This window comes from Streptomyces sp. NPDC055506 (genome assembly GCF_053643595.1).
Genome location: NZ_JBSHKH010000061.1, coordinates 1 through 46,375 on the forward strand (window position 1 = coordinate 1; position 46,375 = coordinate 46,375).

Genomic DNA, 46,375 nt, shown 5'->3' on the forward strand with positions numbered 1-46,375 from the left:
CCGTCTCTGGCCGTGCCTGGCCTCGACGGTGTGCCGCTGCCCCCGGTCGCGGTCGGGTTGTGTCCGGGCGATGTGATGCCGTCCCCGGGCGTGCCCGTCCCCGGCGGCGCGCCACTGCCCCCGGGGATGCCCGGCCTCGTGCCTCTGGCCGGAGAGGCCGTGCAGGCCGTAGGCGACTGGCATCCAGGGTCCGCGCCGGTCGGGCTCCGTGCCGAGGACGTTCTCGATGCCGTCGCCGGGCTCGTGGACAAGTCCGTGCTGTGCCGGGAGCCGGGGCCCGGCGGGGTGCGGTACCGGATGCTCGACACACTGCGGCAGTACGGCCTCGAGCGGCTGCGGCGGACGGCGGGGGAGGAGGGGGCCGCGCGCAGGCGCCAGCGGGACCGGATGCTGCGGCTGGTCGAGGACTGCGAGCGCGGCTGGTTCGGGCCGGGGCAGCCGGAGACCGTCGCCCGGCTGCGCGCCGACCGGGACAATCTGCGCGCCGCCCTCGACTTCAGCCTGTCCACCCCGGGCGAGGAACGCGCCGGACTCAGGCTCGCCGGCACCCTCTGGTTCTACTGGCACGCCTGCGGCGCCCCCCGCGAGGGCCTGTACTGGCTCGACCGGGCCCTGGCCGCAAGCCCCGAACCCACCCGGGAACGGGCCCGCGGCCTCTGGGTCGCCGGGCTGCTGGCCGCCGCCAACCAGGACTTCCCCCGGGGCCGCCGCCAGGCCACCGACGCCCTCGCCCTCGCCCGCGCCCTGGGCGACACCGCCGAGGCCGCCCACGCCGAGTACGTCATCGGCGTCATCCGGCTGTTCGGCGACGACCTGCCCGGCGCGCTCCGGCACTTCGAGACCACCGTCACCCGCGGCCCCGTCCCCGGCCAGCACCTGAGCCTCGTAGGCCTCGACCAGGTCGAACTCGCCTGCGCGCTGGGCTTCCTGGGCGAGGCCGACCGGGCCGTCGAGGTCTGCGAGCAGGCCCTGCGGCTGTGCGAGCGGCACGGCGAGCAGTGGGTACGGTCGTACGTGCTGCGCATCCTCGCCCTCGCGCACACCGTGCGCCGCGACTGGCCCCGGGCCGAGCGGCACGCCCGGGAGGCACTGCGGCTCAAACACGCCGTCCACGACATCATCGGCATCGCCCTGACCCTCGACCTGCTCGCGTCGATCGCCGCCGAGCGCGGCGCCCACCGGCACGCGGCTCTGCTGATGGGCGGCGCCGACCGCGTCTGGGCCGACATCGACACCGGCCGCTGGGGCGCGCACACCCTCAACTCCGTACGCCGGGACAGCGAGGAGCAGGCCTGCCGGGCCCTCGGCCGGGACGCCTTCGAGCGGGCCCACCGGCGCGGCGGCGGCCTCGGCCTCGCGGAACTCGTCGGCCAGGCGCTCCAGGAGCCGGCCCGCCCGCGCCCCGGAGACTCCCCGGCCCCGCACGACGACACCGCGGTCCGCCTCACCCGCCGCGAGACCGAGGTCGCCCGGCTCGTCGCCGAGGGGCTCGCCAACCAGCAGATCGCCGACCGCCTGGTGATTGCCCGCCGCACCGCCGAAGGCCATGTGGAACGCATCCTCAGCAAGCTCGGCTTCAGCAACCGCAGCCAGATCGCCGCCTGGGTGACGGCGCGGCGCTGACCCTCCCGTACCGGACAACCCACCCATCTCCCGAGGGGAACACATGACCGTCCGACAGCCCTCCGCACCCGCCCCGTTCGACCACCGCATGGCCGTCTTCGACTCCGACGAGGACTTCCTGGCCGCCGCCCTGCCCTTCCTCGGCGAGGGCCTCGCCGCCCCCGGCGAACCACCGCCCGTGGCCATCGCCGACCCCCGCAACCTGGACCTGCTCCGGGACGCCCTCGGCGGAGACGCGAAGGACATCACCTGCATCCCGCACACCGACTGGTACACCGGCTCGGCCGCCAACGCCGTCGCCCGGGCCGCCTCCTACCTCGCCGCCCACGCCGGTCCGGGCGGCCGGATCCACCTCCTCATGGAACCCGTGTGGAGCGGCCGCGCCGGCCGTTCGGCCCGCGAGACCACCGAGTGGATCCGCTACGAGGCCCTCGCCAACCCCCTGTTCGGCCCCATGGCCACCACCGCCCTGTGCGCCTACGACACCCGTACCGCCGGGCCCGCCGTCGTCGCCGCGGCCCGCCGCACCCACCCCGACACCGAGGTGTACCAGGACCCGGTACGGCTCGCGGCCGAACTCGACGCCGTACCACTGCCGCTGCCCCCGATCGGCGCCGAGCGCCTCCCACAGCCGCACGCCGCGGCTGTGCAGTCCTGGGCGGAGAACCGCGGACTGCCCGCCGCGGACGCCGAGCTGTTCGCCACGGCCGTCGCGGAGACGGCGGCGGCCCTGGCCCCTCTCGACGGCACCGCCCTGCTGTGGGGCGATGCACCCGCCTGCGTCTGCGAACTGCGCTCGGCCCGCCGGATCGACGACCCGCTCGCCGGTTTCGTCCCGCCCCCGGCCACGGGCCAGGACCCCGGACCGGGCCTGTGGTACGCCCGCCAGGTGTGCGCGTACGTCGACATCCGAGACGACTCCGAGGGCGCCACCGTGCGGCTCCAGTACGCGTGACCTGCACAAGCAGGTAGGGGATCGGGTAGTCCTCCCCCTGCGCAGGACCGCCCCCGGGGATCACCCTGGACCCATGCTGCAACTCTCCGGGCGCCACCTCCCGGACCCCGACGCACGGTACGGTCCGTTCCCCCAGCCACCCCTGGGAGCGGGCCACCTGAGCGTCGAGTACGCGCCCAGGCTCTCCGCCGTCCGCGAGGTACGCGCCGAGGTCCGCAGGCAGTTGGAAGGCTGGGGGCTCGCGGAGCACGGTGAGGTGGCGGACGTGGCCGAACTGCTCGTCGGCGAACTGGCCACCAACGCCCTGGTGCACGCCGAGAGCGGCTTCCGGCTGACCCTCTTCGCCGCGCACGGCGTACTGCGCTGCGAGGTCGCCGACGCCGAGCGCCGGGTGCCGCGGGTGCTGGACGCGGGCGACGGGGAGAACGGCCGTGGGATGTTCCTGCTGGACGCGCTCGCCCAGCGCTGGGGCTGCCACCGGGACGGGCCGGGCAAGACCGTGTGGTTCGAGCTCGGCACGTGTGGGGCGGACGGCTGTGGTCGGCGACAGCCGTAGCGCTCCGCTGGGTGGGCCATGGCGGTTTGTCATTGCCGCCTTGGCCTGTTCCCGGGCTGCGGGTCTGTGGGGGCTGGGCGCGCAGTTCCCCGCGCCCCTGAGGCGATCCCCTCACGCCCTCTTGTCGGTCCGGGCTCTTTGATGTTTCTTGACCTGCATGGCGGATACCACGGGAAACACCACGGAGAACGAAGCCCAGCAGTCCCCTCAGCCCCGTAAGGCCAGTTGGAGGCACATCGGGCCGGGGATCGTCGTCGCGGCGACCGGGGTCGGTGCCGGTGATCTGGTCGCGACGCTCATCGCGGGCAGCAACTTCGGCTACACCCTCCTGTGGGCCGCGATCATCGGCTGTCTGGTGAAGATCTCACTCGCCGAGGCGGCGGGCCGTTTCCATCTGGCCACGGGGCGCACCCTGTTCGACGGCTGGGCGAGCCTGGGTCGGTGGACCACCTGGTTCTTCGCCGTGTACGTCGTGGTCTGGGGCTTCGTCTACGGCGCGGCGGCGATGTCGTCGAGCGCGCTGCCGCTGCAGGCGCTGTTCCCGGACGTGATGGACCTGAAGTGGTGGGGCATCGTCTGCGGTCTGGTCGGTCTGGTCTTCGTCTGGTTCAACAAGTACGCGGTGTTCGAGAAGGTCATGACGGTCCTGGTGGGCGTCATGTTCGTGGTGACGGTGTATCTGGCGATCCGGGTCACCCCGAACCTCCTCGACGCGTTCGCGGGTCTCCTCCCGGTGCTGCCCGACGAGAAGGACTCGATCCTCAACACCCTGGGCCTGATCGGCGGCGTCGGCGGCACGATCACGCTCGCGGCGTACGGCTACTGGGTCAACGCCAAGGGCTGGACCGACACCGGCTGGATGAAGGTCATGCGCCTGGACAACCGCGTCGCCTACGCCACGACGGGCATCTTCGTGATCGCCATGCTCTTCGTCGGCGCGGAGCTCCTCCACTCGGCGAACGTCGCCATCGCCAGCGGCGACAAGGGCCTGATCCAGCTGACCGACATCCTGGAGGAGGAGTACGGCGGTGCCACGGCCAAGTTCTTCCTGATCGGCTTCTTCGCCACGTCGTTCACCTCGCTGATCGGCGTCTGGCACGGCGTCAGCCTGATGTTCGCCGACTTCGTGGCACGACTGTCGGGCAAGGAGGCCGCCAAGGGCGACGAGGTCGCCTCCGGCAAGCGCGAGCGCTCCTGGCCCTTCCGCGCCTACCTGCTCTGGCTCACCTTCCCGCCCATGGTCCTGCTCTTCCAGGGCCAGCCCTTCCGTCTGATCATCATCTACGGCGTGCTGGGCGCGGCCTTCCTGCCCTTCCTGGCCCTGACCCTGATCTGGCTCCTCAACTCGGCCCGCACTCCGCGCGAATGGCGCAACGGCCATCTGAGCAACGCCATGCTCGCCATCGCGGGCCTGCTGTTCCTTGTCCTGTGCGTGAAGCAGATCTGGGACCAGCCGTGGGGGGAGTTCTTCTAGGCAGGGAGAATCGACGGATGACCGAGCAGCCACCTCCGCCCCCCGGCCCCGGCTTCGGCCCGCCCCCGCCGCAGTACGCACCGGGGCCACCCCCGTACGCGCCCGCGCAGCCCTCCTACGCGCCCCCGCCCGCCCCGTACCCGCCCGCACCACCCCCGTACACCCAGACCCCGCCCCAGCAACCGGCACCGGCCGGCCCGGACTTCCTCGCCGTCGACAAACGCAACGCGGTCGTCGTCGACGCGTCGGGAGTCGCCTTCGAGTCGTCCGGCCAGACGATCGAGTTCCGCTGGCCCGAGATCCGAAGCGTCCACTACCGGGCGAGTCCCGACGGCAAGGCCCTGATGGTCTCGGTGGTCCACATGGACGGCAGGTTCTACGAGTGCGTGGTGGAGGCCAAGCCCAGGACGCGGCTCCAGGAGTGGTTCCCGCAGCTGGCCTGGGTGCTTGGCCATTACCGACCGATGGGGTGACGGCGTCCGGTGCTGTTAGGGCAGCCCGTGGACGTGCGGCCCGACCGCGTTCGACCAGGCGTTGCCCGCCGTCGCGTCCCAGTTGGTCGACCAGGTCATCGCGCCGCGCAGGTCGGGATAGGTCCTGGACGGCTTGAAGGACCCGCACCCCGTGCCCTTGGTCAGGCAGTCCAGGGCGTTGTTCACGACGGACGGCGACACATAGCCGCTCCCCGCGCCCCGGGTCGAGGCGGGCAGGCCCAGCCCGACCTGGGACGGGGCGAGGCCGCCCTCCAGCTGGATGCAGGCCAGAGCGGTCAGGAAGTCCACCGAGCCCTGGCTGTACACCTTGCCGTCGCAGCCCAGCATGGAACCGCTGTTGTAGTACTGCATGTTGACGACCGTGAGGATGTCCTTGATGTTCAGCGCGGTCTGGAAGTAGGAGTTCGAGGTCGACTGCATGTCGATGGTCTGCGGCGCCATCGTGATGATCAGCGAGCTGCCCGCCTTCGCCGACAGCGACCGCAACGCCTGCGTCATATAGGTCGCGTTGAGGCCGTTCTCCAGGTCGATGTCGACGCCGTCGAAGCCGTACGTCTGCATCAGGGAGTGCACCGAGTTCGCGAAGTTCGCCGCCGAGGCCGCGTCGTTCACCGCCACCGTGCCGCGCTCACCGCCGACCGAGATGATGACCTTCTTGCCGGCGGCCTGCTTGGCCCTGATGTCGGCCTTGAACTGGTCGACGGTGTAGCCGCCGAGCCCGGCCGAGTCCAGGTTGAAGGTCACCGCGCCCGGCGTCGAGGTGGCGTCCGCGAAGGCGACGGCGATGATGTCGTACTGCGACTGGACGTCGGCGAGCTTCTGGACCGTGGCGCCGTTGTCGAAGTTCTGCCAGTAGCCGGTCACCGCGTGCTTGGGCAGGGCGGGACCGGGCCCGGTCGGCGCGTTCGTCCGGCCCGTCACCGCCGCCGACTTCGGCGATTCGCCCGCCGCGTTGGTCGCCGCGACCTGGAAGGAGTACGACGTGGAGGCCGCGAGGCCGGTCACCGTCGCCGAGGTGCCGGAGACGGCCGTCACCTTCGTGCCGTCGCGGTAGACGGTGTAACCCGTCGCCCCGGAGACCGCGTTCCACGCCAGGGACACCGACGAGGACGTCGTTCCGGAGACGTTCAGACCGCCCGGCGTGGCCGGGACCGTCGGGCCGGGGTCGGTGCCGCCGCCCCCGTCGGGCCCGAACACCGACACGTCGTCCGCGTAGTACGCGGCCTGCCCGTACCAGCCGTGCGTGTACACCGTCACCGAGGTCGTCGACGAGCCCGTCCGGAAGGTCGTCGAGAGCTGCTTCCAGGAGGACGAGTCCGGGGTCCACGTGGACACGTCCGTCGTGCCCGTGCCCGAGACGCCGAGGTAGGCGTAGCCGCCCCGGACCCAGGCGCCCAGGGTGTACGTCGAGCCGGGCTTCACCCGCACCGTCTGGGCGCACCGGGCGTTGTCCTGCCCCGCCGGGGTCCCCTTCAGCGCGGCCGTGCCGGCGTGCACCGGTGAGGAGACGGCCGTGCCGCTGCCCGCGGAACAGGTCCAGTCGCTCAGGCCCGACTCGAAGCCGGCGTTCCTGGCGTTGTTGACGTCGGCGGCGGAGGCCTGGCCGACGGTCGTGACAGTGAGGGCCAGGGCAGCCGTGACGGCACCCGACCACAGCCGCATGGATCGTCTGTGTCTGGACATGACAAAAAAATGGTCCAGACCAGAGGTACTGTCAAGAGGTCCAGACCAACCTGTCGAGCAGCAGTCCCACCGCACAACCCGCCAGCAGCACCGCGGTGGACATCCAGAACGCCAGGCCCGCCAGGTCCAGTACGCCCGGCCGCAGCGTCAGCAGCAGCACCTGCGCCGCCGCAGGAACCGCGCACGCCGCCACCAGATGCCGCGCCGGCATCTCACGCCACGGCTCCGGATGCACCCGCGCCGCCGCCCAGGTCGCGAGCACGACACACACCAGGTTCGGCAGATGCACCAGCCCCAGCGCGGCCCCGAACGAACCGACGCCCTCCGGACCGACCAAGGGGCCGTACACCAGCGTCATCTGGACGTACTCGCTGACGACCAGGACGACGATGCCGACGGCCCAGCAGCGGACGAGAGTCATCAACCACTCCCGAAGATCTCGAACCAGAGAAGAATCGCGAAGCCCAGTGCGGCCATACCGCAGCCCGCGACCAGGGCCAGTGACTGGAGTACGGGGGACCAGCTGCCCCGGCCCGCCACCGTCGCCGTGCCCCGCGGATCACGGGGGTCGTAGGTGACGGTGACCGGGGTGCCCTCCGTCGTCGACCAGCCCGCCAGGTCCTCGAACTCGACCCGTGTGCCGTCGGCCGTACGGAAGGCGAAGAAGTGCCGCCTGGCGTCGGAGCGGTTGTACGGCTCCGTCTCCACCCGGACGCACTCGCCCTCGGCCCGGACACCGGAGCGCAGCACCCGCGTCACCGTCACCAGCCGGCGCGCGTACTTCCACACCAGCGCGCCGAACAGCGCGACCAGCAGCGCGAGTACGACGTATCCGGCGCCCGGCACCTCCACGGTCAGTGCACCTCGACCGAGTCGATGATCCGCTCCAGGTCCCCGTCCGGCAGGGTGCCCTGCTGGGCGTCGATCCGGATCGCGAAGGTGGTGTCCTTCGAATCGAGCCCGGCGAGGATCACGCCCTCGACCGGGGTGCCCTTGGACGGGCCGCCGTCCTCGCCGGTCGCCTTGAAGGAGAAGTCGATCCGCCTGGCCTCGTCCGTGCCGGCCAGCTCCACGTCCTTCTGGCCCTTGACATCCGCGCCCAGCTGGATGCCCGCCTCGGCGGCGATCGCGGCCTGCTCCGCGGAGTTCGCCTCGGTGAAGCCGAGCTGCACGGTGACGACCGAGACCTTCTTCCCGCCTTCCGCGCGCACCGCGGCGGCCGCGTTGTGCTTGCCCCGCTCGGCGGCGCTCTGCTCCTCGTACCCCTTCGGATACGACACGTCGACGCCCTTCGTCTTCAGGGTCCCCCAGCCGTCGGGCACGGCGGCCCCGCCGGAACCGGAGCTCCCGCAGCCGGTGAGGGCCACGGCGGTCAGCAGGGCGGCGGCCAGGCAGGCACGGCGGGTCTTCATCGGATCGGGCTCCCGTCTCGTCAGTTCGCACAGTAGCTGTAGGGAAGGTAGGAGCGACCGTCCCCGCGGGGCGCCCCCAGGAACTGGGCATCGGTCAGGGTCTCCGACTTCTTCTCCGTGGTGATCGTCATGCCCAGACTGAGCCCCAGATTCAACTCGAAGCCGTACTCGGCCGCGTTCACCTCGCCCGTGTACGTCATCCGGCTCGACTTGCCCTGGTCGAACATCAGCTGCCCGAAGGGGTCGTCGGCGCCCGGCCGGGCCGTGGGCGCGTGGTCGTCGAACATGTACTTGAAAGGCGTGGCGACCTGCTCGTTGTTGCTGTCCAGCCAGCGCTCGCCGACCGCCCGGTCCTTGTCGCCGGCCGGGCCGGGGTCGAAGGTGACGGTGTTGGTGACGATCTCGATGCCGGTCCCGGAGTCGGTGCCCTTCACCCCGGCGTTCCCGCCCCGCTTGTCGCCGTCCTTCTTGCCGTTGTCGCCGCCGGCCTTGGCCCCGTCCTTCTGGCCGCCCTTCTCGACGGTCCGGGTCATGTCGATCCGCACCAGCTTGTTGGTCTTCTTGTCGTAGGTGACCGTGATGGTGCCGGTCTGCGTCGTGTTCGCCGCGTACTCGCCGCTGAGCGGACCCGCCTCGTAACCCACCTTGGAGCCGTACTCGATGGACGAGGAGTACGTGTACGACTTGGTGTTCTTGTAGGCGTTGTCGGTCCAGGTCACCTCGGGGGAGTACTTGAAGGTGCCGCCGAGCGCGGCGCTCAGCTTCTTCTCGTCGCCCGCCGAGATCTTCAGGCCGGCCGACGCCGAGGCCTCCAGGCCCACCTTGCCGTAGGTGATCTTCCGGTTGTCGCCGAGGTTGTCCTTGATGCGGTTCTGCGTGTCCTCCTCGTCCTTCAGCGGCCCCGTCCCGAAGAGGTAGGCGATGCTGTCGCCGAGGCTCGCCTCCGCGCCGCCGGGCATGGTGCGCCGCATCTCGTACATCTGGAGCTTCTCCACGTCGTCCCGGAACCGCTGGGCCTCCTCCGGGCTCTGGAAGACCCAGGTGTCGCCGTTGGTCACCTTGATGCCGAGCCCGAGTTCGACCTTGTCGGCGCCGAACCGGCCCACCTTCATGCCCGGCTTGAAGTCCTTCTTCGCGGCGACGGACGCGGCGTCGGTGAAGGTCAGATAGACCAGCGTGTCCTTGTCGTCGACCTTGCCGTCACCGTTGACGTCCGTCTTCGCCTTCAGATGCTGCTCCTGGAAGCCGTACTCCTTGCCGATCTCCCAGAAGAAGATCTTCGCCTTGGAGCCCGCCTTGTCGGTGACGGAGGAGACCTGGCACAGCGCCGGTTCGAAGTCGGCGTCGGTGAGCGGCTTGCCCGGCCCGGTCGGGCCCGCCGCGCAGTCGCCGCCGCCCGCGACCTTGCAGACCTGCGCGGCGATCTTGTCGTAGATCAGCTGCCCCACGCCGGTGGCCGAGACCGCGAGCACGATCGCGGCACTGACGACGACCATCCCGAGATACTCGGTGCCCGTCGCGCCGCGGTCGTCGAAGACCAGTCTGTCCCTGTACGTCCGTATGCCGCCCCCGCCAGCCATACGGCACCCCTCCTCACCCGAACCACGTATCCGTGGACGGCGAGCGTAGGGACGCGCCCCCGCACCGGGCGTGGGCCTCAGGGCCCAAACGGAGACCCACCGTCAACGCTGGGCCCTCTGGGCCCACCGCCCGGGACCTCCCGAGCCCGCGCCGGCGACCGGCGAGATGCTCAACCTGCCCCGTTTTGACGCCTCTTGTGCAACGACAGTTGCTCTCCAGCTACACAAACGCTGTTCTCCGGTCACAGAGCCGTGGATACAGTGCTGAGGTAGTCACGCAGTGAAGTCACCGAAGTGTGCCGGAGTCACACCGGCGCGCCGACGGGCATGGGGAAACGGGGAGCTGCGCGTGCCAACTGCCATTGCCGTGACGAGTGCCGACATGGCACTGCCGCCACAGGACGAACGCACCCTGCCCGCCGTCGTGCTGCGGGACATCGACCGGCGCCCCCTGGAACAGGCGCTCGCCGAGATGCAGACCCTGGTCGAGCAGCACGGACACGTGATCGTGGTGTGCTCCCAGGCCGCGCCCACCGCCGTACAGCGCCGGCTGCACACCCTGCGCTCCCTCATGGAGAGCGACCGCATCGCCCTCTTCCGCCCGGACCTGCCCCCGCTCGGACTGGCGGTCCTGGCCCGCCAGTTACGACAGCTGGCGTCCTGCGACATCAGCCCCGGCGTGCTCGCCTCGGCAGGCCGGCTGCTCGTCCACTACATCCACGCCGGGGCGCTGCTCAACTCCGTCACCCGGCTCGACCGCGTCCCCGTCGGTCTGAAATCGCACGCCAAGTCCTGGGTCCCGGGCAGCCAGTTCGGCGTCCTCGCCCACCCCGAGCCGCGGCTCGTCAGAATCACCCCCGAAGCCGCCCTCCCCGGCCCCGAGTTCGGCACCTGGATGCTGGTCGCCAAGGGACAGCTCCAGTCCGACTGGGTCACCGCCACCCTCGCCCCCTCCTGGAAGGTGCAGGGGCTGCGCGAGATCCCGCTCCCGGCCGAGTCGCCCGGCTGGTGGGGCACCGGCAAGCTCATCGAGTTCTGCAGCTATCTGCCCGACCTGTCGGTCCTCTACCAGCTGGTCACGTCCGTACGGCGCAGCCGCTGCCACTGGTGCGGCATCGACGTCATCGGCGACCGCTGCGTGTTCTGTTCGGCCACACCACCCGACTACGACAGCCCGCCCCTCAAACAGCTCGAGAACCGAACGGCCGTCGGGTGAGCCCTGACACCGCTCGCCGAAACCGCTCCGATCCCGATCGACCGCTATCCCCAACGAGGTTGTACGGTTCATGAATTCCCGTCAGCGCCGCGGCGTGATTCTCCTGCTCCTGTCGGTCGTCTGCGCCCTGGGCGCCTTCACCGGCGTGCTCTCCGTCATAGGTGACGTGAAGTCCAAGGTCGGCCCCGAGGTCACCGCCTACCGGCTGAAATCGGACGTGCCGCCCTACACCACGCTCACCACGGGCCAGTTCGAGAAGATCAAGATGCCCGAACGGTGGCTGTCCAATAACGCCGTCACCGATCTGCGGGAGATCCAGGGCAAGATCGCCGTCACGACACTGCGCTCGGGCTCCCTGCTCCAGTCCGACATGATCGTCCGCCAGCCCGCCCTCCAGCCGGGCCAGCAGGAGGTCGCCATCATGATCGACTCGGCGACCGGTGTGGCCGGCAAGATCACGCCCGGCTCCTCGGTCAACGTGTACGCCACGTTCGAGGGCAAGCGCGAGGGCGACCCCGACCAGTCGAAGATCATCGTGACGAACGCCAAGGTCATCGACGTGGGCGAGCTGACCGCGCTGAAGCCGGACGAGAACAACCGCACCCAGCAGCCCACCGACGCCGTCCCCATCACCTTCGCGCTGTCCGCCCTCGACGCCCAGCGCATCACCTACGCCGAGTCGTTCGCCCAGCGGGTCCGGCTCGCCCTCGTCGCGCCCGGCAGCGACACCACGGTCCCGGAGCAGGACCGGACGTACGAACTCGCGAAGGACAAGTGAGAGGCCCGCATGCCCACGAGGATCCTCCCGGCAGTCGGTGAAGTGGACGCCGTCCGGTCCATCACGACGCTGCTCAGCCAGCTCCCGGACGCCGAGCCGGTGGCCCCGGTGGCCGACTCCACCCAGCTCATCGACACCCTCGCGCGGCTCGCCGCCGAGTCCGTCGACGAACTGCCCGAGGTCGTGGTCGTGCACGAGCGGATCGGCCCGGTCCCCGCGCTGGAGCTGATCCGCGAAGTGGCCCTGCGCTTCCCGGCCGTCGGCGTCATCCTCGTCACCTCGGACGCGAGCCCCGGCCTCTTCCAGGCCGCCATGGACTACGGCGCCCGCGGCCTCGTCGCCCTGCCCCTGAGCTACGAGGAACTGGCCAGCCGCGTCCAGGCGGTCGCCCAGTGGTCCGTCGGCGTACGGCGGCACCTGGGCGCCGGCGGCGACGTCTTCACCGGCGTCGGAGGCACCGTCGTCACCGTCAGCGGCGCCAAGGGCGGTGCCGGGGCCACCCTGACCGCCATCCAGCTGGCCCTGGCCGCCCAGGCCTCCGGCCGCAGCACGGCCCTGGTCGACATGGACCTCCAGACCGGCGACATCGCCTCCTACCTGGACGTCCAGTTCCGCCGCTCCGTCGTCGACCTGGCCGCCATCACGGACATCTCCCCGCGCGTCCTGGCCGACGCGGTCTTCCGCCACGACACCGGCCTGGCCCTGCTGCTCGCCCCGGCCGAGGGCGAACGCGGCGAGGACGTCACCGACCGCGCCGCCCGCCAGATCGTCAGCGCGCTGCGCTCCCGCTACGAGATCGTCGTCATCGACTGCGGCGCCCAGCTGAACGGCGCGGGCGCGGCCGCCGTGGAGATGGCGGACCGGGCCCTGCTGATCACCACGCCGGACGTGGTCGCCGTACGGGGCGCCAAGCGGGCGGTACGGATGTGGGACCGGCTGCAGATCCGCAAGGCCGAGGAGACGACCGTCGTCGTCAACCGGCACAGCCGCGGTACGGAGATCCAGCCGCCCCTGATCCAGAAGATCACCGGCACGGCGGTCGCCGCGACCGTGGTCCCCGCCAACTTCAAGGAACTGCAGAGCGTCGTGGACGCGGGCCGCATCCACGAGCTGGAGAACAAGAGCGCGGTGAAGCAGGCCCTGTGGGGCCTCGCGGGAGAACTGGGCCTGGTCAAGGTCCCCGACGGCGCGCAGAAGGCGGGCCGGGGGTTCAAGGGCGGGGACCGGGGGTCGGTGAACTTTCGACGGCGGAGGGAGGGATGAACATGCCTTCAGGAGAGCGGGACCGGGGCCAGGTCACCATTGAGTTCCTCGGGATGACACCGACGATCATCGTGACGCTGGTAGTTCTGTGGCAGCTCGTGCTCGTGGGGTACACGTTCACGCTCGCGGGGAATGCTGCGGACGAGGCGGTGCGGGCGGGGACGGCGGCGGAGTACGACCGTGAGGGCAAGTGCCAACAAGCGGGTCTGGACAAACTGTCGGACGCGTGGCGAGCGGGCGCGGCGGTGAGCTGCGGGGGCTCTGGCTCCGGCTTCATCACCTCCGACGTCAAGCTCCAGGTCCCCGTCCTCTTCCCGGGCACGATCGCCTTTCCGTTCACGGTCAAGGGCCACGCGGGTGCGGTCGAGGAGGCGAAGTGAGATGTCGTACGACCGGAAAGTACGCGATCGCGGCCAGGCCGCCCTCGAATACCTCGGGTTCCTCCCGATCCTGCTGCTCGTCGCCATGGCGGCCGTGCAGCTCGGCCTGATCGCCTACACGGCACAGCAGGCGGGGACGGCGGCGCGGGCGGGAGCGCGCAGTGCCTCGCTGAACCCTGGAACCGCGCAGCAGGCCTGCGGGAACGCGGTCAGCGGGTGGCTGGCCGACGGGACTTCCTGCTCGCCTGCGGAATCGGGCGAGGAGGTCACGGTCACCGCCACCGTCGACATTCCGTCCCTGGTTCCCGGCTGGAACTTCGACCCGGCGCGCAAGACCGCCACAATGCCGCTCGACCACTGACCATCGGCGAACGAGGAGCACCGCACCCATGAGCCTGCGGGCACGTATCAACTCCCCCGAGGAGAACGGAAACCGGGGTGAGGACGGCCACATGGTGGCCTCGTACCGGGCCAAGCTCCTTGAGGAGATCGACCTCGCGGAGATGAGTGCGCTGGCCGCCGCCGAGCGCCGGGCACGGCTGGAGCGGGTGCTCGGGCACATCATCAGCCGCGAGGGCCCGGTCCTGTCGACCGTGGAACGCTCGCAGCTGATCCGCAGGGTGGTCGACGAGGCGCTGGGCCTCGGCATCCTGGAGCCGCTCCTGGAGGACGCCTCCATCACGGAGATCATGGTGAACGGCCCGGACGCCATCTTCGTGGAGCGCGGCGGCCGGGTGGAGCAACTGCCCCTGCGCTTCGCCTCGAACGACCAGCTCATGCAGACGATCGAGCGGATCGTCTCGACGGTCAACCGCCGCGTCGACGAGTCGAACCCGATGGTCGACGCCCGCCTCCCGTCCGGCGAGCGCGTCAACGTCATCATCCCGCCCCTGTCCCTGACGGGCGCCACCCTCACGATCCGCCGCTTCCCGCGCTCCTTCACGCTCCAGGAGCTGATCGGCCTCGGCTCGCTCGACGAGCACATGCTTTACCTGCTGGCGGGCCTGGTGCAGGCGAAGTTCAACGTCATCGTCTCGGGCGCGACGGGCACCGGCAAGACGACCCTGCTGAACGCGCTGTCCGGGCTGATCCCCGGGGGCGAACGCATCATCACGATCGAGGACTCGGCCGAACTCCAGCTCCAGCAGGCCCATGTGATCCGCCTCGAGTCACGCCCGCCGAACGTCGAGGGCAAGGGCCAGGTGTCCATCCGTGACCTGGTCCGCAACTCCCTGCGCATGCGCCCCGACCGGATCGTCGTGGGTGAGGTCCGAGGCGGCGAGTCCCTGGACATGCTCCAGGCGATGTCGACGGGCCACGACGGCTCGCTGGCCACCGTCCACGCCAACAGCGCCGAGGACGCGCTGATGCGCCTTCAGACCCTGGCGTCCATGTCGGACGTGGAGATCCCCTTCGTGGCGCTGCACGACCAGATCAACAGCGCGGTGGACGTCATCGTGCAGCTCACCCGCTTCGCCGACGGGGCCCGCCGCATCACCGAGATCGCGATGCTCGAAAGCCACGGCAGCGAGCCGTACCGACTGGTCACGGCCGCCCGTTTCGACGCTCAGCCGATGGCGGCGGACGGCCGTATCCATGGCGCGTTCGCATACTTCCCGCTCCCGCGCCGCATCGCCGACCGCCTCTACATGGCGAGCCAGCCCATTCCTCAGGCCTTCGGCGTCGCCGAGGCAGCGGACGAGCTGGCCACCCGAGAAGCCAGGTAGGAGAAGAGAGCCGCCCCCATGGAACTGCAACCCCTCATCACGCTCACCACCGGCATCACCCTGCTGACCTGCGTCCTCGCGGTCGTGGGGGTGCATTCCTACGCCATGGGCAAGGCACACCGGCAGGCACTCGTCGAGCGTCTGTCGGCCACCGGCCAGATACCGGTCGCCGGCCGTCACCGCCGCTTTCGCAACCTCGACCGCCGCCTGCGCCGAACCAAGCTGGGCAGGAAGCTCGAACTCCGCCTGGCGGCCACGGGCCTGGACATCACCCCGGGCGAGTTCTTCGTCTACATGCTCGCCACGGTCGTCGGCCTGTGGCTGATCGGCCAGGTGGCCCTGGCCCCCTTCTTCGGCCCGCTCGCGGGCCTGCTGGGCATCTGGGTGGCGGTGCAGTTCCTCAACTGGCAACGCCAGAAACGCATCGAGAAGTTCATCAACCAACTCCCTGAGCTGGCGAGGGTCTTGGCCAACGCCACCCAGGCCGGCCTGGCACTGCGTACGGCGATCGGGATGGCGGCGGAAGAGCTGGAGGCGCCTGCCGGTGAGGAACTGGGCAAGGTGGCCGCCCAGTTGGCCGTCGGCGCGTCGATGGACGACGCGCTGGGCGAGTTGGCGGACCGTCTGCCTTCCCGCGAACTCGTCGTTCTGGTCACGACGCTGGTGCTGTCGAACCGGGCGGGCGGCCAGGTGGTGAGCGCGTTGCGGAACCTGACGGAGACCCTGGAGGAGCGCAAGGAGACCCGACGCGAGGTCCGCACGCAGCTGTCCCAGGTCAACATGACGTCGTACGCGGTGCCGGTGCTGGGCGTGGGCGCCTTGTTCTTGTTGAACGCCATCGAGGACGGAGCGCTGGATCGCATGACCGCGTCGCCCGTCGGCCAGGCCTGCGTGATCATCGCGTTCGGCCTCTACGCCATCGGGTTCTTCCTCATCCGCCGCTTTTCCCGCATCGACGTCTGAGCCACCGAGTCACTGGAGAAGGAGCGCCGCGATGGGACTTCTGCTGGCACTGGTCATGGGCCTCAGCGTGTGGGGCATCTTCGCCGGCATCCGCATCTTCCGCGCAGAGGCCAGGCTTCCCGGCGACCTGGCGCTGGCCCTGGAGGTCGGTTCCTCCCGCACCAGCGCCGTGGGCTCGCTCGTCGATCGGCTCGGCATGCGGTACGCGCCTGCCGTCCTGCGTCTGATGGGACCCAAGAGAGTCGCCAAGTACCGCCGGAAAATCGACCTCGCGGGCAACCCCGGCGGTCTCACCATCGACCGCTACGCGGCCCGGCGGGCGGTATACGGGGCGATCGGCGGCCTGGGCGGTCTCATCGCGCTCAGCGAGGGCAGCCTCTTCAGCGCCCTGATCATGTTCAGCTTCGCGGCTTTCTGGGCCGAGGTCGGCATCTGGTCGGCGATCCGCATCCGCAAGGACGCGATCGAGCGGACATTGCCCGACTTCCTCGACGTCCTTGCCGTCGTGGTCAGCGCGGGACTCGGCTTCCGCCAGGCGCTGGACCGCGTCGCGTCCAAGTACGAAGGCCCGTGGGCCGACGAACTCCGCATCACCCTGCGCCAGATGGACCTCGGCATGAGCCGCCGCGAAGCCTTCGCCGAGCTGCGGCGACGGAATGACTCGGAGCAGGTGGCCATGTTCGTGACCGCGCTGCAGCAGGGTGAGGAACTGGGTGCCCCGATCGTGGACACCCTCGTCGCGCTCGCCCAGGACATGCGTCGCACGGATGCGCAGAGCGCTCGCCGCAAGGCCGCACGCGCGGTTCCCAAGGCCACCTTGATGATCACGACGTTCATGGTCCCGGCCACGATGATCCTGCTCGGCGCGGGGATGCTGCTCGGTTCCGGTACGGACTTCAGCACGATCACGGGCGAGTAGGACGGGGGGCGACAGCATGTCGACGACGAGGGAGCGGAGCAGGCTGCTGCGCCGCCGTCCGAAGCCGCCGGAGATCACGACCCCTCCGGCGGGCACGATTTTGCCGGATCACGTGAGGACGGGAGCGCCGGACATCCCGGTGACGTACGCGACTCCGGCCCTCCCGGAGGGGTGGATCCCGGCAGACGCCCAGGCCCCCACGGACCCCACCGGACTGGACGCGGGCGGGGCTGCCGTATCCGGGCGGACGGTGCGGATCAGACGGGGACTTCGGCGGGAGGGGGCGGTGGCTGGGACGGACGCCACGGCGTCGCCTGCACAGCGCCTGACCGCGGTACCGGCGAACGACCGGCCGCCGACGCGAACCGATGACCGGGCGACACCAGGCAGGCACGGCGGGCCGACGGCGGGTGCGAAGGGCCCGCTGGCGGCGGATGCCGAGGGTGGACTGAGTGCGGCCGCGAACGGCGGCGGGGACGACGAACGCACTCAACCGCCGGGGCCACACATGCCCGGCCACGAAGGCCGTAGCGGTGCGAACGGAAACCCGTATCCGGCCATGGGCCGGGTGCCCCACCGCGTACCCGCCGCTGATGACACCCCCGCCATCCCCATCCAGATCAACGCCCTCCAGGCCATGTGCCGCCAGGTATTCGGCTTCCGCCTGGCCATGATCGCCTTGGCCGCCCCCGCCGCGCTGCTCAACGCCGGCCCCGGCCTGGCCACCCGCCTGGTGGCCGCCGCGGTGGTGGTCACGTTCATGGGCTCCTACGTTCTCTTCCGAGACTGGGAACGATTCGGCCCTCTCCTCCTGCGCCACCCCTCCCTCCTGGCCGTGGACACCCTCTTCGGCTCCCTGCTCCTCATCTCCGCGGGTCCTGACAGCACCCTCGCCTACGTCAGCGTCTGCGCCCCCCTCCTGGCCGGCCTCGTCTACGGCTGGCGCGGCGCAGCCGTCTTCGCCTCACTCCAGTCGCTGATTCTCCTGCTGGTCTACGCAACCGCGGCGAACCTGCACGCCGGCTTCGCCGAGGCGTCTCTCCTCCCAGGCCTGTGCGTCATCGCCGGAGCCGTGGGCTCGAGCCTCCGCAGCCTCATGCTCCGCTTCGGCGAGGCCACCCAGGCTCTCACCACCGTCCAGGCCCGGCTCGCCGTCACGGAAGCGGTCAGCGCCGAACGCGCCCGTCTGGCACGGGAGATGCACGACTCGGTGGCCAAAACCCTGCACGGCGTGGCGCTGGCCGCCGACGGCCTGGCAAGCACCACGGGCGCTGATCGGATGAACCCGACCCTTGTCAGACAACAGGCGGCCCTGGTCGCCCGCTCCGCCCGCCGAGCCGCCGCCGAGTCCCGTGAACTCCTGGCCGACCTGCGCCGCGAATCGGACCCCGACCAGGCCACGGATGTCCTGGTCGAACTCGCCGCCCGTACCCGCGACTTCAGCACCCGTACCGGCTTCCCCGCCGTCTACCGCCCCACCGGCGAGCACTCCGTACCGCCCGTCCCGCCCGCGGTGGCCCGCCAGCTCCTCACCATCGCCTCGGAAGCCATGGAGAACGCCCACCGCCACGCGCACCCGAGCCGCGTCGACGTCAGTGCGGGCGTCCATGGCGATCTGCTCCGCATCAGCGTGTACGACGACGGACGAGGTCTCCCACCCGGAACCACGCTCGAACAACTTCGCCGGGCGGGCCACTTCGGCCTGGTGGGCATGGTCGAACGGGCCGCCTCGGTGGGTGCCCGTATCCGCGTCGGCCGCGGCGGCCACCCCCAGGGCACGGAAGTCCGCCTGGAACTCCCGCTGGCCGCCCTGACCACACCCACGGCATGACCCCACGACACGAAAGGAGGCCCCTGATGCCGGACCAACCGCTCCCACACCCTGGCGACGCACCACTGCCGCCACAACTCCCAGCACCCCCGCACCCGTTCGCGGACCTCGCCCCACCCGCACAGCAGCCGAGCCGAAGCCTCCGGGTCGTGGTCGCGGACGACAACCCCGTGGTCCGGGCCGGCCTCACCGCCCTGCTCTCCGGCCGCGCGGACATCACGGTCGTGGCGGAGGCCGCCGACGGCCGCCAGGCCTACGAGGCGGCTCATCAGCACCGCCCGGACGTCGTCCTCCTGGACGTCCGCATGCCCGGCGTGGACGGCATCTCGGCACTTCCGTACCTGGTGCAGATCGCCCCGGTCGTGATGCTGACGTACAGCAGGGAGTCGGAGATCGTCCAGGAGGCCCTGCGCCGAGGAGCGGGCGGCTACCTGGTCCACGGCGAGTTCACGGCCGACCAGCTGGTCGAGGCCGTACGGGACATCAAGGAGGGCAGGGCCCACTTCACCCCCACGGCGGCGGGAGCCCTGCTGGCCCAGCTCCGCCAGGACCAGGCACCGACGCCGCCGCTCCCCGACGGCCTTGGCCAGTCTTCGAGTGCGACTGCATACGGAATTTCCACCTCCGTAAATCCGCATACTCAATCTCAACTGTCCTCTTCACCAGTCAACTTCGGGCTGCCCCGCGTCCCGTCCCCACCCATTTCTTCAGAAAACCTTTCGCAAGTGCAACCGAATGTGGGACAGTCTTCGTCTGGGTGGACGAGTGGCCCTCCGGTCGCTCCCGACAGGTCGCGGTTCCAACTGAGTGCGAGGGAGGCGGAGATCATGGACCACATCGCGTCCGGCATGACCAACCAGCAGATCGCCGCCACCTGCTTCATCAGCGAGAAGACCGTCAAGAATCACATCAACCGCATCTTCGCCAAGCTGCACAGCACCAGCCGTTCCGAAGCCGCCGCCAAATGGATCGGCACGGCACCGGACTCAGGTCGAGGACTGGGGTGACCTGCGGTGACAGTGCGGGGGGAAGGGCGGATGGGCCTGCGGGCCCAGGCAGTCGACGGCAAGTCCCGGAAGTCGTGCTGGGCCTCGGATTGGGCCCTGGATTGGGCCCTGGGGCCCTCTGGGACGCGGGGTGTTCCGCCGTACGTTTCTGGTGCCGAAAGCGGCACTGCCGAACCCGGAGGGGATCACCATGAGCGACCTGATGCTGAAGACCGCCGTTGCGACCAAGGTTCGCGTCAACGGCTGGAAGAACACCACGGTCGAAGCCATGCAGCGCCGCGCCGGCGACAGGGGGCAGACCGCGGTGGAGTACCTGGGCATCATCGCGGTGGTCGTGGCGATCGTGGTGCTGATCGCCGGGACGAACATCGGTCAGACGATCGTCAACAAGCTGACCACGCAGATCAACAAGGTCGCTCCTTGATCCGACCTCGCAGGTACGGCGACGCAGGGCAGGCATTCCCCATCTACATCACCGTGGTGGGGAGCCTGCTCTTCCTCGCGTTCGCGTACTTTGCGGTCGGCCAGGCCGCGGTCAATCGGAACGGCGCCCAGACGGCCGCTGACGCGGCAGCTCTCGCGGCGGCCCAGGACAGGCGAGACCTACTCGCTGGCGCGTGGGTGAACGACTTCCTCGACCCGACCAAGTGGCAGGACATCTTCGACGGCAACGCCGAAGGAGTCGGGGAGTCGTGCTGGCGCGCACACCAGTTCGCCGCGCAGAACGACGCTCGAGTGGTCGGGTGCGGACCGGAGGGCCTCCTGGGCTTCACGGTTGAGGTCGAAACCAACAAGCCCGTCGGAGACTCCATCGTCCCCGGCACGGCGGAACGCAAAGCGAATGCGTCCGCCACCGCCGTGATCGAGTCCCGCTGTACGTTCAAGCTTCCCGCCGCGGACGCGGGTGACGTACTGCCGCGGCTCTCCTGCAAGGACAACAGGGACTGGGACCTGAAGCCGGGCGATCCTCCCAACGTTCTCCCGAAACCCGAGGATCTCTTCGACGTCCATCTGGCCGACTGACAACCACGAACGACGAGTTGAAGGAAGCAGAGTGATGAGCATTCGGTTCACTACGAAGGCCCGCAGGGGGGTGGTCGCGTTGACCGTTGCGGCCGGATTGGCCCTCAGCGGGGCCGGCTGCGGCGGCGGTGGAGGCGACGACGAGGAGCCGAAGCCTTCGGCGTCCGCCTCCAAGGACAGTGAATCCAAGCCGAGTGCTCAGGAGGGACAGGCCAGTGAGCCCTTGGCCGAGGTGAAGGGGCCGAGCGGCCTGCTCCTCCAGATCACCTCTGCTGAGCGTGACTCCGGTGGCTTCGTCACTGTGAACGGCAACCTGAAGAACGACGGCTCCGAGATCGTCACCATCCCAGCGGAGCTGAGTGGTAACGAGACCGAGATCATCAACAAGGGCAGGTCGTTCGGTGGCGCCACTCTCGTCGACTCGAAGGGCAAGAAGCGGTACTACGTGCTGCGCGACACAGATGGGCGTCCATTGACGACCACTGGCTTCTCGGCACTTAAGGCCGGGGAATCCATGGCTGTGTTCCTGCAGTTTCCGGCCCCCCCGGCGAGCACGACCGAAGCCACCTTCCAACTGCCGTTGTTCTCTAGTGCTGTCATCAAGATTTCCGGGTGAGGCACACGGTGACCCTTACCCATACTTCGGGCCGCGTGACAGCGCACCGTCTTTCCCTGGTCGTCGCTACCGTTACCCTCGTGATCGCCACGAACCTTTACAGCACGGTGAGCGCCCACGCTGACGAGGGCCCCAGTGTCCCCCCTGGCACCGAGGCCTCCCCCTCCGCCCCCGTCAAGGTCGACCCCAACGACCCCGACCTCAAACTCCCCGAGGGCGCCACCCTGGCCTCCGCCAAGGTCCTGGACATCAAACAGGTCGTAGAAGACCAAAGCGGCGACGAACGCCGAGAAGACACCAACGCCGACGTCAAGTTCGCCCTCCAGGCCGAAGTCCTCTTCGGCAAGGACAGCGCGAAACTCAGCGCCGAGGCGAAGTCCCGTATCTCCGCGATCGCCGAGGAGATCAAGACACAGAACGCGACGAAGATCCGCGTCTTCGGCTTCACGGACAACCTCGGCTCCTCCGCCCACGGCGACGTCCTGTCCAGGAAACGCGCAGACGCCGTACAGAACGTCCTGGACCAGGAACTGACCGACTCCGACGTCACCTACGAGGTACGCGGCTACGGCGAGCAGTACCCGATCGCGGACAACTCCTCGGAAGCCGGGCGCAAGAAGAACCGCCGGGTCGAGGTCTCCTTTCCGCGCACGGAGAGCTGAGCCACCAGCACCCACTCACCCCCATGGCCCGTCTCGCGCCACCACAGGCAGGGACGGGCTTTGCCGTTCGAGTTGGGCCAAGGGTGGGCCCGGGGGCCCATGTGTCAGTGTTCGATTCTCATTAGCGTCAGCCGGGCGCCCGCCTTGAATGCCCGCCCGCTGAACCGAGGTCACGCATGTCCGGTGCCGGTAACTCGATACCCCCGAACGGGATGTGGGGTGCGCAGAACACCCCCTCCTGGGACCGGCGTTCGCCGTTGCCACGGGAACTGGGCTGGGCGCAGGTACTGCTGTGGGTGCAGTTCGCGCTGACGGCGATGTACGTGATCACCGTGCTGTCGGTGGTGTCGTACTACTCCGGGGAGATCTTCGGGATCCTGGTGTACGACTCGCTGCCCAGTGTGGCGGGGGTCTACCTGGCCCGGCACCTGTGGCGGGGCGGGGTGTGGACGAGCCGCGCACTGATCGCCGTACAGGCGTGGATCGTGTGGCTGTCTCTCGGCACGCTGATGCACGGTGATCTGCGGGGATTCACGCAGGCGGCCATGCCGGTGGCGGTCATCGTGCTGTTGCGTCGGGCCCGGTCGCGGGAGTGGTTCGAAGCCGCTCCTCAGGACAGGGAGGAGCGGCGGGCGTTCAGTCTGGCGAGGATGATCCGCTGGCGCCGCGACGAGGGCCAGACCGCGGTGGAGTACGCGGGGCTCGTAGCGGTCGTCGCCGCGATCATCCTCGCGCTGTCGGTGGGCGGCCTCGGCGGGCGCATCGCCGACGGCATCCAGTCGGCGGTCTGCTCGGTGACGGGCACGGCCTGCGCCGCTCCGCGGGGCGATGGCACGGAGACGGGTGCGGCGGCCGGGGACGACGACGGTGCCCGCAACGGTGGTTCGGACGCCGGCGCCGGCGGCGGCAACGGCTCCGACCCGGACGGCAGCGCGGATGCGGATGGTGGCGCGGGGGCAGACCGTGGTTCGGGCGCGAACGGCGAGACGGGTGCCGAAGGCGACCCGGGCACCCAGGGCGGTTCGGGTGGTCAGCAAGGCACAGGCGCCGACGCCGGCACGGGCGGCAACGACACCGGCGGCCTTCCGGCGTCGTCCACCCAGATCATCACCCCTCAGGGCGCGGAGCCGGGCGACACGGTTCCGCTCGCTCCGGGTCCCTTCGACAACAGGTCGCTCTGGGACGACGTACATGACCAGGAACGCCACGACAGGACGTTCATGGACCACGTCCGGGGCTTCTTCGTGGCCCCGACCAAGAGCTTCCTGGCCAGCACCATGGACTTGGTCAGCGACCCCGTCGGCTCGATCAAGGACACCTGGAACGGCCTGAAGGGCTACACCACGAACTGGTGGGGCGACAAGGCCGACGAGTTGGGCGAGGAGTGGGACAAGGGGAACTACCTCTCCTCCGTATGGGGCTGGGTCAACTCGCCCGAGGACTTCGTGTCCGACCTGGCGATCGACACGTTCGTCGACAAGGAGAACTGGGAGAAGGGCAACTACGGCGCCTCCATCGGCAACACCGTGGTCAACGTCGTCGGCATCTTCAGCCCGAAGACGATCACGAAGTTCACCAAGTTCAAGGAGCTGGCCGAGGTCGGTGAAGCCCTCGACAAGGCGGCGGACGCGGCGGAGAAGGCCCGCAAGGCGGCCAAGGCGGGCGACTTCGGCGGTGCGAAGAAGGCCGCGGACGAGGCCCAGAAGCACGCCGACGAGGCGAGGAAGAAGGCCGAGAAGAACGGCAGCTGCACGATCGCGATCGGGCGCGTCCCGTACGGCGGCGGCCTGCGCGGTGTTTCGGGCTCTGGCACCGGCGTCCTGGCGGCCCCGCAGGGCGGCCGGATCGTCGTCGCCGAAGGAGGCGGCAAGGAGTGCACGGGCGACGATGCCGACGACGCGCGCCAGGCCCAGCAGGAGGCGCTGGAGGCGCGGGCCGATGTGCTGCGGGAGCAGATCAAGGCGTACAAACGGCTCCCGCAGGGCGAGAAAGTCAACCTGCAGGAGGCCCAGCTCGACAACCTGCTCAAGCGGGCAAAGGACGATGTCGACCCGAACTCCAAGGACATCAGCAAGAAGGAGGCGGCGGACGCCATCGCCGACGTCTCGGAGCTGGTGAACCAGAAGAACATCCACAACACCAGCAGGGAGAAGCTCGCCGCCAAGGTGCTGAACTCCAAGACCAAGGACCAGCTCGCCGAGAACCTCGCAGAGGCGAACGTTACGAAGCGTATGGCGCAGGACGAGGCGGCGGATGGCAGCACGGTGTACTCGGACATCGGCGACAGTGACGAGCGCAGGAAGAAGCGCGAGTCGCCGCTACGACCAGACGGCTTGGGCGGCGAGATCGACGTCACGGGAATCCCGGACGCCGACGTGGCCTACCGTGGCAAGGACGGCAAGGTGCACGTCGTGGAGGTCAAGAACACGGGGAACGCGACGACCAAGGGCTCCATAGCCACACAGGTGGACAGGCTGGGCGCGTGGCAGAGAGCGGAGCCGGGCCGCGTCGCCCGCTACGAGATCGCCTCCACCAGGGGGTGGCAGAAGATCTTCGACGGGTTCAAGCCGCCGAAGCGGGGCGAGGGTGCTCCTCCAGGAACCCCGGCCTCCAGGATGGCCCAAAATGAAGTCGGCGCCCGCATCGCCGGCCAGGAGGTGACTCCTGCGCAGCTCAAGGCCATGAACGACGCCTGGAATGCCAAGAGCGAGGCGGAGAAGTACGACGCTCTGAGCTCCGGCAAGATGAAGGATCCGAAGACCGCGATGGGGTACCTGGGGGTCTCATGACGTACGACGAGGAGCAAGCGGAGGTTCCCGAGGACCGCGCAACTGCGCTCCTCGGAGAGTTGGAGACTGCGCTCGCCGCTGCCCCGCCGAGAGACAGCGGCTGGCCGGACGAGTTGGAGGACCTGTGGGATCGGGCCCAGGAGGAGCCCGGTCTCCCGCTCACCGACGAGCAGCGTCAACACTTCGCGGCCCGGCGGGAACGCTGGGAGGTTTCGTCCAAGGTCCAACGGTTGCTGTGGTCGCTGCGGGAGGCCGTGCATCGAGGTGAGCTCCGGGCCGCCTCCCGGGCCGCCGCGCTTGCCGAGCTGGGCGTACACGCCGGTCTGGGTGGCTACGACAACATCTGGCTGCTCCGCGATCTCGGCCGCCCGCACGGCGAGCAGGTGCTGGCGCGCCTCGTGAAGGACGAGTCGGTGGCCGAAGGCGACCGTCGGGAGGCCCGCGAGTGGCTCGCGAAGCTGAGGAGACCGGACTACGAGGCACGGGCGGCTCGTCCTGCCGACGGCGAGGAGTTGCTCCTGCCCAAGGTGGTACGCGATCTGACCTGCAGCTGGGCCGGCGGATGGGAGCTGGAGGACGAACCGACACCGGAGCGCCTCGCCCAAGCGCGGGCCGTTCTCGAAGCGCTGCTGCCCGACCAACGGCTGGCCTCGGAGGAACCTCCCGAATGGGAGGGAAAGTGGCTGGACGATGCTGAGGACCGGCCCGCGTGGCTGGAAGTCGAGATGGTCCTCGTCCCCCTGATGCTCGACGCGCGGTCGGTCACGCGTGAGCGTCTGATCTGGGCCTGGTACGAGTGTGAGCGACTGGGCATCGACTTGGAGGACACGAACCCCGAGGCGTTCGCCGAGCGGTGGGCTGTGCGCATTGCCGCACATCTGGCACGGGGAATGCTCGAATGGCTGTGGCGTGAGGGCTGCTTCGCTCCCTGGGCCCTGGACCTCGCCATGCGCTACATCGACCGGAACGTCGCAGTGGCCGAGGCGACGCGACTGCTCTCCGAGGCGGCGGAGGCAGGCTCCCAGTGGGGGCCTACAGCAGGTGGTCGGCCTTCCCCGCCTTGATGTCGAGAATCAGCGCACGGAGGGCGTCCTGGCTGTCGGTGAGGTGGTGCTCCTCCTGCCCGGCGACGGCGATGTAGGCATTGCTGTCGGGGTCGGTGCCGCGATGCCTGTGGGTCCAGTGACATGTCGTGCCACCAGTCCATGTGCGCACGGTACTTGGCGAGTTGGGCGAAGTTGCCATGCCGGCGTCTGTCACCACCTGCTCGTCCCCGGCCACCCCCTCCACACCCCCGGCCCCCGAAACTCTTGCCTACAGCCTCACCCTCCCGGCCGCCCTCCAGAGCCCGGCCATCGCCCGCACCGTCACGCGGACGATCCTGCGTGCCCACGGACTTGAGGACGTGACCGACGCGGCGGGTCAAGTGGTGAGTGAACTGGCCTCGTGTGCCTGCCGCTTCACGCCCACCACAGATGTCTACGTATCACTGCGCTACAGGGAGGCGGCCCTGCGCGTGCTCGCCTGCGTGGTCAGGGCCTGCGGTGGCGACTGGGGTTTCGGCGACGCGCGTGAGCCGAGCGGCGGCACACGGATGTGGACGGTAGTGCCACGCGAGGGTGCCCGCGCCTACCTGCGCGGTGCGGGCGCGTTTGAGCGATAGGGCCTGCCTTTGGGCCCCGTTTTGGGGCTCTGGGCCCATCCCGTCCCGCAGGCCCCTCCCTACCCTCGGGCTGTGTCGTGAACCGAGGGAGGGGGCGGGGCGTGGCCTCGACCGGTGGACCAACGGGCTTCGGAGCGGGGGCAGGGGCAGGGGCCGCACCCGCATGGCAACCGCCGGGACCTGGCAGCCGACAGCCCATGCCAGGCCCGCTCGTGACCGCCCTGGCCCTCGTCCACACCCTCTTCGCGATCACGGTGCTCGGCGGCCTCAGCGTCCTGCTCACCGCGGCCTCGTACGACACCGTCGACGGCAGCCTCCTCGCCCTGACCGCCTACGCGGCAGCCCCCGGCACCCTCGGATGGTGGCTCGCCCGGCGCACCTGGGAGGGCGGGACCCGGACCAGGGCCGCCCTGATCGCCGTACAGGCCTGGCTGATCCTCGGCGCGGTGGCGAACATCCACGCGGGCTCACCGCGCGGCTTCACCCAGCTGTTCCTCCCGCTCCTCGTCCTCTACTTTCTCACCCGCCCGGAAAGCCGCGCCTGGTACCGCCTCCCCCGCCGGGAGCGCGCAGAGCGCCGCCCCTTCTCCCTGCCCCGGATGATCCGCTGGCGCCAGGATCAGGGCCAAACGGCGGTGGAGTACGCCGGCCTCGTCGCGGTCGTAGCAGCGATCATCACGGCTCTCGTCGTCAGCGGCCTGGGTCCGCAGATATACGGCGGTCTCCAGTCGGCCGTCTGCAAGGTCACGGGCACGGCCTGCCCGGCCCGCGCCACCGGGGACACGAGAACCGAAGCCGGCCCCGCCGACCAGCCCGCTCCCCAGGAGAACCCCGCCGGCACCGAGGGCACCGAAGGCCAACGGACCGAAGAGAAGGCCGAGGCCGACGAGAAGGCCGACGACAAGGACGGGAAGGCTGACGAAGAGGAGAGGGAGAAAGAGGAGGACGACGGCTGCTTCAGTGGCGTCGGCGCCTTCTTCGGCTGCACCGGCGACCAGCTCAAGCAGGTCGGCGAAGGTCTCTTCGTAGACGGTATCGGCGGCGAACTCAAGGGCATCTGGGACACCGTCACCAACCCGCTCGACACCCTGGACGGCCTCAAGGACTACGGCGGCCTCATCGCGGACCAGTGGTCGCAGGACGCCAAGGACGCCGGAGACAAATGGGCGAAGGGTGACTACCTCGACGCGCTCACCGACTGGGGCGGCGCGACCCTGAACTCCGGCGGAAAAGTCCTCGACGACATGTTCATCGGGGAAGAGGTCCGCGACCAGTGGAACCAGGGCAACGAGACCCGCGCGGTCACCGCGGTCGTCTGGAACGTCGGCTCCCTCTTCATCCCCGGCTACGGCGAGGCGAAGCTCGTAGGAAAACTCGGCAAGCTGGGCAAACTCGGGAAACTCGGCGACCTGGGCAAACTCACCGACAAGGCCGTCGACGCGGCGGACGACGCGAGAAAGGCGGCCAAGGCCGGCGACGCGGCTGCCGCACGCAAGGCGGCGAAGGAAGCCGACGAAGCCGCGGACGCGGCCGAGAAGAAGGCCCGCGAATCGGGCTGCACCATCGCCGCCCCGCCCCGCAGAACCCCGTTTGGCGGTGCCCCCGGCACCGGCACCACACTCCTGGCCGCCGCCCGAGCCGACTCCCCGTACGTCGTCCTCGCCGAGGACGGCTGCGACGAGGAGGTCAAGGAACAGGCACAGGAGGCCCGCAAACAGGCGAACGAGGCGGACAAGGCCGCCGACGGCGCCGAGCAGAGGAACAGGCCGGCCAACGACTGGCAGGCCAGGGACGACATCCCGGGCCCGGCGCGCGGCAAAGTCCTCAAGTTCCCGAACAAGCGCCACACTGTCAGCGGAGCGTCAAGCGGACAGGTGAAGGAGCACAACACGGTGATCCTCAGAGGCAACGAGGACCTGGTGCGCGCCGACATCGAGGCCATCGCGAACGGCCGCGCCACGCTCTCGCCCGACGGGAACACCTACGAGATCAACGGCCGTGCGTACGAGGTGGAGGGCAACGGAACGGTCTTCCCGAAGTCCGGCCCCGGCCTGGTCGAGATGGACCGCATCGAGTACGCGGCGCTGAAGGAGATCGCGAAAAACAAGGGCGATGCCGGCAAGTCGCAACAGCTCCAGCGGGACCCGAAGTTCGTCAACAACCCCGCGAAGGTCGAAAAGGCCAAGGCCGTCTACGACGGGACGTACAAGTGATCGGAAACCTCTTCACCGTCGCGGAACTGGACGCAGCGACCCTGCGCGATGCGCTCGCGGACGTGCTGGAGCTTCAGAACGCGACCATCGACGTCGCGGACGCGGACGCGGACCAGGAGGACCGCGACTGGGACGCTCCCGTGCTCTGCACCTTCCGCCTGCTCCCTCCTGGTGACCTCGCACTGGAACTGGACATCACCGTGGACGACGCCACGGCCGGTCCCCTTACCGAGGAAGGACTCGCACGCGGCCTGGCGGCCAGGGTGAGGAGCTCGGTCCTCCACCCCTCGGCACTCGAGCTGCCGAGCGCCTACTGGGTCGCCGTACCCGACGGACGCTCCGTCAGATGCCGTCTGGAGGCGATCGACACCGACGAGGACACGGCGTACCGGGTGGACGCGGTCGAGGAGGAGGTCCCCGACCTTCCCCGGGCAACCATCGAGATCCTCCCGGAGATCCTCGACAGAGAGCCCATCCCCACCCCCGTCTCCGACACCTTCCTCGCCACCCTCCCCCCGGGCCCGGCAGCGAGCGTCGAGGGTCAGGTGCACCACCACCTCCGCGTGTGGGAAAGACTGACCCGCCGACTCCAGTCCGACTGGGCACCTTCGGGCCACTACCGATCGGACCTGTTCCACCGCGACCTGGAAGCCAGGGGCGCACTGGGACGCCTCATTCCGGCGCTGGGCGAGACCCACGCGGACGCCCTACAGGATGCGGTCACCCGACTCGACCGCGCCTTTGGCGAGCACACCGCCCCCGACCCCGCACAAGACAACCTGGAAGCGGCCCCGTGGTGGCAGAACCGCGTCCCTCGCCACATGCCCTGGTAAGTCACTCCACGCAGCGAGGAACAACGTTGACGCGTGCGGGCAAAGAGCCGAATGCCGAGGAGACATGGGATCCGCAGATCGCGCGGTGGCGCGACCCGGAGGGTGACTACGTCCTGCCCCACGCCATGAGGTCCTTGCCACAGCCGTGGGACGAGTGCGACTGGCGCCGGATCGCGGAACTGCCCCGTACCGAGGAGCGACTCGCGGAAGCCCGGCAAGTGGTGACCGTACTCATGGAAGACCCGGAACTGGCTCCGCATGTGCCTCAGCCGCCGTCGCCCGGCCTGTTGTGGCACGTGTGGGAGGAGTTCCATCGGGCCGTAGCGACGAGCATGCCCCGCACGAGCGAGGTGACGTGGTCCGGCGTAGACGACCTCGTCCGCGTATGGCGGGACCGACCGCACCTGTATCCGTTGCCCCTGCACGTCGCGCGGCATGTCGAAGCGGCGATGCTGGCCATGATCCCGTCACTGCGGGACGACATCGCCGACTCGGTGTTCCGCTGGCTGGCTCTCGATCCCGTCCCCGGGCGCTTCGCGGACTGGGCGGTGGTCCTGGCCGAGCGTTGCGTGACCGAGGACATCGGAGCCGACTCGGCCATCGAACTGTTGGGCGCGATGGCCGGTCCAGAGGCCAAGGCTGCACTCGAGCGGCTGTCGGCGAAGCCGGGCGGCCCGGCAAGCTGGGACAACGCGGAGGCGGCGCGGAGCAGGCTCTTCGGCCTCTGCCCAGAAGCCGTGGCCAAGCCAAAGACCAAGAAGGTGCACGACGGGACCTGGCGATGATCTATGACCTGCTCCTGGTCGGCGCGCCGGTCCCGCCCGAGTCGCTGGCCAAGGCCCTGGCAAAGGCGGTACGGACAGAGGACGCCGACGTGGACGTGGCAGACCGGGACGGAGACCAGAGCCAACGCGACTGGGCCGCACCGGTCCTGTGCGGCTACGGCTGCGCGGCGACCTGTCGTCGGCCCTGGACATCTACGTAGAGGACGCCCGGGTCAACGAGACACCGCCTGTGTCCGAATTGGCGCGGCGCCTGGCGACGGCGTTGGGCATCCCCGTCCTCTACTCAGCCGAGGAGGACCTTCCTCCGTCGGCCTACGGGCTGGTCACCCCGTCAGGGCAGCCGGTCCGGGCACGGCTGTACGCGTCGGACGACGAACCACCCATGCACACGCTTGACGCGGTCGAGTCCGCGGTCGCCCAGCTACGGCACGTTCGTGTGAGTGAGCTACCGGAGACCGACGCGAACGGGGCAGCGCATAGCGACGGTGCCGGCTCGCCTAACTTCCCTTCCCCTCCACGAAAACCGCCAACTGGGCACCCTCCCGCACCCCCCACTCAGCCATCGCCCCCGCTCCCGCCTCCACCACATGCCGCGCCCGCAGCCGAGGCATCCCCAGCAGCCCCGGCCGCATGGTGCGCACAGCGATGACGCGAAGGTGTCGATCGAGATACGCGACATCGATCGGCATGCGCATACGAAAGGTGTGCACGCTGTTGGCGGGGGAGAGCAGAATCGCCCCATCGATGAAGTCCCGCCCCAACAGCCCTTTCGTGCGTGCCCCGTACGAGGTGGCGACCTCCAGCGGAACACGAACAGCCGGCCCCCCGCCATCCCCGAGCACGACCAACTCCGCATGTCCGTCCCGCCAACGCCGCGCCATACGGGCCCCCTCCGACCGCGTCACTTGTCACCTGCCACCGGCTGTCCGCCCGAACGTATCCGCAGGGGAGTAGGCCCCACATAGGCCCACGGACCCAACCCCTTTGCTGGGCCGTTTGCGCTCATCGAGTTATGCAACCGTTACGGCTCATACCGGTCGGCGAATCGCCGCTTTCTCCCCATACACCCCGCCAGTTGACAACCTTCACCCTGGTGCGGCTCCACCCCGCTGTATAGCTTTGGTTCGCTCAAGAGAAGCCTCGCCTCTGACCGGGAGCCGACCGTGAACCGCCGCCCCACCTTCCTCGCAGCGCTCACGCTGACCGCCGCTGCGGCCCTGACGCTGTCCGCGTGCGGGAGCGATGACAGCTCCAAGAGCAAGGACAACGACAAGATCGCGGGAGCCGACACGGGGGACAAGGCCTCAGCTTCCCCGAGCCCCACCGATGCGAACGCGGCCGGCCGTCCCGAGATCCGCTTCCCTTCGGACGCCAAGAACATCTTCGAGTACGAGAAGACCGGCGACGCCGCCAAGGACGCGGTCCTCAAGGACAGCACGCTGAGCACGAACTCGGTGGACGAGGCCATCCTCCAAGGGAGCACCGACACCAAGGCGCTCGGCTTCTACAACGTCGGCAAAGCGCTGGAATCGTCGATCACGTACGTCCGGCGATACATCGACGGCGGCGACACGTGGATCGGGACGACGCGCTACTTCGACTACAAGGTGACCCTGACCGGCGACAGCAAGGCCTACATCACCTACTGCTCCGACGAGAGCAAGTCCTACATCAAGAACAGGAAGACCAAGAAGGTCGACAGGTCGCCGGCGAGCTCGGACTCCTACGTGCTGTACAACACCAGCCTCACCAAGAATGCCGACGGAGTCTGGCAGACCTCCAACATCGGCTCGAGCAGGGGGAACAAGGCGTGCCAGCCGTAAGAAACTCGGCGAGAACCCTAACGGTTCTGGCGCTTGTGTGTGTCTCCGTATTCGCCTCCCAGACGGCTTTCGCCGACCGCGACAAGTACGGGAACAACGGCGATGGCCAACAACAGGCCGAAGCAGGCAAAGACGGCACCGTCTCCGTAACCGTAGGCGGCGTCGTCTTCGACCGCTCCAAGAACGGCACCGGCAACTCCACCGGCGCCCTGACGTCGACCACCTCCTGGACGCCACCGCCCTGCTGGTACGCCCCCAAGTACACCCCGGAGCAGCTGCAGAAGACCCTGGAACCGACCTGGGAAGCGGGTTCGACGGGGTACGAGTGGGACGCAGAGCAGCGCGACCGTTACGTCAACGGTCACCCGTACAAGGACTTCAACAAGGACAAGACCGGCAAGGGCTACTTCTGGGACTCGTACGTAGACGAGAGCTTCCCCCCGGGATGGGACTCCTGCGAGGAGCCCCCCTTCTGGGTGGATCAGGGCGACCCCCCGCCCGCCGATGTCGAGAACGCCGTCACTCCCAAGATCCTCGCCGACCTCGCCTACGCGGAGATTCGCGTCCCCGGCACCAAGGTCACCCTGGCACCCGCGGCCGCGACCAAGGTCAACCTGCCGACCTGGTCCTGGCTGGACGCCGCCGACTTCAAGCCGGTCTCCGTCACCGCGTCCGTACCGGTCATCGGCATCACGGCCACCGCGACCGCCGTACCGCAGTCGCTCAGGATCGAACCGGGCACCAAGGACGCCGTGACCTACCCGGCCTCCGGCGTCTGTGAGATCAACAACGGCCGCATCGGCGAGCCCTACGCCAAGGGCAAAGCCGACCAGACCCCACCCTGCGGAGTGAGATACCTGCGCTCCTCGGGCAACGGCACATACCCGCTCCAGGCCACCGTCACCTGGAAGATCAACTGGACCGGCACCGGCGGCGCGGGCGGCAACCTCCCCGACGGCACGTTCGGTGCGACGCAGGACGTCGTCGTGCAGGAAATCCAGGCCGTCAACCGCTGACGATTTCTAGGAGATCGGGTAGGAAGAGCAGCATGACCGAACTCGGCGCAGTGTTCCGTCCGCAACTCGCCCCAGAACGACTCCGCTCCGTAGCCCAGATCGCCGATGAGACAGGCCTCGACCAACTCTGGCTCTGGGAAGACTGCTTCCGAGAAGGTGGTATCTCCACCGCCGCCGCAGCGCTCGCATGGACCGAGCGGGTGCGGGTGGGGGTCGGGCTTCTGCCCGTGCCGTTGCGGAATGTCGCTGTCACGGCCATGGAGGTGGCCTCGCTGCACCGGATGTTCCCGGGGCGGGCGATCGTCGGTGTCGGGCATGGGGTGCAGGACTGGATGGGGCAAGTGGGGGCGCGGGTCGAGTCGCCGGTGACCTTGTTGCGGGAGCATCTTGTCGCGCTCCGGGCTCTGTTGGGCGGGAAGCGGGTGAGTACCCAGGGGCGGTACGTGAAGCTTGACGATGTCGCGCTCGACTGGCCGCCGGAGGGTGGGGGAGGCGGCGTGCTCGCCGGGGCCACCGGGCCGCGGTCCCTGCGGCTCACCGGAGAGGCCGCCGACGGGACCATCCTCACCGCCTCCACGAACGCCGAGGGCGTGCGCAAGGCGCGGCAACTCGTCGAGGAGGGGCGCGCCGCGGCCGGCCGGGGGACGGGGCCCCACCCCCTGGTCGTCTATCTCCTCACGGCCACCGGGCCCGACGCCGCCGCCCGGCTGCGTGCGGAGCTCACGGCCGAGGGGGACGAAGCCGTTCCGGATCTCGGGGTCGCCGGGGACGCCCGGGCCGTCGCCGAAGCCGTCGCGCGACTGGTCGAGGCCGGGGCAGACACCGTGGTGCTGCAGCCGACGGGGGACGAGCCCGACCCGGAGGGGTTCGTGCGGTTCGTGGCGGAGGAAGTGCGTCCGCTGGTTACCTGAGTGCCGTTGTCAGTGGCGGCTGCCACACTCCGGGCATGAGCGAAGACGACATGGACGTACGTCTGCGAGACGTCGTGGAAGACGATCTGGAGTTCTTCCTGGCGTACGAGCACGACCCGGAAGCCGTTCGGCGGTCGAGGTTCACGCCCCGGCCGCGCGACGCGTTCATGCGGCACTGGAAGGCCAACGTCCTCGGGGACGACACCGTCTTCGTGCAGACAGTGACCGTGGACGGTGACGTCGCCGGCAGCTTCGTCGCCTGGTGGGACGGGGACCGCCGCTTCATCGGGTACTGGCTCGGACGCCCGTACTGGGGACGCGGCATCGGCAGCAGAGCCCTGGCCCTCTTCCTGGAGCGGGAGCAGAACCGGCCTCTGTACGCCCACCCCTTCAGTGGGAACACCGGCTCCGTACGCCTGCTCGAGAAGCACGGCTTCCGCCGGACCGGCACCGTCCGGTACGGAGAGGACGAGCATGTCCTGCTCGTCCTCCCGAATCCGAACCGCACCTTCGAGGACCTCGTCGCCGAAGGGGCCTCCGTCCCCACGGAAGGCTGGGACTTCTCCTGGTTCGAGGGGCGGGCCACCGAGGCGCGGCCGTCCTGGGGGTATGCGACGTCGATGGCCGCGAGGCTGGGGCGGGCCAGTGCCGTGCTCGACATCCAGACCGGCGGCGGGGAAGTCCTCGACTTCGCCCTTGCTCGTACGGCCCTGAACGGTCGTACCACCCTGAACGCCCGTACGGCCCTGAATACTCACTCGGCCCCGGACGCTCGTACGGCCCCGACCCACCCCCTGCTCGCCGTCGCCACCGAAGGCTGGCCTCCCAACGTCGCCAAGGCGACCGCGCTGCTCCGCCCGCGTGGAGTCGTGGTCGTCGCCGCCCCCGAGGACGCCCCGCTGCCCTTCGCCGACGGTGCCTTCGACCTGGTCGTGAGCCGGCATCCCGTCCGCCCGCAGTGGGGCGAGATCGCCCGGGTCCTTCAGCCCGGAGGGACCTATTTCGCCCAGCACGTCGGGCCGGCCAGCGTCTTCGAACTCGTCGAGCACTTCCTCGGGCCGCAGCCGGACGACGTGCGCGCCGGGCGCCGTCCCGACCGTGAGCGTGCGGACGCCGAGGCCGCCGGACTCGACGTCGTCGAGCTGCGGGCGGAGCGGCTGCGGATGGAGTTCCACGACATCGCCGCGGTCGTGCACTTCCTGCGCAAGGTCGTCTGGATGGTTCCCGGGTTCACGGTCGAGGCGTACGAGCCGCAGCTCCGCGCGCTGCACGAGCGGATCCAGACCGAGGGGCCCTTCGTCGCCCACAGCACCCGCCACCTCTTCGACGCCCGCAAGCCGGAACCGGCGTCAACTCGCCCCTGATCACCCAAGCCGGCCCCACCGCCACCCCACCCCGGTTCACGCATGCGGCCCCACCCCCACCTCCCCCACCACCAACTCCGCCGTAGCCTCCAGCACCTCACCCACCCGCTCCGCCTGCTCGCCCAGCTCCCGTTCCTGCCGTGCCGTCAGCCGGCCGAGCGGCTCGACCGTGACGGTCGTACGACGGCCCCGGCGCCGCTGGTGCCACACCCCCGCCGCCACACCGTCGACGAGCAGCACCGGATAGTTGCCCGCCTGGCCGCCCGCGAGAGCGCGCCCGTACGCCTTCCCGGGGAACAACCGCTCGCGGGGCTGCCCGGCGATGACGTACGCGTCGAAGTAGGGGAGCAGCCGCACACCCCGGGCGGGCCCGTCGGGGAAGTCGGTGTCGCCCGCCGCCACCCACGCCGGTGTCCCTTCGAAGTCGACCTCCTCGATACGGCCCGCGGCGGCCAGCTCTCCGAATAGGGCCGTGGCCCAGCCGGGCGGTGCCGCGAGCCACTTCGCGAAGTGCTGCGGCGTGGCCGGTCCGTAGGCGTGGAGATAGCGGCGTACGAAGGTGCCCAGCCCATCGGCCACGGATTCCGCGCGCGGCGGGCGCGTGTACGTCGCCCTGCGACCGCGGTTCGGGCCGAAGCACAGCGTGCCCGCCCAGCCCGCCCGGTGCATCACCTGCCGCCAGCGCGGCCACAGGTCCTGGAATGCCGGCATCACCCGGTCACCGGCCCACGGGCCCGTACGGGCGACGATCTCCTCGGTCAGCTCGTCGAGGGTCAGATACCTGCCGTCGAGCGCGTCGCCGATCGCCGTCACGACCTGGCCGGCCTGCTCCTCGGTGAGCCGCACGTCGGGCGGGAACGGGCTCGGCCCGGTCGGAACCGCCGTCAGGGCGGCCGACCAGAGGGGGAGTTCACGCGCGGGGAGCAGGTGGACCGTGCCGCGCGGGCCGTACGTCTTGATCAGGGAGCGGTCGTCCCACAGTGCCGTCCGTACGTCCGCCCGGGTCAGCCCGGCCGTCCGCACGCCCACCGAGACCTCGGCCGCGGACAGCACTTGCGCGTGCGCGCCGGCCATCGCGCCGACCACCTCGGCGACCGGTGTGCCGCTCCCGGCCGGCCTGGCCAGGAACTGCCGCTCCGCCCGCCGTGCGCTCGCGGCGTCCCATGTGATCCTCACGGTCGTCGTCATGGAGCGACGTTAGGCGCGAATGAGGACAGAAGCTGTCCTCTTGGGCCCCCGCAGTTGGGTCACTCTTTTAACTCACTCCACTTGCGCAACTTCCGCCGAGGTTTTTCACATCGTTATCGCCCGCGGCTCGCCTTCGGTGCCACCGCTCACGTAAGTTCAGACCAAGGTAATTCGCGTCAGCAAAGCTGCGCGGGCGGTACCGCGCAGTGGAGGGGGCTGCGCGGTGCCAGGGCCTCCCTGTTGAGCCGTCGACGAGGCCGCTCCGGGGTCAAGGCGGCGTTCGCAGCCGGGTCACCCGTCGGAGGGACGTCGGGGACAACTCGCCGAGTGGGTCTCAAGGTGCGTCAAATCCCCCGGAGCCTGCCCGAGGACGCCCGATTTCGCTGCCTATCGGCGGTGTTTCAGTCAAGAACAAGCCATGAGCGAGGAGCTTCCGCGGGCATCGCGCCGTCGTCGGGTGGCTCCGGAGAGTAGTTGTGGCACGCCGATGCACGCAGCATCACTTACGAAGGGTTATGGTGGAAACCCCCCCTCGGGCCGGTCCGTCTCCCCCCCACGGACCGGCCCGATTTTTTTCTGTGCGGGGGCAGGCCGGAACAGGGGCCGGAATCCTTCGCTCCGCACCCGTTGGCGGCCCGGGAGCGCGGCGGGGGTAGGCTTCGCCTCCGGGGACTGCCACACGGGCAGGGACCGCCCGCGGCCACGACCGGGCCGCACATCGCGGCCTGTCCGATCCTTACGGAGGGGCTGACAATCACGTGAACCTGCGCGACAAGCTGCGTGGCCTGCTGGTCAGGCTGTACGCACGCCGGGTGGAAGGCCACCTGGACCACGCTCAGGTGCCCAAGCACATCGGCGTCATCATGGACGGCAACCGACGCTGGGCGAAGGCCGCCGGTTCCAGCACCGTCGACGGCCACCGGGCCGGTGCCGGAAAGATCGAGGAGTTCCTCGGCTGGTGCAGTGAGACCGATGTCGAGGTCGTGACCCTGTGGCTTCTGTCCACGGACAACTTCGACCGGCCGCAGGAAGAGCTCGGCCCGCTGCTCGGCATCATCGAGGACGTCGTGCGCACCCTGGCCGCCGACGGCCGCTGGCGCGTGCACCACGTGGGCACTCCCGACCTCCTGCCCTCCGGGATGCAGACGGTCCTCAAGGAGGCCGAGGAGACCACCGCGCACGTCGACGGGATACTGGTCAACGTCGCCATCGGCTACGGCGGCCGCCAGGAGATCGCCTACGCCGTGCGCTCGATGCTGCTCGACGCCCAGGAGAAGGGCACCTCGATGGAGGAGCTCGCCGAGGCCGTCGACACCGACATGATCGGGCGTCACCTCTACACGAGCGACCAGCCCGACCCCGACCTGGTGATCCGTACCAGCGGCGAGCAGCGGCTGTCCGGATTCATGCTCTGGCAGACCGCGCACTCCGAGTACTACTTCTGCGACGTCTTCTGGCCGGCCTTCCGCAAGGTCGACTTCCTGCGGGCCATGCGCGACTACGCCGCCCGCCACCGGCGCTTCGGCGGCTGAGCCGTACAACGCTGAACTTTTCCCGGATGCCGTACGCCGCCCGGCGGCAGTCCGGGCACCATGGTCACCGCACGTCGCAACGCTTCCCGGTACCCCTCCGAAGACGCACGTAACACGGAGTTCACCGGCTCGCCGTCATATGCCGTGGCATGGCGCGGCTCGTTCGAGGGCATAAGCCAGTCAGGTCGACGCCCGAACCACGGGTGTCGGATCTCAGCGGACGGCACGGGGCCGTCCGCCCGGGAGGCCCTTTGCACCAGCCCGATCGTGCGGTCACAGCACGGACGAAGAGGCGGAGGGCCGGTTCTCGGCCCGCGCAGGGCGGCCGACGACCGGTCCAGCTCCACTCCGTCGCTCCCCGACCTCTTCCGAGGGGGTACGTCCTTCCGTGGTGACCAGCGCAAAGCGCCACAAGCCAGACCGGCGCACCTATGTCCTCGACACCAGCGTTCTGCTGGCCGACCCCAACGCCCTGAGCCGCTTCGACGAGCACGAGGTCGTGCTCCCCATCGTCGTGGTGACGGAACTGGAGGCCAAGAGGCACCATCCCGAACTCGGCTACTTCGCCCGGCAGGCCCTCCGCCTGCTCGACGACTACCGGATTCGTCATGGCCGTCTGGATTCCCCGATTCCCACCGGGGACCTCGGCGGGACCGTCCGTGTCGAGCTCAACCACTCGGACCCCAGCGTGCTGCCCAGCGGCTACCGCCTGGGGGACAACGACTCCCGCATCCTCGCGGTCGCCCGCAATCTGCAGGCCGAGGGGTTCGACGTCACCGTCGTGTCCAAGGACCTCCCGCTCAGGATCAAGGCGTCGTCCGTGGGTCTCCTCGCCGAGGAGTACCGCGCGGAACTCGCCATCACGGACTCCTCCGGCTGGACCGGAATGTCCGAACTGACCCTGCCCGGCGAACAGGTGGACATCCTCTTCGAGGAGGGGCACGTCTATGTCCCCGAGGCCGCCGAACTGCCGGTGCACACGGGCCTGACCATCCAGTCGGAGCGCGGCAAGGCGCTCGGCCGGGTCACGCCCGAGGGCAACATCCGTGTCGTACGCGGGGATCGTGAGGCGTTCGGTATCAAGGGCCGCAGTGCCGAGCAGCGCATCGCGCTCGACCTGCTGCTCGACCCGGACGTCGGGATCGTCTCCATGGGCGGCCGGGCCGGCACCGGCAAGTCGGCGCTGGCGCTGTGCGCGGGCCTGGAGGCGGTGCTGGAGCGCCGTCAGCACCAGAAGGTGATGGTCTTCCGTCCGCTGTACGCGGTGGGCGGGCAGGAGCTCGGCTATCTGCCCGGCTCCGAGGCGGAGAAGATGAGCCCCTGGGCGCAGGCCGTGTTCGACACGCTGTCTGCGGTCACCAGCCGGGAGGTCATCGAGGAGGTCACCGCGCGCGGGATGCTGGAGGTCCTGCCCCTCACTCACATCCGGGGCCGCTCACTGCACGACGCGTTCGTGATCGTGGACGAGGCGCAGTCACTGGAAAGGAATGTGCTTCTTACCGTTCTGTCCCGGATCGGGGCCAATTCACGGGTGGTTCTCACCCATGACGTGGCCCAGCGGGACAACCTCAGGGTCGGCCGGTACGACGGTGTCGTCGCCGTCGTCGAGAAGCTGAAGGGGCATCCGCTCTTCGCGCACGTGACCCTGAACCGGTCCGAGAGGTCCCAGATCGCTGCCCTTGTGACCGAAATGCTCGAAGACGGGCAGATCTGACCACCCTGCCCCAAGCGGTGGTGGTTACGCAGTAGTTGGCGCCGTCCGGAAAGGCGAAGAGCCTAGCCGGGCGGCGCCTGCGCGCGTGACAGTTTCCGTGAAACTCCTGGGCCAAACGGGATGTGAGCTTTCACACCCAACACAGAATTGCCTTGCCCCGTCGGGTTACGGCAGAGTCTCACTCCTGTCAGGCCCCGCATACGACACACCTGTACCCCCAGCGGTACGGCACCACAAAAGCATCAGCATCAACTGCATAGCGATGTCGTATGCCGCCCGCGCACCACGCGGCACTCCCTCCCGAGGGAGTTGCCCACCGGGCCCGTGCCTCCCGTGACCCGTAGTTGGGGAGGCCAGTGCCAGGGGCACGATTGCGTCCGCGAGGGTCACCGAAGCGGGCGATGCTGGAAGGAAACCGTGTGAGCCGGATCTCGGTCCGGGGATTCGCAGTGGCTTCGGCTACGGCGGTCACCGCTGTCGGAAGCGTCGTCGGCGTTGCCTCGGGCAGCACCGCGCAGAACAACGACGCCGAAGCGACGGCAAACGGCACGACGTTGCTCGCGGACATCCCCTCGGGTCAGCAGGCCCAGGTGCAGACCGCGTCGCTGACGCAGCAGGCCGACGTACAGGCCATCGCCGCCGATGTGAGCGCGAAGAAGGACGCCGAGGAGGCCGCCCGCAAGGCCGCCGCCGAGACGGCGATCGCGAAGAAGGAGGCCGCCGAGAAGGCGGCGAAGGCGGCGAAGGAAGCCAAGGAGCGCGAGGAGGCCAACGAGGCCGCCAGCCGTTCCAAGGACATCTCCGACATCCCCGTCTCGAGCTCCTACACGATCGCGCAGATCCAGGCGATGGCCCGGCAGATCGTGCCCTCCGGTCAGTTCCAGTGCTTCAGCAACATCGTGGACCACGAGTCCGACTGGAACTACAAGGCCGTCAACCCCTCCTCCGGGGCCTACGGCATGTTCCAGGCTCTGCCCGGCACCAAGATGTCGTCCGCCGGCGCCGACTGGCGGACCAACCCGGCCACCCAGATCAAGTGGGGCCTCGGCTACATGAACGACCGCTACGGCAGCCCCTGTGATGCCTGGTCGTTCTGGCAGGCCAACAACTGGTACTGAGCCACCCGGCCTTCGGCCGCTGTCAGGCTTCGCCCGAGCCCCACACCGTCGTACGGTGTGGGGCTCGCGCCATGTACGGTCGGATCATGTCGCGAGTGCCAGGGTGGCTCGGCCGGCTCGGCGCCGGACTGACCGAGATGAGCGAGCAGTGGAACGAGCGCCGCGCCGAGGCCGAACGCGAGCGCGGCGAGGCCGAGTCCCGGACCGGGTCCGACGAGTACGTGCCGCCGCCCCCGGACTACGCGCCCGACGTTGCCGCCCGGCCCGATCCCGCACAGGCCGTGCCGTGGGGAGTGCGGGTCGCGGCGGAGGCCGCCTGGCGGCTGCTCATCCTCGCGGCCTCCCTGTGGGTGCTGATGCGGGTCATCAGCGCCGTCCAGCTGGTGGTGCTGGCGTTCGTCAGCGCGTTGCTGATCACCGCGCTGCTGCACCCGACCGTGGGGAGACTGCGGCGGCTCGGTGTGCCGCGCGGGCCTGCCACCGCGCTGACCGCGATCCTCGGCTTCGTCATCATGGGACTGATCGGCTGGTTCGTGACCTGGCAGGTCATGGAGAACATCGACGACCTCTCGGGCCAGATCCAGGACGGCATCGACGAGTTGCGGAACTGGCTGCTGAACAGCCCCTTCCACGTCACGGACAAGCAGATCAACGAGATCGCCAAGAACCTGCGTGAGGCGGTCGGCGCGAACACCGACCAGATCACCTCGGCGGGCCTGGAGGGCGTGACGGTCGTCGTCGAGGCGCTGACCGGGATCCTGCTGGCGGTCTTCTCCACCCTGTTCCTGCTCTACGACGGCAAGCGGATCTGGGAGTGGACGCTGAAGCTGGTTCCGGCGGCGGCGCGGCCGGGAGTGGCCGGGGCCGGGCCGGCGGCGTGGCGGACGCTGACGGCGTATGTGCGGGGCACGGTGATCGTCGCGCTGATCGACGCGATCTTCATCGGGCTGGGGATCTACTTCCTCGATGTGCCGATGGCCGTGCCGCTGGCGGTGTTCATCTTCCTGTTCGCGTTCATCCCGCTGGTGGGCGCGGTGGTGTCCGGGGCGCTGGCCGTGGTGGTCGCGCTGGTCACCCAGGGGGTGTTCACGGCGGTCATGACGCTGGTGGTGGTGCTGGCGGTGCAGCAGATCGAGGGCCACATCCTGCAGCCGTTCATCCTCGGGCGGGCGGTGCGGGTGCATCCGCTGGCGGTGGTGCTGTCCGTCGCGTGCGGGGGGATGGTGGCCGGGATCGGCGGTGCGGTGGTCGCGGTGCCGCTGGTCGCGGTGACGAACACGGTGGCCGGGTATCTGCGGTCGTATTCACGGGAGTCGGCGCTGCGGCATTCGGTGCGGCCGCGGGGCGCCACGGCGATGAGCGCCGAGCCTGTTGCCCCGGACCCGCCGGCGGAGAAGCCCGGCTGACCCGGCCAGGATGTCAATGAGGACATGAAACAGGGCCCCGTCCACCATGCCCAGGGGACGGGGCCCTGCCGTTCGATGCCCGCGGTTCATCGCCCGCGGCGGGGAGTTACTCCGCGAGGACCGCCTCGGCGTCCAGCGTCACGCCGACCGCCTGGATCACGGACGCGATCTTGAAGGACTCCTGGATGACGTCGCGGTCGACCCCGGCCTTGCGCAGGACCTGCTCGTGGGAGTCGAGGCACATGCCGCAGCCGTTGATGGCGGAGACCGCGAAGGACCAGAGCTCGAAGTCGGCCTTGTCGACGCCCGGGTTGCCGATGACGTTCATCCGCAGGCCCGCGCGCAGGGTGCCGTACTCGTGGTCCGAGAGGAGGTGGCGCGTGCGGTAGAAGACGTTGTTCATCGCCATCACCGCGGCCGCGGCCTTCGCCGCCGTGTAGGCCTCCGGCGACAGGTTCGCCTTCGCCTCCGGCTCCAGCTCGCGCAGCACGATCGGGGAGCGCGAGGCGATGGCCGTCGCCAGCACCGTGCCCCACAGCTGCTGGGCCGGCAGGTCGGAGTTGCCGATGACCGAGCCCAGGTTGAGCTTCAGGTCCTTGGCGTAGTCCGGTATCGCGGACTTCAGGTTGTCGAGGGACATCTCAGATCACTCCCCGGACAGCAGCGCGACGGGGTCGAGCGTCTCGTCGCCCTTGCTCCAGTTGCAGGGGCAGAGCTCGTCGGTCTGCAGGGCGTCGAGGACCCGCAGGACCTCCTTCGGGTTACGGCCGACCGAACCCGCGGTCACCATCGAGAACTGGATCTCGTTGTTCTGGTCCACGATGAACACCGCGCGCTTGGCGAAGCCGTCCTCGCCCTCGATGCCGAGGTCGCGCATGAGCTCGTGCTTGGAGTCGGCCATCATCGGGAACGGCAGGTCGCGCAGGTCGTCGTGGTCCTTGCGCCAGGCGTGGTGGACGAACTCGGAGTCGCCGGAGAAGCCGAGGACCTGCGCGTCGCGGTCGGCGAACTCCTCGTTCAGCTTGCCGAAGGCGGCGATCTCGGTCGGGCACACGAAGGTGAAGTCCTTGGGCCAGGCGAAGATGACCTTCCACTGACCCTCGTAGGTCTTGTGGTTGATCTGCTGGAACTCCGCGCCCTTCTCCAGCGAGACGCAGGCGGTCAGGTCGAACTCGGGGAACTTGTCACCGACGGTGAGCACACACTCTCCTTGCAGCGAAGAAACACCCGGATTGCGGGTGTTTCCCATGGGTTGGACTGTGTTGATGTTGGCACAACGTCGATTGATTACAGAAATAGCTACACTCGGTCGGGTTGATCGGAGGTAGTTATTAGTGACTGTGGGTAATAAGCGCAGGCAGCCCAGCCTCGCGCAGCTTCGTGCCTTCGCGGCCGTGGCCGAGCATCTGCACTTCCGGGATGCCGCCGGGGCGATCGGCATGAGCCAGCCCGCCCTCTCGGGTGCCGTCTCGGCGCTGGAGGAGACACTCGGAGTGACGCTCCTGGAGCGTACGACGCGCAAGGTGCTGCTCTCACCCGAGGGCGAGCGGATCGCCGTACGGGCCAAGGCGGTGCTGAGTGAGGTGGGCGCTCTGCTGGAGGAGGCCGAGGCGGTGCGGGCCCCGTTCACCGGGGTGCTGCGGCTCGGGGTGATTCCGACGGTGGCGCCCTATCTGCTGCCCACGGTCCTGCGGCTCGTCCATGACCGGTATCCGCACCTCGACCTCCAGGTGCACGAGGAGCAGACCGCCAGCCTGCTCGACGGTCTCACCAGCGGGCGGCTCGATCTGCTGCTGCTCGCGGTGCCGCTCGGCGTCCCGGGCGTGATGGAACTGCCGCTCTTCGACGAGGACTTCGTGCTCGTCACCCCGCTCGACCACCGGCTCGGCGGGCGCGAGGGCATCCCCCGGGAGGCGCTGCGCGAGCTGAACCTGCTGCTGCTGGACGAGGGGCACTGCCTGCGCGACCAGGCCCTCGACATCTGCCGGGAGGCCGGCCGCGACGACGTGCCCGTCACCACGACCGCCGCCGGGCTGTCCACGCTGGTGCAGCTCGTCGCCGGCGGGCTCGGTGTCACGCTGCTGCCGCGCACCGCCCTCACGGTCGAGACCTCGCGCAGCAACCAGCTCCTCACCGGGTATTTCGCCGACCCGGCCCCCACCCGCCGGATCGCCCTGGCGATGCGGACGGGAGCGGCGCGGGCCGGCGAGTACGAGGAACTGGCGCAAGCGCTGCGTCAGGCGCTCCGGTCGGCGCCCGTACGGGTGCTGGACCGGGACGCCTGACGGTTCGGCCGGAGCCCTACTCGGTGCGCAGGCCGTCCGGCCGCATCAGCTTCAGCAGCGGCGGGAGGCTGAGCAGCGTCACCACCAGGACGACCCCCGCTCCGATGCCGGTCATCGACAGCACGCTCGTCCAGTCCACCCGGATCGACGTGCTGGTCATCCGCAGCAGGACCGCGCCCAGGGCCATGCCCACCGTCGCGGCGAGCAGCAGCCCCAGCCCGATCGGGATCGCCGTCTGCCACAGCACCGACAGGCCGAGGGTGCGCCGCCGGGTGCCGAAGGCCACCAGGGACGACAGCAGCTTGCGGCGCTCGCGCAACTGCTCCAGCTGCGAGACCAGCAGGCTCGCGCCGATCAGCGCCAGCACGGCCGCGGCGCCCACGGACAGGCCGGTGCGGATGGTGGCGTAGCGCTCGTTGCGCTCGATGCTGTGCCAGGTCATCGGCTGGGCCGTCGGGTCGAGCCGCGCGGCCGTGTTGCGTACCTGGTCGTAGGCGTCCGGATCGGAGCGGTCCAGACTGAGGAAGAGCCGGGTGGAGAGGCGCGAGCCGAGGGATTCGGGAAGGGCGCCCGGTGTGATCAGGATGCCGCCGCGCTCGTACCCGGTGGGGTCCTCGCGGGGCTGGGCCTGCCGGATGTCCTTCGGCACGGTCCAGGAGACCGGCCGGTCGCCGGGACGGCCGGTCTCCTCCGACTCGGTCCAGAGGGTCGTGCCGGGCTTGGACAGGTGGTCGTACGCGCTGTCGTACTCCGAGCCCGGGACGGCGAAGACATCGCCGTCGCGGCAAGAGGGGAGCGTGGCCACCTCGCGCAGCGACGCGCAGTCGGCCACGGTGACCTGGGTGAAGGAGTCCTCGTCGCCGCGCGCCTGCATATAGACGTCGGACAGTGCGGTGATCTTCTGCACGCCCTCGGTGTCCCGGTACTCCCCGACGGTGGACGCGGTCCGGGCGCCCTCCGGCACGTCCACGCTCATCTGGGCCCGGCTGACGTCGTACTGGGACGACTTGGTGTAGGTGCCCTCCACTCCGGCGAACAGCATCTGCAGCGCGATCGCCCCGGCCACCGCCACCGCGATGCCGTTGACCATGCGAGCCGCCGCACCGCTGCTCAACTGAAGTCGGCGCACGGCCAGTTGCCAGGCGATGCCGCCCGAACCGAGCCGTGCCACGACCGTCTCCACGATCCAGGGCAGCAGCGCCGTCACGCCGACCAGCAGGAGCATGACACCGCCGACGACCAGGTACTGGTTGAAGTCCCCGCTGTCACGGCCCTGTCCGACCATCGGGAAGAGCATCGCGAGCCCGCCCAGGGGCAGCAGCAGCCGCCACCACAGTCGGCGCCGCGCGGGCTTGGCCGTGCGCACCACGCCGAGCGGCTCGATGACCACTCCGCGCAGGGCGAGGATCGTCACCAGCACCGCGGCCGCCGGCACCGCCAGCGCGACCAGGACGGCCAGCACGGGCGAGGGGTTCAGATAGCTCGGGAACACACTGACCTGGAACACCTCCAAGGAGGCCGCCAGTTCGCGTCCGAGCAGGAAGAAGCCGGTGCCGAGGACGAGCCCCAGCAC

The 46,375-nt window shown here is 69.6% G+C and carries 45 protein-coding genes and 1 pseudogene; 35 read left to right on the plus strand and 11 right to left on the minus strand.

What is annotated here, in order from left to right; translation table 11 throughout:
• From ACWIF2_RS22775 to ACWIF2_RS22795, 5 genes are all read left to right on the plus strand, one after another.
• Positions 1–1,623, plus strand: a 1,623-nt coding sequence (locus ACWIF2_RS22775) for an ATP-binding protein (protein ID WP_454362464.1), incomplete at its 5' end; no start/stop codon positions are given.
• 43 nt (positions 1,624–1,666) lie between these two features.
• Positions 1,667–2,578 (plus strand): anti-sigma factor RsbA family regulatory protein, encoded by a 912-nt coding sequence (locus ACWIF2_RS22780; RefSeq protein ID WP_454362465.1) that lies wholly within the window; start codon positions 1,667–1,669, stop codon positions 2,576–2,578.
• 73 nt (positions 2,579–2,651) lie between these two features.
• Complete coding sequence (locus ACWIF2_RS22785) at positions 2,652–3,134, plus strand: ATP-binding protein (protein WP_454362466.1); 483 nt, start codon at positions 2,652–2,654, stop codon at positions 3,132–3,134.
• A gap of 157 nt (positions 3,135–3,291) precedes the next feature.
• Entirely contained in the window at positions 3,292–4,608 is a 1,317-nt protein-coding gene (locus tag ACWIF2_RS22790; protein WP_454362467.1) for an Nramp family divalent metal transporter, read from the plus strand.
• A gap of 17 nt (positions 4,609–4,625) precedes the next feature.
• Positions 4,626–5,081 (plus strand): hypothetical protein, encoded by a 456-nt coding sequence (locus ACWIF2_RS22795; protein ID WP_454362468.1) that lies wholly within the window; start codon positions 4,626–4,628, stop codon positions 5,079–5,081.
• Between the two features lie 15 nt (positions 5,082–5,096).
• On the opposite strand, the gene ACWIF2_RS22800 is transcribed toward ACWIF2_RS22795, so the two are convergent.
• Genes ACWIF2_RS22800 through ACWIF2_RS22820 form a run of 5 tightly spaced genes read right to left on the minus strand, consistent with a single transcriptional unit; the run spans position 5,097 to position 9,777 of the window.
• Positions 5,097–6,785: a chitinase gene (locus ACWIF2_RS22800; protein WP_454362469.1), complete on the minus strand. Its 1,689-nt coding sequence runs from the start codon at positions 6,783–6,785 to the stop codon at positions 5,097–5,099.
• A gap of 31 nt (positions 6,786–6,816) precedes the next feature.
• Positions 6,817–7,206, minus strand: a complete 390-nt coding sequence (locus tag ACWIF2_RS22805) for a hypothetical protein (protein ID WP_454362470.1) — start codon at positions 7,204–7,206, stop codon at positions 6,817–6,819.
• Positions 7,206–7,637 carry a DUF3592 domain-containing protein gene (locus ACWIF2_RS22810; protein ID WP_454362471.1) on the minus strand — a complete coding sequence of 144 codons (432 nt, stop codon included), beginning with the start codon at positions 7,635–7,637 and terminating at the stop codon, positions 7,206–7,208. Before ACWIF2_RS22810 ends, ACWIF2_RS22805 begins: the two co-directional genes overlap by 1 nt.
• A gap of 2 nt (positions 7,638–7,639) precedes the next feature.
• A complete protein-coding gene (locus ACWIF2_RS22815) occupies positions 7,640–8,197 on the minus strand; it encodes a hypothetical protein (protein WP_454362472.1) in 558 nt (185 codons plus the stop codon).
• Positions 8,198–8,217: 20 nt separating this feature from the next.
• Positions 8,218–9,777: a Flp family type IVb pilin gene (locus tag ACWIF2_RS22820; protein WP_454362473.1), complete on the minus strand. Its 1,560-nt coding sequence runs from the start codon at positions 9,775–9,777 to the stop codon at positions 8,218–8,220.
• A gap of 382 nt (positions 9,778–10,159) precedes the next feature.
• On the opposite strand from ACWIF2_RS22820, the gene ACWIF2_RS22825 reads away from it, so the two are divergent.
• From ACWIF2_RS22825 to ACWIF2_RS22900, 16 genes are all read left to right on the plus strand, one after another.
• Positions 10,160–10,993: a hypothetical protein gene (locus ACWIF2_RS22825; RefSeq protein ID WP_454362500.1), complete on the plus strand. Its 834-nt coding sequence runs from the start codon at positions 10,160–10,162 to the stop codon at positions 10,991–10,993.
• Between the two features lie 70 nt (positions 10,994–11,063).
• Positions 11,064–11,771, plus strand: a complete 708-nt coding sequence (gene cpaB / locus ACWIF2_RS22830; RefSeq protein WP_454362474.1) for a Flp pilus assembly protein CpaB — start codon at positions 11,064–11,066, stop codon at positions 11,769–11,771.
• Positions 11,772–11,780: 9 nt separating this feature from the next.
• Entirely contained in the window at positions 11,781–13,034 is a 1,254-nt protein-coding gene (locus ACWIF2_RS22835; protein WP_454362475.1) for an AAA family ATPase, read from the plus strand.
• A gap of 2 nt (positions 13,035–13,036) precedes the next feature.
• Positions 13,037–13,414 (plus strand): pilus assembly protein, encoded by a 378-nt coding sequence (locus tag ACWIF2_RS22840; protein WP_454362476.1) that lies wholly within the window; start codon positions 13,037–13,039, stop codon positions 13,412–13,414.
• 1 nt (position 13,415) lies between these two features.
• Complete coding sequence (locus ACWIF2_RS22845; protein ID WP_454362477.1) at positions 13,416–13,775, plus strand: TadE/TadG family type IV pilus assembly protein; 360 nt, start codon at positions 13,416–13,418, stop codon at positions 13,773–13,775.
• 28 nt (positions 13,776–13,803) lie between these two features.
• A complete protein-coding gene (locus tag ACWIF2_RS22850; protein ID WP_454362478.1) occupies positions 13,804–15,141 on the plus strand; it encodes a CpaF family protein in 1,338 nt (445 codons plus the stop codon).
• Between the two features lie 18 nt (positions 15,142–15,159).
• Positions 15,160–16,104 (plus strand): type II secretion system F family protein, encoded by a 945-nt coding sequence (locus ACWIF2_RS22855; protein WP_454362479.1) that lies wholly within the window; start codon positions 15,160–15,162, stop codon positions 16,102–16,104.
• A gap of 31 nt (positions 16,105–16,135) precedes the next feature.
• Complete coding sequence (locus ACWIF2_RS22860; RefSeq protein WP_454362480.1) at positions 16,136–17,023, plus strand: DUF5936 domain-containing protein; 888 nt, start codon at positions 16,136–16,138, stop codon at positions 17,021–17,023.
• A gap of 637 nt (positions 17,024–17,660) precedes the next feature.
• Positions 17,661–18,854 (plus strand): sensor histidine kinase, encoded by a 1,194-nt coding sequence (locus tag ACWIF2_RS22865; protein ID WP_454362501.1) that lies wholly within the window; start codon positions 17,661–17,663, stop codon positions 18,852–18,854.
• Between the two features lie 26 nt (positions 18,855–18,880).
• The gene (locus ACWIF2_RS22870) at positions 18,881–19,861 is read left to right on the plus strand and encodes a response regulator (protein ID WP_454362481.1); all 981 of its coding nucleotides are present in this window, start codon (positions 18,881–18,883) and stop codon (positions 19,859–19,861) included.
• Positions 19,862–20,051: 190 nt separating this feature from the next.
• Positions 20,052–20,285: a hypothetical protein gene (locus tag ACWIF2_RS22875; protein WP_397696349.1), complete on the plus strand. Its 234-nt coding sequence runs from the start codon at positions 20,052–20,054 to the stop codon at positions 20,283–20,285.
• Positions 20,285–20,884: a pilus assembly protein TadG-related protein gene (locus ACWIF2_RS22880; RefSeq protein WP_454362502.1), complete on the plus strand. Its 600-nt coding sequence runs from the start codon at positions 20,285–20,287 to the stop codon at positions 20,882–20,884. The genes ACWIF2_RS22875 and ACWIF2_RS22880 overlap by 1 nt, the downstream gene beginning before the upstream one ends.
• A 34-nt stretch (positions 20,885–20,918) precedes the next feature.
• Complete coding sequence (locus ACWIF2_RS22885; protein WP_454362482.1) at positions 20,919–21,500, plus strand: hypothetical protein; 582 nt, start codon at positions 20,919–20,921, stop codon at positions 21,498–21,500.
• A 56-nt stretch (positions 21,501–21,556) separates the two neighbouring features.
• Complete coding sequence (locus tag ACWIF2_RS22890) at positions 21,557–22,162, plus strand: OmpA family protein (protein WP_454362503.1); 606 nt, start codon at positions 21,557–21,559, stop codon at positions 22,160–22,162.
• A gap of 176 nt (positions 22,163–22,338) precedes the next feature.
• A complete protein-coding gene (locus tag ACWIF2_RS22895) occupies positions 22,339–24,951 on the plus strand; it encodes a hypothetical protein (RefSeq protein ID WP_454362483.1) in 2,613 nt (870 codons plus the stop codon).
• Complete coding sequence (locus tag ACWIF2_RS22900) at positions 24,948–26,015, plus strand: hypothetical protein (RefSeq protein WP_454362484.1); 1,068 nt, start codon at positions 24,948–24,950, stop codon at positions 26,013–26,015. The genes ACWIF2_RS22895 and ACWIF2_RS22900 overlap by 4 nt, the downstream gene beginning before the upstream one ends.
• Here the strand turns inward: ACWIF2_RS22900 and ACWIF2_RS22905 are convergent.
• Entirely contained in the window at positions 25,984–26,166 is a 183-nt protein-coding gene (locus tag ACWIF2_RS22905; RefSeq protein ID WP_454362485.1) for a hypothetical protein, read from the minus strand. The genes ACWIF2_RS22900 and ACWIF2_RS22905 overlap by 32 nt on opposite strands.
• A 28-nt stretch (positions 26,167–26,194) precedes the next feature.
• Between ACWIF2_RS22905 and ACWIF2_RS22910 the strand changes: the two genes are divergently transcribed.
• The 4 genes from ACWIF2_RS22910 (at position 26,195) to ACWIF2_RS22925 (ending at position 30,445) form a co-directional block, all read left to right on the plus strand.
• Entirely contained in the window at positions 26,195–26,614 is a 420-nt protein-coding gene (locus tag ACWIF2_RS22910) for an ATP-binding protein (protein ID WP_454362486.1), read from the plus strand.
• Positions 26,615–26,811: 197 nt separating this feature from the next.
• Positions 26,812–28,827: a Flp family type IVb pilin gene (locus ACWIF2_RS22915; protein WP_454362487.1), complete on the plus strand. Its 2,016-nt coding sequence runs from the start codon at positions 26,812–26,814 to the stop codon at positions 28,825–28,827.
• Positions 28,824–29,660, plus strand: coding sequence for a hypothetical protein (locus ACWIF2_RS22920; protein ID WP_454362488.1), 837 nt, complete (start codon positions 28,824–28,826; stop codon positions 29,658–29,660). Before ACWIF2_RS22915 ends, ACWIF2_RS22920 begins: the two co-directional genes overlap by 4 nt.
• A gap of 26 nt (positions 29,661–29,686) precedes the next feature.
• On the plus strand, positions 29,687–30,445 hold the full coding sequence (locus ACWIF2_RS22925; protein ID WP_454362489.1) for a hypothetical protein: 759 nt from the start codon (positions 29,687–29,689) through the stop codon (positions 30,443–30,445).
• Between the two features lie 497 nt (positions 30,446–30,942).
• Here the strand turns inward: ACWIF2_RS22925 and ACWIF2_RS22930 are convergent, their stop codons facing one another.
• Entirely contained in the window at positions 30,943–31,326 is a 384-nt protein-coding gene (locus tag ACWIF2_RS22930; protein WP_454362490.1) for a DUF192 domain-containing protein, read from the minus strand.
• Positions 31,327–31,608: 282 nt separating this feature from the next.
• On the opposite strand from ACWIF2_RS22930, the gene ACWIF2_RS22935 reads away from it, so the two are divergent.
• From ACWIF2_RS22935 to ACWIF2_RS22955, 5 genes and pseudogenes are all read left to right on the plus strand, one after another.
• Positions 31,609–32,268 carry a hypothetical protein gene (locus tag ACWIF2_RS22935; protein WP_454362491.1) on the plus strand — a complete coding sequence of 220 codons (660 nt, stop codon included), beginning with the start codon at positions 31,609–31,611 and terminating at the stop codon, positions 32,266–32,268.
• Positions 32,256–33,284, plus strand: a complete 1,029-nt coding sequence (locus ACWIF2_RS22940) for a hypothetical protein (protein WP_454362492.1) — start codon at positions 32,256–32,258, stop codon at positions 33,282–33,284. The genes ACWIF2_RS22935 and ACWIF2_RS22940 overlap by 13 nt, the downstream gene beginning before the upstream one ends.
• A gap of 32 nt (positions 33,285–33,316) precedes the next feature.
• The gene (locus ACWIF2_RS22945; protein WP_454362493.1) at positions 33,317–34,195 is read left to right on the plus strand and encodes an LLM class flavin-dependent oxidoreductase; all 879 of its coding nucleotides are present in this window, start codon (positions 33,317–33,319) and stop codon (positions 34,193–34,195) included.
• Positions 34,196–34,245: 50 nt separating this feature from the next.
• A pseudogene (locus ACWIF2_RS22950) lies at positions 34,246–34,623 on the plus strand (GNAT family N-acetyltransferase); the annotation flags it as partial.
• Positions 34,624–34,674: 51 nt separating this feature from the next.
• On the plus strand, positions 34,675–35,559 hold the full coding sequence (locus tag ACWIF2_RS22955; RefSeq protein ID WP_454362504.1) for a methyltransferase domain-containing protein: 885 nt from the start codon (positions 34,675–34,677) through the stop codon (positions 35,557–35,559).
• Positions 35,560–35,595: 36 nt separating this feature from the next.
• Here the strand turns inward: ACWIF2_RS22955 and ACWIF2_RS22960 are convergent, their stop codons facing one another.
• Positions 35,596–36,747 carry a winged helix DNA-binding domain-containing protein gene (locus ACWIF2_RS22960; protein WP_454362494.1) on the minus strand — a complete coding sequence of 384 codons (1,152 nt, stop codon included), beginning with the start codon at positions 36,745–36,747 and terminating at the stop codon, positions 35,596–35,598.
• Between the two features lie 758 nt (positions 36,748–37,505).
• Between ACWIF2_RS22960 and ACWIF2_RS22965 the strand changes: the two genes are divergently transcribed.
• The 4 genes from ACWIF2_RS22965 (at position 37,506) to ACWIF2_RS22980 (ending at position 42,517) form a co-directional block, all read left to right on the plus strand.
• Positions 37,506–38,279 carry an isoprenyl transferase gene (locus ACWIF2_RS22965; RefSeq protein ID WP_391099613.1) on the plus strand — a complete coding sequence of 258 codons (774 nt, stop codon included), beginning with the start codon at positions 37,506–37,508 and terminating at the stop codon, positions 38,277–38,279.
• A 388-nt stretch (positions 38,280–38,667) separates the two neighbouring features.
• Positions 38,668–39,993: a PhoH family protein gene (locus tag ACWIF2_RS22970; protein ID WP_454362495.1), complete on the plus strand. Its 1,326-nt coding sequence runs from the start codon at positions 38,668–38,670 to the stop codon at positions 39,991–39,993.
• A gap of 419 nt (positions 39,994–40,412) precedes the next feature.
• Positions 40,413–41,111 (plus strand): aggregation-promoting factor C-terminal-like domain-containing protein, encoded by a 699-nt coding sequence (locus ACWIF2_RS22975; protein ID WP_382490239.1) that lies wholly within the window; start codon positions 40,413–40,415, stop codon positions 41,109–41,111.
• Between the two features lie 86 nt (positions 41,112–41,197).
• Positions 41,198–42,517 carry an AI-2E family transporter gene (locus ACWIF2_RS22980; protein WP_454362496.1) on the plus strand — a complete coding sequence of 440 codons (1,320 nt, stop codon included), beginning with the start codon at positions 41,198–41,200 and terminating at the stop codon, positions 42,515–42,517.
• A 106-nt stretch (positions 42,518–42,623) separates the two neighbouring features.
• Here ACWIF2_RS22980 and ACWIF2_RS22985 read toward each other — a convergent pair whose 3' ends face one another.
• The gene (locus tag ACWIF2_RS22985) at positions 42,624–43,157 is read right to left on the minus strand and encodes an alkyl hydroperoxide reductase (RefSeq protein WP_193481179.1); all 534 of its coding nucleotides are present in this window, start codon (positions 43,155–43,157) and stop codon (positions 42,624–42,626) included.
• Positions 43,158–43,163: 6 nt separating this feature from the next.
• Positions 43,164–43,718: a peroxiredoxin gene (locus tag ACWIF2_RS22990; protein WP_454362497.1), complete on the minus strand. Its 555-nt coding sequence runs from the start codon at positions 43,716–43,718 to the stop codon at positions 43,164–43,166.
• Between the two features lie 133 nt (positions 43,719–43,851).
• On the opposite strand from ACWIF2_RS22990, the gene ACWIF2_RS22995 reads away from it, so the two are divergent.
• A complete protein-coding gene (locus ACWIF2_RS22995; protein WP_454362498.1) occupies positions 43,852–44,802 on the plus strand; it encodes a LysR substrate-binding domain-containing protein in 951 nt (316 codons plus the stop codon).
• Between the two features lie 16 nt (positions 44,803–44,818).
• Here ACWIF2_RS22995 and ACWIF2_RS23000 read toward each other — a convergent pair.
• Positions 44,819–46,375: ABC transporter permease (locus ACWIF2_RS23000; RefSeq protein ID WP_454362499.1), on the minus strand; the 1,557-nt coding region annotated here is incomplete at its 5' end.

Coding starts and splice junctions, on each gene's coding strand:
- ACWIF2_RS22960 (WP_454362494.1), bottom strand. CDS start 36,747: ATGACGACGACCGTGAGGATCACATGGGACGCCGCGAGCGCACGGCGG.
- ACWIF2_RS22980 (WP_454362496.1), top strand. CDS start 41,198: ATGTCGCGAGTGCCAGGGTGGCTCGGCCGGCTCGGCGCCGGACTGACC.
- ACWIF2_RS22945 (WP_454362493.1), top strand. CDS start 33,317: ATGACCGAACTCGGCGCAGTGTTCCGTCCGCAACTCGCCCCAGAACGA.
- ACWIF2_RS22910 (WP_454362486.1), top strand. CDS start 26,195: ATGCCGGCGTCTGTCACCACCTGCTCGTCCCCGGCCACCCCCTCCACA.
- ACWIF2_RS22825 (WP_454362500.1), top strand. CDS start 10,160: ATGGCACTGCCGCCACAGGACGAACGCACCCTGCCCGCCGTCGTGCTG.
- ACWIF2_RS22805 (WP_454362470.1), bottom strand. CDS start 7,206: ATGACTCTCGTCCGCTGCTGGGCCGTCGGCATCGTCGTCCTGGTCGTC.
- ACWIF2_RS22795 (WP_454362468.1), top strand. CDS start 4,626: ATGACCGAGCAGCCACCTCCGCCCCCCGGCCCCGGCTTCGGCCCGCCC.
- ACWIF2_RS22780 (WP_454362465.1), top strand. CDS start 1,667: ATGACCGTCCGACAGCCCTCCGCACCCGCCCCGTTCGACCACCGCATG.
- ACWIF2_RS22800 (WP_454362469.1), bottom strand. CDS start 6,785: ATGTCCAGACACAGACGATCCATGCGGCTGTGGTCGGGTGCCGTCACG.
- ACWIF2_RS22860 (WP_454362480.1), top strand. CDS start 16,136: ATGGGACTTCTGCTGGCACTGGTCATGGGCCTCAGCGTGTGGGGCATC.
- ACWIF2_RS22870 (WP_454362481.1), top strand. CDS start 18,881: ATGCCGGACCAACCGCTCCCACACCCTGGCGACGCACCACTGCCGCCA.
- ACWIF2_RS22820 (WP_454362473.1), bottom strand. CDS start 9,777: ATGGCTGGCGGGGGCGGCATACGGACGTACAGGGACAGACTGGTCTTC.
- ACWIF2_RS22815 (WP_454362472.1), bottom strand. CDS start 8,197: ATGAAGACCCGCCGTGCCTGCCTGGCCGCCGCCCTGCTGACCGCCGTG.
- ACWIF2_RS22845 (WP_454362477.1), top strand. CDS start 13,416: ATGTCGTACGACCGGAAAGTACGCGATCGCGGCCAGGCCGCCCTCGAA.
- cpaB (WP_454362474.1), top strand. CDS start 11,064: ATGAATTCCCGTCAGCGCCGCGGCGTGATTCTCCTGCTCCTGTCGGTC.
- ACWIF2_RS22915 (WP_454362487.1), top strand. CDS start 26,812: ATGCCAGGCCCGCTCGTGACCGCCCTGGCCCTCGTCCACACCCTCTTC.
- ACWIF2_RS22985 (WP_193481179.1), bottom strand. CDS start 43,157: ATGTCCCTCGACAACCTGAAGTCCGCGATACCGGACTACGCCAAGGAC.
- ACWIF2_RS22840 (WP_454362476.1), top strand. CDS start 13,037: ATGCCTTCAGGAGAGCGGGACCGGGGCCAGGTCACCATTGAGTTCCTC.
- ACWIF2_RS22865 (WP_454362501.1), top strand. CDS start 17,661: ATGTGCCGCCAGGTATTCGGCTTCCGCCTGGCCATGATCGCCTTGGCC.
- ACWIF2_RS22855 (WP_454362479.1), top strand. CDS start 15,160: ATGGAACTGCAACCCCTCATCACGCTCACCACCGGCATCACCCTGCTG.
- ACWIF2_RS22930 (WP_454362490.1), bottom strand. CDS start 31,326: ATGGCGCGGCGTTGGCGGGACGGACATGCGGAGTTGGTCGTGCTCGGG.
- ACWIF2_RS22850 (WP_454362478.1), top strand. CDS start 13,804: ATGAGCCTGCGGGCACGTATCAACTCCCCCGAGGAGAACGGAAACCGG.
- ACWIF2_RS22835 (WP_454362475.1), top strand. CDS start 11,781: ATGCCCACGAGGATCCTCCCGGCAGTCGGTGAAGTGGACGCCGTCCGG.
- ACWIF2_RS22885 (WP_454362482.1), top strand. CDS start 20,919: ATGAGCATTCGGTTCACTACGAAGGCCCGCAGGGGGGTGGTCGCGTTG.
- ACWIF2_RS22785 (WP_454362466.1), top strand. CDS start 2,652: ATGCTGCAACTCTCCGGGCGCCACCTCCCGGACCCCGACGCACGGTAC.
- ACWIF2_RS22875 (WP_397696349.1), top strand. CDS start 20,052: ATGAGCGACCTGATGCTGAAGACCGCCGTTGCGACCAAGGTTCGCGTC.
- ACWIF2_RS22790 (WP_454362467.1), top strand. CDS start 3,292: ATGGCGGATACCACGGGAAACACCACGGAGAACGAAGCCCAGCAGTCC.
- ACWIF2_RS22895 (WP_454362483.1), top strand. CDS start 22,339: ATGTCCGGTGCCGGTAACTCGATACCCCCGAACGGGATGTGGGGTGCG.
- ACWIF2_RS22900 (WP_454362484.1), top strand. CDS start 24,948: ATGACGTACGACGAGGAGCAAGCGGAGGTTCCCGAGGACCGCGCAACT.